Genomic DNA, 57,671 nt, shown 5'->3' with positions numbered 1-57,671 from the left:
TGATTGATTATCTAAAACACGAGATAAAAATTTCCAAAGATAATCCCGTCTTGATAGATAAGTTTCTTGAAGATGCTTTTGAATACGATGTTGACGCAATATGCGATGGTAAAAATGTTCTTTTGCTTGGAATAATGGAACACATTGAAGAAGCAGGGATTCACTCCGGGGATAGCTCCTGCGTTTATCCGCCGTTTATGTCATCAAATGAGACAATTCAAAAAATAATTGAATACACACAAAAAATTGCAATTGCTTTAAATGTTATCGGGTTGATCAACATACAATTTGCGGAAAAAGATGGGATTGTTTATGTTCTTGAAGCAAACCCCCGCTCATCACGAACTGTTCCATTTTTAAGCAAAGCAACTGGAATACCTTTTGCAAGGATTGCGACAAAAATTCTCGTTAAAAATTCTGATGAAGTAATGCAGGAATTCAATTTGAAAAACTTCAACCATAAAACTGTTAAGATCAAAGCATGTAAAACCCCCGTCTTTTCATTTTCAAAACTTCCGAATATAAATGTTTTCCTTGGACCAGAGATGCGTTCAACTGGTGAAGTAATTGGACTTTCATATTCACTTGGTGAATCTTTTGCAAAGGCACAAATTGGCGCTGGGAACAATCTTCCACTTTACGGAAATGTTTTGATAAGCGTAAATGACAGAGATAAAAACGAGAAGATAATTTCAATTGCTAAAGAATTTATAAATCTTGGATTTAAAATTCTGGCTACGGATGGAACAGCAAAATTTTTGAACTTAAATGGGATCAAAGCTGAAAAGGTTTTCAAAGTAAATGAAGGACACCCGGACATTGTTGACTTGATAAAAGAAGGAAAGATAAATTTTATCATAAACACGCCTCTTGGGGAAACTTCAAGGTTTGATGAGTTCGCAATTGGAAGAAACGCCATAAAATACAAAGTTCCATTCGTGACGACTCTTTCAGCAGGATTCAGCGCAGTTGAAGCGATTAAAAAATTGAAAGAAGGGAAATTAACGATAAAAAGTTTACAAGAATACCATCGTGAAATTAAATATGAATTTGCAAAATGAGAAAAGCAAAAATTGCACTTGAAAATGGAATTGTGATTGAAGGTGTAAATTTCGGCGCTGAAGGAGAAACCTATGGCGAAGTTGTATTTAACACTGCATTAACTGGGTATCAGGAAATGATAACAGACCCATCATACAAAGGTCAAATCCTGATATTCACAAATCCATTAATCGGAAATTACGGGATAAATGATGAAGATATTGAATCAAGATCGCCACAGGTAGCAGGAGTTGTTGTAAGAGAAATTTCAAAGTTTTACAGCAACTGGAGAGCAAGTGAATCTCTTGACTCTTATCTTAAACGACATAACATCGTTGGGATTTCAAATGTTGACACGAGATTTTTGGTAAGACAAATAAGAGATAAAGGAGCGATGCGAGGTGTAATCTCAACGCTTGACTTTGACGATAAAAGTTTGATTGAAAAAGCCAGATCAATTCCACAAATGAGCGGTCTTGATCTTGCAAAATTTACAACGACGGAAGAAAGTTATATTTTCAATCCTGAAAACAACGCAAAATTCTTCGTGGTTTTATACGATTTCGGAGTCAAATTAAACATACTTCGTAAACTTGAAAAATTAAATTGTAAAGTTCTCGTTGTTCCCGCTCATACCGATGCGAAAGATATTTTGTCTTTAAATCCAGATGGAATTGTCTTATCAAACGGACCTGGAGATCCTTCTGCATTAACTTATGCAATTAACAACATCAAAAAATTAATTTCAAAAAAACCGATACTTGGAATTTGTCTTGGGCATCAACTTCTATCTCTTGCGGTTGGTGGCAAAACTTACAAAATGAAATTCGGTCATCGTGGCTCAAATCATCCTGTTAAGAACTTAATCACCGAAAAAATTGAGATAACATCACAAAACCACGGGTTTGCGGTTGATCCAGAATCATTGAAAGAATCAGATGTTGAAATCACACATATAAGTTTAAACGATGGCACAGTTGAGGGAATTGCATTGAAAAACTTTCCAGTTTTTTCAGTTCAGTATCACCCAGAGGCATCACCTGGACCGCACGATAGCGAATACATCTTCAAAAATTTCGTCTATTTGCTCCAAAAAACACAAAACAATGTTTTCTGATGAAAATTGCTTTTTTAATTGATTCAGAACCTTCACAGGAACAGTTAAGCGCATTTAAATGGTTGAGGGCAAGAACAGGTTGTGCATTTCAAGTTGAAATTGAAAAAATAAATAATGCGAATTTAAACGAATTCAACATCATCTGGTGGCATTACGACAAAAGTTTAAATCTTCCAGAATTCGCAAGTTCAGACGAATTCAAAACAACACTTTTAAACTTTTTAAACCGTGGTGGAAATTTGCTTTTAACTTTGACAGCAGTTAAACTTCTCAATGTTCTTAACATTGAACCGATTGAACCTGATTTTGAAAAAAGAGAAATTTTAACCTCTTCACGATCGTATGGTTTTGCTTCTTTCCTCGGTCATCCAGTTTTCCGAAAACTTCACAACGCAACTTATACATTCACCGCATCAGAAAAGACAGAAAAAATCATGCTCGCTTATGTAGATCGGACGCCAGAAAATTTAAAAATTGTTGGGATTGAAAAAGTTGATGACAAGATCAATCCAACGAAAAAAATTTTGTTTGAATTTGAAAGCAAATTTAAAATCATCGCAATTGGCGGATATGTATATTTCTCGGACAAGGGAAATCCAAACTGGAACAATCTTGACAGATTGCTTTTGAACTCAATTTTATATCTTAACAATCCTCGCAAATTCCCAGAGCCAAAGACATATTGGGATTTCAGAGAAAACATAACACGTGCAAGTTTTCAACTTGAAAACAAGGCGTTAAGAACAGCACAGAAGAAAATTGGCAGAAAAAGCACTGACATTCAAAGCGAAATAAAAGGAAATTATCTCATTCAAGGCGAGCAAATTTTCGCAGAAATAACAGAGCAAAAAATTAAGTCAATATCAATCCCACCATTACAAATAATTGACGAGATTAGTTTGTCTTTAAAAAGCAATGAAGAATTCAAGCAAATTGAAAAACCACAACTTATCCTGAAACCAGAAGCGGTGGTTAGAAATTTTGAAATTGGCGAAGCCAAATTCTGTGAAACAATCTTCACACATCCAAAAAAGCCGATTTTAATCTCAAATTTTTTGATAACAAGCGACAAAGAAATTGAAATTTGTTTAAATTTAAAAATTTCCCCAAAGTTTTTAAGCGAGCCAAAATTTCAAATTAAAAATTTCTCGTTTGGGTTTGATGAAAAGTTAAAATGCTTTTATGTTTTCAATCCTCAAATCTTCGCTATTTTTGCTGGAAGCGCACGAAAGCCAGAAAGTTATGAAATTAAAGTTGGAGATTTTGTTGATGTTAAGATTTTTTACAAAGTTTCCGCTGGCTCTGAAAAAGCATTTAACTTTGCAATCACAGGTGTCTTTCAAAATCCACGAGCCCCAAAAGATATTTTATCTGAATCAAAAGAACTTTACAAACTTTCTCTCACATCACCGCACAAAATTTTCAAAGAAAACTTCAAATCTGTCAGAAACGCATTGAGAAAATATCTCACAATTGAGACACAGGACGAGAACATAAATCAAAAATTTAAATTTGCTGTTTCGCTTCTTCCAAAGTTTATGAAAGATGTCAAAACGCTGGGACGATTTTTGGTCAATGATTTGAGAGAGGAATTTATCAACACAGAAAAAATTTTAAATTCACTTAACACATTGCTTAAAATTGGAGATTATGAAGATACAAGAGACACGCTTGAATTTCTCGGAAGATACATAAGCGTTGATAGTAAATTACCCCAAAAGTTTTTGCTTTCTGGATTTTTTGAATACGATAACAATTTGAAGTTTAACTTCATCAAAATTTGTGGAGATTATCTTCGCTCTTCAAAAGATAAACTTTTTGCGAAATTTACATGGCAAAGGATTAAGAATTTAATTTCAGGCGAGATAGAAAATTTGCAAAATTATCCCGATGCTTTTAACTCAATTCTTTTGTTTGCCAATACTCTTGAAGATAGCGAATATATGGAAAAATTGAACGAATTAAAGTCCAAAATGCGATTTGAAAATGGTGTAAAAAAGTTATCAAGCAAGATAAATCAATTTGATCTTAACTCTGCGATTGGCGTTTCATCTTTTGTTGAGAAAATCCTTGATGATTTTGAGTTTGATGTAAATGCGTTTGAGAAAAAATTAACTTTTAAACCAAGGATAAAAGATGCGATTGGCTCGGTAAAGATGAAAAATTTGAGATTGCAAAATATGAGAATTAACATAACGATTGAGAAATCAAGTGATTGTCTTGTTATTAATTTTGAAAAGAATAATCTTCCAGAGATAAATGTAAATCTTGAGATTTTTGAAAGCCCTCGCAATGTTAAAAATGTTTTGATTGATGATAAAGTTTGCAAAAGTTTTGAATGTGATGAAACGAGTTTGAAAATTGGGTTTTCATTCAGGTTTAAAAGGCAGGTTAAAATTTTGTTTGATTGAGTCAGGTTGCAAAAATCTTGACGGGAGTGCAAGTGGATTTTTGTGAAGATAGAGCCCAAAATTTTGCCCCAATCTATTTGCTAAAATATCTCTTTCATCTCTGACAAGATTTAACCCTAATTTTTCACCTTCTTCAACAAGCAAACCAATTTTATCTGCACTTGCCCTACCTTCATTTGTATATGTTAAATAAGCAGAAAAGAAAAAATGTTGAAGTTTATCTCTATCGTCAATTGTATTGGAGAAAATATGCGATGGCAGGTTTGAGGTTCTTTTAAAAAATTGCTCTTCGCTTTCGGAGGTTAAGAAAATCGGAATTTTAAATCCAAGGAGAGGAAGTTTAAAGTTAATTTTTCTGTGATCAAGGGTTGCAAGTGCGCACACGAAAAGTGCATCTTTTATATTATAATCGCACAAGACGAGAGATTTTTTATAAATGATATCAATTGCGTTGAGATCGCCGAGTTTATTTTTTAACTCTTTGAATTCTTCGCTTCTGATGAAATTGCGTAGTTGATGGACATAGAAAATTTTATTTTTGAGCAAGGTGTTAAAGATTGACTGTGATTGTGCGATTGAAAATGAAAGTAGAAGTGTTAAGATGTTAAGTTTGAATAACCCCGACATTGAATCTCGGCAGATACGGATTATTGTTTGCGATTTCAATTCCACGAGAAATTATCTTTCTTGTTTCAACTGGGTCAATTATCCCGTCAACCCAGAGTCGTGCAGCTGCAAACAACGGTTCCATTTCTTTTTCATATTTTTGCTGAATTTCCTTCAAAAGTTTTTCCTGTTCTTCTTTCGTTATGACTCTACCTTCTCTTTCCATTTGCGAAAGTTTTATACTTAACAATGTTTCGCTTGCTTGTTTTCCGCCCATAACTGCAATTTGAGCAGTTGGCCAAGCGAAGATAAATCTCGGGTCATATGCTTTTCCGCACATAGCGTAATTTCCAGCGCCGAAACTATTTCCAATTATAAATGTAAACTTCGGAACAACGCTGTTCGCAACTGCATTTACCATTTTTGCTCCGTCTTTTATAATTCCACCCCACTCTGCCCTTTTACCAACCATAAAGCCGGTTACATCCTGAAAGAAAACAAGCGGAATTTTCTTTTGATTGCAATTCATAATGAATCTGGCTGCTTTATCTGCGCTATCAGAATAAATCACGCCCCCAACTTGCATTTCGCCAAGTTTTGTTTTAACGATTGTTCTTTGATTTGCTACGATTCCAACAGCCCAACCATCAATTCTCGCATAAGCACAGATCACGGTTTTACCATATCCAGCTTTGTATTCATCAATTTCGCTATCGTCAACTATTCTTGCAAGAACTTCATACATATCGTAAGGTCTTGAAATATCTTTTGGAATTATGCCGTAAATTTCATACGGGTCAAATTTTGGTGGGCGTGGTTCAACTCTGTTAAATCCAGCTTTTGGTGTTTCACCAAGTTTTGAGATTATGCTTCTTATCGTTTCAATTGCTTCTTCATCATTTTTACATTTGTAATCCGTGACACCGCTAATTTCACTGTGGACGGTCGCTCCGCCAAGGGTTTCAATGTCAATTTCTTCACCAATTGCAGCTTTAACAAGATGTGGTCCCGCAAGGAAAACGCTTCCCGTGCCCTCAACAATCAAAGCTTCGTCGCTCATGATTGGAAGATAAGCTCCACCTGCAACACACGGACCCATAATTGCTGCAATTTGCGGAATCCCCATTGATGACATTATAGCGTTGTTTCTGAAAATTCTACCGAAGTGTTCTTTATCTGGGAAAATTTCACTCTGCAATGGCAAAAAAACACCTGCTGAATCAACAAGATAAACGATCGGAATTCTATTTTCCATTGCTATTTCTTGTGCTCGCAGGTTCTTTTTGCAGGTTATTGGAAACCAAGCCCCAGCTTTAACAGTTGCATCATTTGCAACTATAACGACATCACGACCGTGAATTTTTCCAATTCCAACAATTACACCTCCAGATGGTGCGCCACCATATTCTTCATACATCTCATAACCAGCAAACAAACCTATTTCAAGGAACTCGCTTCCCGGATCTATCAATTTTTGAATTCTTTCTCTTGCGGTTAATTTGCCACGCTTGTGCTGTTTTTCAATTGCATCTTTTCCACCACCAAGTTTTATCTGTTCTGCTTTCGCATTCAAAATTCTTAACAAATTTTTCATATTATCTTCATTTTCAAAGAAGCTTTGATCCCGCTTTATCGGGCTACCTATTGCTTTTGGCATTTTGTTGATTTTTTACTTTTGCTTTAGATATTTTTGCTCAATTTCAAAAATCTTATTAAGCCGTTGGAGGTGTCTTCCCCCGCCGAAATTTGTTTCAAGAAAAACTCTAACAATTTCCTTTGCAAGTTCGCTCCCAATAACACGAGCACCAATTGTTAACATATTTGCATCATTGTGTTCTCTGCTCATTCTTGCGGTGAATTCATTATGACAACATGCTGCTCTTACACCCGGAACTTTATTTGCAACGATTGAAGAGGCAACGCCTGTGCCATCAATCATCAATCCACGCCAAGCTTTACCCGAAATAATTGCATAAGCCACCGCATAAGCAAAATCTGGATAATCAACCGAACTTTCAGAATTCGTCCCAAGATCAAGAACGGAATAACCAAGTTCGGAGATAAATTTTTTAAGTTCTTCTTTCAATTTAAATCCAGCGTGATCACTTGCTATTGCAACGATTTTTTTACCATCTAATTTTGGCTCTGGCTTCAATGGGTAATTAAATTTTTGAGCGGTTTCAAACTTTTCAACAAACTTAACTTTTAACTGCAGGGCTTTATCCCGTGCGGAAGGTGTGACTATCGTGTTTTTATCAATTTCTATTTCGGTTTTGCCTTGATTGTAAAAATCTAAAACCGTTTTTTCTGTGATCAATTTTTTGGGCATTGCGAAAGCAAATTTAAATTTTCAAAAGGGGGACGAAAGAAAGTCCCCCATTGTGTTTAGCTTATGCCAAGATCTTTTAAAACTTTGACAACTTTTTCAGCTGCATCTTTAAAACCATTTGCAACGATAAAATTCAATCCCGATTCTTTTAAAATTTTCGCTCCTTCTTCTGCATTTGTCCCTTCAAGGCGGATAACAACGGGAACATTCACACCAACTTTTTTAGCTGCTTCAACGACTCCAAGAGCAACACGATCACAACGAACGATTCCACCGAAGATATTTATCAAAATTGCCTTAACATTTGGATCCGACAAAATTATTCTGAACCCTTGTTCAACTGTTTCAGTTTTTGCACCACCGCCTACATCAAGGAAGTTTGCGGGCTCTCCACCAGCAAGTTTTATTAAATCCATCGTCGCCATCGCAAGCCCAGCGCCATTGACCATACAACCCACATTTCCATTTAAGCGAATGTAGTTGAGGTTATATTTTGATGCTTCTACTTCAAGAGGATCCTCTTCATCAATATCTCTTAACTGCGCAATTTCAGGATGGCGAAACAGGGCATTATCATCAAAATTCATCTTCGCATCAAGAGCAAGAACTTCTCCATCGGTTGTAAGAACAAGCGGGTTTATTTCCGCAAGAGATGCATCCGTTTCATCGTAAGCTTTGTAAAGTGCGAGCAAAAATTTAACTGCATTTTTAAACGCTTCACCCTCAAGCCCAAGCCCAAAGGCAAGGCGTCTTGCTTGATAAGGCATAAAACCAACTTTGGGGTCAACATATTCTTTCAAAATTTTCTCCGGACTTTCAGCTGCAACCTGTTCAATTTCAACACCACCTTCGCTTGAAACCATAACGACATTTCTTGAAGTTGCTCTATCAAGCGTAATCCCAACATAAAGTTCTTTTTGAATTTTCAAACCTTGCTCAACGAGAACTTTCTTAACAATTTTACCTTCTGGACCTGTTTGATAAGTTACAAGTTTGGAGCCAAGCATATTTTTTGCGTGTTGATAAACTTCATCATAACTTTTAGCAAGTTTAATTCCTCCGGCTTTTCCTCTGCCACCAGCGTGAATTTGAGCTTTTATAACCCATAAGTCACCGCCGATTTCTTTTGCGACTTCAACGGCTTCTTCAGGTGTAAATGCAACACGACCTCTGGGAACAGCAACGCCGAACTTTTTTAAAATCTCCTTCGCTTGATATTCGTGTATCTTCATTTTAAAAGTGCGATTTGTTTTAAATTTCTCATGTTCCAAACGACTTTTTCAAAGATGTTCATCACTTAACTTTTTCTGATATTGCTTTCCCTTGCAAGAACAACAAGAGATAATCTGGACCACCTGCTTTTGAATCCGTTCCGCTCATATTAAATCCACCGAATGGATGGACTCCAACTATTGCGCCCGTGCATTTCCTGTTTATGTAGAGATTGCCAACATGGAAAAGTTTTTTGGCTTTTTCAATTTTCTTCCTGTTCCTCGTATAAACAGAACCAGTTAAACCATATTCAGTGTCATTTGCAATTTCAATCGCATGGTCAAAATCTCTTGCTTTTATAACAGCGAGAACAGGTCCAAAAATTTCTTCCTGCGCAATTCTTGCTTTCGGGTCAACATCTGCGAAAATTGTCGGCTTGATGTAATAACCTTCATCCTGTCGCACCGCTTCTCCACCTGTTAACAACTTTCCTTCCGACTTTCCAATTTCAATATATGAAAGGATTTTCTGCTGAGCCCCTGCGTTGATGACAGGTCCGACAGGATAATTTTCTTTTGCTGGTCCAATTTCAAGTTTTTCCGTCTCCTCAACGAGTTTCTCAATAAATTTATCATACACGCTTTCAACAACTATAGCTCTTGAGCAGGCGGAACATTTTTGACCTTGATAACCAAAAGCTGAAACGACAACACCTTTAACTGCTGAATCAAGGTCTGCTTCATCATCAACTATTATCGCATCTTTCCCACCCATTTCAGCGATCACACGCTTTAACCATATTTGCCCTGGTTGAACTTTTGAAGCAAGTTCATAAATGTGAATTCCAACTTCTTTTGAACCTGTAAATGCAACAAATCTTGTTTTCGGATGAGCAACAAGTGTATCTCCAACTGTTGAGCCAGGACCTGTGATAAAATTCAAAACTCCATCAGGAAGACCTGCTTCTTTCATAAGTTCATAGAACTTCGCACCAATTACAGGGGAATCGCTTGATGGTTTTAACACAACCGTATTTCCAGTAACAAGCGCACCGACCGTCATACCAAGTAAAATCGCAAGTGGGAAATTCCACGGCGGTATAACTGCACCTGCACCAAGCGGTATATAAACCATTTCATTTTTTTCACCCGGATATTTTACAACAGGAGCACCTTTTGCGTAATGAAGTGCCCATCTGCTGTAATACTCAAGGTAATCAATTGCTTCTGCAACATCTGCATCTGCTTCCGCCCAGTTCTTCCCAACTTCAAAAACCTGCCACGCTGCAAATTCAAATTTTCTCTTCCTTAAAAGTTGTGCAGCTTTTAACATTATCTTGACTCTATATTCCGGCTTTGTCATTCCCCACTCTTTAAACGCATCATTTGCAACTTCAATCGCCTTTTTAGCAAGTTCAGCATTTCCCTTTTGTAAAACACCAACAACTTGATCCTTTTTTGAAGGATTGTAAGAATAAAATTTTTCATCTGTCTTAATCCTCTCACCTCCAATTACGATCTCATATTCCCTCCCAAGTTCGCTCTCAACCTTTGCGAGAGCCTTTTCCATTTTTTTGCGATTCTCAGGTTTTGAGAAATCGGTAAATGGCTCATTTTTAAATTTTGGTAACTTCATTTTAACCTCCGCTTTTATTTTTTGCCTGTTAATTTATTGATAATTTCTCTTGCCTTCTCAAAGCCCGATTTTATCATCGCTTCATCAGCACCGTGTCTGTAATACCCAAAAAGATGTAAATTCTCATAAACAGTGTTAAACGCATCAATCAGCTTACCATTTTTCGGCAAACTCCTCAAAAATTTTCTATACTCTATTACATTTTCCGGAAATTCATCCGGAGAAAATCCTCTCCTTAACATTTCCCCTTCAATGGCTCTTAACACAGCAAGATAAGCAGTCCCGCAGGCTTCGGAAACTTTCTTAATGTTTCTGTATCTTCCATTTTCAACTGGCGATTCAGAAAGTGTTTTCAAAGCATTGTTATAAAGTTCATTTGCAAGTTCAAATGCTTCTTCCGGCGTCTCTGGCAGTTTTAAAAGTTTCCTTATTTTATTTCTCTTTCGCATACACAGGTTAAAATCAAATTTTTCTCTCTGCAAATTTAAAAATTTTAACCGACTAAATTCAAACTTCGCTCCTGACAGCGCCTCTCACCACTGAAATCAAATTCCCAACCAAAATCGTCGCCCCAGCTCCAATGAAAGTGTGCCATGTCCACGCAATTTTTGTATTCAAGATGACATATATCATAACAGCAATCCCAAAAACAAAGCCAATTAAAGCATCTATCTCATTAACTTTTTTAAACAAAGCACCAAGAAGGAAAGACCCGAGTAATCCGCCATAGGTAAATGACGCAATGCTTAAAGCTAACTCAACGACAGTTCTTTCAGTTTTCATAAAAAACATAGCAGAGCCAACGAGAAGCACAGCCCATATCGCTGTTATAATCCTTGAAATCAGAAGTTCTTTTTTCTCATCATTATCTTTTCCGAAATAAGGTTTATAAATATCAATCATAGCAGACGAAGCAAGCGAACTCATTGAACCAGCAAGCGTTGACATAGCAGCTGCAAAAAGCCCAGCAATTATTAAGCCAGAAATTCCGCTTGGCATATACTTAACAATAAAGTCAGCAAATACTTCGTTTGGATTCATCTTTGCTCCATTGTAAAAAGTGTAAAGCATAAGCCCAAGAAAAAGGAACATAAAAAATTGAACAGCAACTATAAAGCCAGTTGTGATAAGTGCTTTTTGGCTATTTTTGAGCGAGTCCGTTGTTAAAAGTCGTTGAACGATAAGTTGATCAGCACCGTGTGAAGCCATTGAAAGAAACGCTCCGCCAATTAAACTCGCAAATAAAGTGTAAGGTTGCGTGAAAAATTCATTCAACGGTTTATCAAATCCCCAATTTATGATTTTAAATTTTTCAGATGCAAAATTTAAAACCTGTGAAATTCCGCCATCTATCTTCAAAGAAAGAACGATTATAGCAGAAATTGCACCACCTATGTAAATGAACATTTGAACCACATCCATCCATATAACCGCCCTCACTCCACCGATAAATGTGTATAAAAAGGTCACAAAAGAAACAATCGCAATTGAAACAATATAAATTTGAGTATCAGACCAGTTTGCTAACTGTCCAGAACTTTTCAATATAATTGCAAGTGGAATTGCGGTTGTGAAAAGCCGAACCCCATCAGCTGCAAGACGAGTGAGCATAAAAACGATTGAAGCAAAATTTCTGATTTTTTTACCAAATCTTATACCGAGAAATTGATAAGCAGTTGCAAGCTCACCTTTATAATAAGCTGGGAGAAGGACAAAACTTACGATAATTCTACCGAGAATATAGCCAAATGTTAACTGCAAAAAATTCAAATTTGTCGCATACGCAACTCCCGGAATGCTCAAAAAAGTTAAGGCGCTTGTTTCAGTTGCGACAACAGCGAAACACACAGCAAGCCATGGAACTTGTCTTGCCCCAAGAAAATAATCAGATGTGCTTCTTTGTTTTCCCCCGGAGATTATCCCAAAAATTGCAACCCCGATAAGATAAAGAACGACAATAATCCAATCAGCAAGTCCAAAGCTCATCAGAGATTATCACTTTGTTTTTGTTCCAAGCGCTTCTTCAACAGAATTTGAAAACTTAAACAACTGGTCAAGCCGTGCTATTTTTATCAAGTTTAAAACTTTATCCCTAACCCCGACAAGATAAACTTCGCCTTTATTTTCTCTCATTCTTCTCTCGCAGAACAAAAGCGAACTCAACCCCGAACTATCACAATACTCAACATCAGAAAGGTCAATAATTATTTTCTTAACACCTTTCTGACAAAGTGCGAGAAATTCTGCTTTTAAATCCGGTGAAATTAAAGCATCCATCTTCTTCTCACGCAACTTGAAAATTATGGTATTTTTCTCTGGCTTGGAAATTTCAAAATTCATATTACAAAAAATTTGTTAAAAAATGCTCAACGACCCGATTATCCCGTGATAAGCAGACCTCAAATCTGTATCTCTTTTTATAGCGAGTTGGAAATTGTAAAATAAATCAGAATCGTCACGCTTAAAGCCGATTTTTATTCCAGCGTTAAGTTCCTGGCACAACCACGCATTGAACAAATCAAAATTAAAACTCATATCAATCGCAACATCATATCTAAACAAGGAAAGTTTTCTTATAAAATTTTTTTTCGGTAGCCCGAAAATTGAAACATCATCCTTTGTTATCTCAACATATCTATAACGCTTGATCGTGAAGTATTCCTTGAAATTAGAGGTCGCTATAACGGTGATGTTATATTTGCCCGGAATATCTTTAAGCAAATCATATGCAATCATAAACTGCTCTTTTTCCCTCGGCATTATCACAACAATATATCTTGCTCTTTGAAATGCTTGCGTGAAATTGATGATTTTTTTACCTTTAACCTCACTTCTCAACTTTGCAATATAAAGAAAAAATTTTTGCGCTAATTTTCTCATTTCCATCATCTTGCTCTTTTCCCTCTTATGTATGCTTGACGAATGTATTCTTTGTCGTAAAAGTAATAAGTAAGACCAAGTTTCAAAGCAATGAAACCATCTTTATCTTTTGTATTTGGATTTCCGTCAAAATCTCCTCTTGTTGTGAGATTATATGACGCAGAAAAATCAACGGAGAGAAAATGTCTAACATACATATTTAATCCCAGACCAAAGCCAACCGTCGGCGTATTTTTGCCCATATAACTGTTGATATTCGGCTGATAATGGATCATTCCAGCGGAGATGAAAAAGTAAGCATCGGATCTACTGCGTGGGACAATGTGAAATTCAGGTTGAATTTCTCCCGAAATTATTGTAGTCCAGTTCTTAACATTTGTATCTTTATCTCTAAATCCAACCCACCCACCGGAAAATTTTCCATTAATTGAAAGAAAATCAAAAACGCCCCATCTCACATGAGCGCTCCCAAGAGGTTGGACATACGGCTTTGATTGTCCCTGCAAAATCGTTATCCCCAAATCGGCGCCAAATCCAAATTTACCCGGCAATGTCTGTGCAAATAAAAAATTTCCACCAACAAAGAAAAGTAGGACAAAAAAGAATTTACGCATTTTTTCCTCCATTTTTATTTAATGAGTTCAAGGAACTCTTCCTCGGTTATTATCTTAACACCAAGCTGCCTTGCTTTATCATACTTTGAGCCTGGATTTTCACCAACGACAACATAATCTGTTTTTCTGCTAACGCTATTGCTGACCTTACCTCCAAGTTCCTCAACTTTTTCCTTTGCCTCCTCACGTGTGAAACTTTTCAATGTCCCTGTGAATACAAATGTTTTCCCAGCAAGTTTCTTCTTCGCTTTTTCTTCTGGCTTAACTTCAAAATTTAATCCTGCATTTCTTAATCTCTCAATCAATTCAAGATTTCTCTGATCCCTGAAAAACTTGTAAACGCTTTCGGCAATCCTGGGACCAATTCCATAAACCGACTCAATCTGTGAAGGCGTTGCTTTCATCAATTTATCAATTGAACCAAATGCATCCGCAAGAAGTTTTGCGGTCTCAGAACCAACATATCTTATCCCCAAAGCGTAAAGAACGCGATGAAATGGCTGTTTTTTGCTGTTTTCAATCGCATTCAAAAGATTTTGAACGCTTTTCTCCCCAAATCCCTCAATCTTTACAAGTTTTGCCTTATGTTTGTGAAGCTCGTATATATCTGCATAATTCTTCAAAAACCCAAGTGTGACAAGTTTATCAACTATCGCTTCCCCAAGCCCTTCAATATCCATTGCGCCACGCGATGCAAAATGTTCAATTCTTGCTCTAACCTGCGCAGGACATTCCGGATTCTCGCAATAATAATTTGCTTCGCCAGCTGGTCTTTCAATCGGTCCGCCACACACAGGACATGTTTTCGGGAACACAAATGGAACAGCATCTGGTGGTCTTTTTTCAAGAACAACACCCACTATCTTTGGAATCACTTCGCCACTTCGCTCAACTATAACCGTATCACCAACTCTTATATCTTTCTCCCTTATGTAGTCCTCATTGTGAAGCGTTGCTCTTGTTATAATGACCCCACCAAGTGGAACAGGTTGAAGCTCTGCAACAGGGGTCACGGTTCCAACTCTTCCAACCTGAAGCGTAATCCCAAGAAGTTTTGTTTGCGCCTGTCTCGGTGTGAACTTAAAAGCAATCGCCCAGCGCGGGCTTTTCGCTATCGCACCAAGAATTTCCTGCTGACGAATTGAATCAACCTTAACAACGATTCCATCTATCTCGTAAGGCAAGTCATCCCGATGTTCCTCCCAATATCTCCAAAAATCAATAACTTCATCTATATTTTCACACAACTTAACATGCTCACACACTGGGAAACCGAGGCGTTTAAGGATCTGCAAATTTTCATATTGACTTTCAAGTTCAACCCCCTCAGCCATAAGATAGTAAGCAAAAAATCTCAATGGTCTTTGTGCAACAAGTTTCGGGTCTTGAAGTTTCAATGTTCCAGCGGTAGCATTTCTCGGATTAGCAAAAATTTTTTCACCTAATCTTTCCCTTTCCTCATTTAACTTTTCAAAATCAACCTTGTTCATATAAACTTCACCACGAACTTCAATGTTAAGAAATTTTTCATCAGGGTTGATCAATCTCAATGGGATTGAACGAATCGTTTTTATATTGTTAGTTATATCATCACCTTGAATTCCATCACCGCGAGTTGCCCCAAGAACAAGGATTCCATTTTCGTATTTTAATCTAACAGCAACTCCGTCAAATTTTAGTTCAGCAACATATTTATATTTTTCACCTTCAAGAAGTTCTGCAACTCTTCTATCAAATTCTCTTATCTCTTCAATTGTAAAAGCATTGTTCAAACTTAACATCGGAACCGGATGCGTCACCGTAGGAAATTCCTTTGTAGGTGCACCGCCAACCCTTTGTGTTGGAGAATCAGGAGTCACAAGTTCAGGATATTGTTTTTCAAGTTCAATCAATTCCCTCATCAACATATCATATTCAAAGTCCGAAATTATCGGCTCCGCAAGGACATAATATCTGTAATCATGTTCGCGAATTTGTCTTCTTAATTCCTCAACTCTTTCAATTATCTTCGGGTCAATCTGCCTCATTTCAACGCCAAAAAACTTTGTTTTTGTTTATCTATGCAATGTTAAAGATTTTAATTTCTCCCTATCAATCACATAATTTCTTACTACGAGACCCTTTCGCCCAATAGGTTCAAGTTCATTCCCATTCAATATAAACTTAACTCCACCAGCATTTCCAATTGTGAAATTAAAGTTATTTCTCGCTTTCAAAGTTAAACTTGTATTCGGTGGCATTAAAAATTCTTTCGCCTGTGCGCTATCAACAAGCACATTAAACCAAACAGAATCAGAAGCTATAATTTTTAACTCCAAACTATCTGGTTCTATCTTCATTTCCTTTTTTTCCATTGGAATTTCATTTGCTTTTGATATTTCCTCAACCGCAGTTTCAAAGCTTTTCTTTCTAACCTCTTTTTTCTCTTCTCTCCCAACCCCTATGAAGATAAAAATAGCAAGCAGAATAACCAAAGCCCCACCGATTAACCACAATATATTTTCAGAAACAAACGATGCAAAATCAAATTGAATTTTCTCCTTTTCCTCTTTTATTGATTCCTTCGGTTTTAAAGCGGAAATTTCACTATCATAAAGTTTTATCACCTCATCCGGATTCAACCCCACAACCCTCGCATAACTTCTCAAAAAAGCCCTCACATAAGGTTCAGGAGCAAAGTCAAAAGTTCCATTCTCAATTTTTTCAAGGAATTTCTCGCTTATCTTCGTTTTAGCAGAGATTTCTTTGAGGGTTAATTTTTTTTCCTCACGTGCCTTTTTCAAAATTTCAGCTACACTCATTCCTGGTCCGTTTAGTTTTCAGAAATAATCTAACAAAATTAACTTTTTAAATCAAACTTGAGCCCCCGATATTTAAAACCCCTCTTCATCAGCAAGCAGAGAAACATTCTTAACACCTGGCAATTTTGAAAGTTTCCTGACAAGTTCCCCTGCTTTGCTTTTATCTTTAAGCCTAATGTAATAAGATAGTTCAAAAAGATCGCCCCTTGGGCTTTTAACATTTATCAGCTTAAAATCTTTACATTCGCTTTTTATAACAGAAGTATATTCGGGTTCTTTTTCGTCTATTGCTTCATAAGTAAATTGCAAAAGTAATTCTTTTCTCCTTGGCATTCCGTAATTTAACCTTGAAAGGGCATACATAACCAGCCCAACTGTCAGCGTCCCAACTATAGAAACCGCATACAAACCCACACCGCTTGCCATTCCCACAGCAAGAGCAAAAAATATGAAAACTATATCCTGCGTGTCTTTTATCGCTGTTCTAAATCTTATTATTGACATCGCCCCAACAAGCCCAAAAGCCCTTGCAAGATTATTGCCTATAACCATTATTACAACTGATGTTATCATTGAAAGAGCTATCAACGAATTAACAAGCGTGCTTGAATAACTTATCCCCCTGTAACTAATTTTATAAAATACCGAAACTATAAACCCACACACAAAAGCAACAAACAAATTCCTTATCACTTCCACAGGCGAAATTGAAATCGTAAATATATTCTGCAAATCCTCAATCATAATCCCAATCTTGTGATTTGTTTTAACTCAGAAAAATCAAAAGCATCAACAGATAAAACATACTTTGACAAAGCCATAAATTTAAGCTCATACTTTGCGACTATATTCCTGAACCAGTGTGGAATTTTTGTCTTCCCTTTAAATTCAACAGTAAAATATGACTTCATCACATATCGCATATTCAACTCGTCAAATAAATCAGTCAAACGAGATGAAAGAGAAGCTCTTAAATTTTTATCAAATGTAATTCTCAACGAATTATCAAATTTACCTTGATACGCTTCACGCTCATAAACGACAAGAATGACTGGCTTAAGGTTATCCACATTAACATAATAGAAAAAATTTTTCGCACTTTTCACAGCGTTCTCTATCGGCTTGTTTAAAATATATCTCTCAAAATCTTTGCAGACAAATATCTTTTCCAAATTCTCAAATGTCAAAGGAGCTCTGCTTTTCAAAATATACACACCTTTTTTCCTCTTGACTTCAAGGAAAACAATGCTACTTTCATCCTTAGCCCCATAACCACGAACTCTAACTTTTTTCCTTATCTCAAGACCATCAACTTTATCGTTGTAATACTGAAATCTATCATTGTCAAAATATATGCTTCGGACTGTATATTCACCGATTTTACTTGCATTCGCATACTCATCATAATTTACATACGGCATTATTTCCAATCGCAATCGTTCAATCAACTCAACTGGAGCAAGATATTTATACTCAAACCTTATCATCCCGAGGTAAAAATTTGTTTGACAAAAAAATAAACATAATCAAGAAGTTTAACCCTGCCAACTTTAATTCTGCATTTAACCACGAGATGTGGAACTAAATTTTCAGTTTTGTTTTCAATTATCGCCCTTGCCAAAACCATTTGCTTTAAATTTATTACTCTAACCGAATTTTCAACCGCATCAATCTTCGCTTGTAAAATTTCAGATGATTTTATTTCTACAATTTGACCATTTTTAACTTTTGCCCTTTCATCAACATTTATTGGAATTAAACAACAAAACGCCGAAATATCCGCCATAGATAATATAGTATCGCCAGAAGAAATTTTGAAAATTACGCCAGAAATTGGAGATGTTATGATGTAAGATTGTGCTTTTTGTTTGAGCGCTTCAAGTTCATTTTTCAAAGATTCAATTCTTGTTTCAATTAATTGAATTTGCTCTGGTTTTGCCCCCGTTTCAAGTGCTTCAAGTTGAGATTTCGCAATTGAAACATTTGCCTGATAAAGCTTAAATAAATTCTCTGCCGTCTCATATTCTTGTGGAGAGATAAGATTTTTTTCATAAAGAATTTTCATCCTTTCAAGGACTTTTCCCTGATATTCAAGCTGTTGTTGGGCTGACTCCAATCTACCTCTTGCCTCTTCTATAATTGCGGTTTTTTCACCAGTTTTGTAAAAATTTAAAGTTGCAATTTCAGTTGAAATAAGACCCTCCAATCTAACGATCTGATACATCGTCTCAGCAGAAATTAACTTACAAATCGTATCGCCAGAATTTACAAATCCGCCAACTTTAAAAGAATTATTTAAACTCATTCTTATAGCATCGCCTCTTTCCACGCTTATAATTGAATATCTTTCAACAGTTCCGCTCAAATTATTTTTTAAAATCGTCACTATTCTATCATCCTGCGAACGAATCAAATGAAACTCTTTTGCTGGCAAAACTTCTCCAAGCGAATTTATATCATCCCAAATCCAGGCATTATTCAAAAAAAGAATCAAAATTAACAATGAAAACAAAGCGACGATTAACCGAAGAAATTTCATATCTTTATGTTTCACCTCCCAGCAATTTTACTCTTTGCTCTGTAACTTGAGCGAAAAATTCTCAAGTTTCCGAAACTTGCAACGAAATCAAGCCCATCAGCCCCACGATAAAATAAATCTTTGTGTCTTAAATTCAACGCATCACGCCCACCTTCATATGTATCTGGATTATAAACAACGATAAAATCAGCATAAACCTCAGGTCTTTCAACAACGGACGAAAACTCATATTGATAAGGCAAAACTATATTTTTAGGATAACCATAAAAAACCACAATCGGATATCCATCCGCATCATCAAACAAAATCACATCGTTTGAATCGGCATACATTTTTAAAAATTCAGCAACCTTTTTCTCATCTTCAAAAATTCCATCTGCATTGCCACCAAGCAAAACCCTTGCAAAAATTTTTTCCTCAGGATAATTTGAATTTTTGAGCTTATAATAACCAGTGAATGAAGAAATCATCAGGACAATTCCAAAGAGCGGTAGAATAATTGCTTTACGCAATGTTTTCTTTTGCTCACACGCATAAACGAGAACAAGGAAAGAAAGAAAAACAAACGGAACAAAGAAATCAACATTTAAAAGCGAAATCCCCAGAAATGAACTTATAAAAAGGGAAATCACTGGAGAAGTTAACGCAAGTATAAAAAACAACCTATGACCAAACAACAAAAATATGATCAAAAATGTTGGAGCGGAGATGAAAACTTCCATCAAGATATAAATCAAACTTTTAAAAAAATTGTCCCTTACCTCAAGCAAAATCGGATTATAAAGAACAAAGGTTCTCAAAGTTCTGAAATATGAATAAGGACTGCTCAAAAAATGAAATGGATTTGATGTGAAAATCCAGTTCAGATACATCCAGCTCACAGCGGAAACGATTGGTGGTATAAAAATCATAAGATAAACCGCCATGACCTTTCGGAAAAAAGTTTGTCTATAAGCAGGAAGTTCTCTTAACAACCTGTAAAAATTCTTATAACTTACTCCCGGTTCAAGTGTTGTTTCCACAGCAAGTATAAAATTTGCCAAAGTCCAAAAGACAAGAATAAACACAATCTCATATCTTATCAATGCCAAAATCCCGAGCGATATTCCGGCAACCGCAAGATAAAAACTCACATTTCGCTCATAATACTCAAAAATGAAAGCAAAAAATATCGTGATAAACAAAACATAAAGATAAGAACTTCCACCAGATGTCGCAGAGTATAAAACAAGCGGATTTATTGTCAAAATCATTAAAAGATAGAAAACGAAAACAAAGGATAAATTTCGTTTTAAAACTCTGTACATTAAAACCGCACAAAGCACCGCCATTCCAAACGCAGATGCAAACACCGGAGCAATTATTGGATTGACGGAAATTATAAAAGGAAAAGTAAAGAAAAACGGCAATGGCGGATAAATTAAACCTATGTTCTCAAGTCGTGGTGGATTACCCTTCAACGCAAGCAGTGCTTTCTCAATCAAAAAAATTCCCTCAGGATGAAGATAGCCATTATTTTGAAAAGTCATTCCAAGTGTTAAGTAATAAAGAAAAACCAACGACGCTAATGCTATGGATAAAACGGCATTTCTCATCTCTTTTGGATTTTTTCTTTCTTAAATATCTCACTTAATCCGTGCTCTGTTTTCTCCCAGTAAAATGGATTTTGAATCAACTGCCACAGTGCCTTATAAGCTGCAATTGAATGCAAAATCCAATAAAATGGATTCAGCAATGCGTAAGGTAAGAGATTGTAATACTTTCGCCTGAAAACTGACATCATATTCATATAAATTACGATCGCATTTCCAAACAAAAGATTAAAAGTTGAAACATACATAACCCAATCGGGGAAAAAGAGCTTTATAATTTCAGCTTTGGTAATTAGCCATGTTGTGAAAACAAACCAAAGGATAGGATTAGCAAGAAAAACGAACGGAGTCCCGCCGACAAAAAGTTGAAAACCAAGGAAACCTTTAAAAACCAATTTTTTGATCAATTCAATGGGATGTCGCATATGAACAAGGTATGTCTGCATATAACCTTTGATCCATCTTGAGCGTTGCCTTATCCAGTTTTTAATTGCTTTGTTAGCTTCTTCATAAGTTGTTGAATTTAAAACAGCAACTTTGTAACCTTTCGCATAAGCTCTTATCCCAAGGTCTGCGTCTTCTGTGACATTGAATGGATCCCAGCCAGCAAGTTCTTCAAGAATATCTTTCTTGAAATGATTGCTCGTCCCACCGAGAGGAATTGGCATTTTCAACCTATCAAGCCCAGGCAACATATAATCAAACCAATAAGAATACTCAAGCGTGAACATACGGGTCAAAAGATTTTCTTCTCTATTGTAATAGTTCAAGGCACATTGAACGCAGATATATTCATCTGGAAGTTTTTTGAAAGCCACAACTGCTTTTTTAAGTTGATCTGCGTCTGGAATATCTTCGGCATCATAAATTGTCAGATATTTACCACGAGAGAAAAGTAATCCATAATCACACGCCTTTGGTTTCGTCTTTGGCTGTTCAGATGGCACAACAAGTGGTTCAAAAACCGCAGGGAAATCAAGTCTTCTCACCGCATCTATCGTCTCCAAATCATCTTCTTCAAGTAAAAGCTTCACATCAAGTTTTAACTTTGGATAATCCATACGATTTATGCTTTCAACAAGTTTTGCTATGACCTTGGGCTCTTTATAAACAGGAAGAAGTATCGTGTAAACTGGAAGTTCATCATCTCGGAGTGCATTTATCTCTTCCTGCGTTATGACTTCATAAAGTTCATATCTTGCTCCAACAAGAGAAAGCGTGAACTTAAAAAGGATTGAAAAAAGAAATAAAAAACTAATCAAAATGTTTAAAAGCACAACCCCACCAATTGGGTTAATTGAAAAATAAATAAGATAAAGGGTCAACAAACCAACGATGATAATAACTTGTTTCGTCGTCAAAGTTAAAACCGCCGACCTATCGGGATCTTTCCAGAGCAAATTATAAATCGCAATCCTGCAAAAAGGAGGTCCGAGATATTTATGTAAAACCCAGATTACATCAACATCCATTGAAAAAATTATCTCAACATCGCTTTTAAAAACTCTCTTCACAATCTCAACAAATTCAGCATCCGTCGGGTCAACCATAGCAAGTATAACTTTGCCGTTCTCTTTTCTTATCGGCGCTCCAAGATATTGCTCCATAATTAAAAGATTCATATAAGAGACAATCTTCGGGTCAATTTTTTCCTTCTTAACATCAACCATCTCATATCCAAGCGATTCAACAATCTCACGCCATTTTTTTCTGCTCACATAACCAAATGTCAGACAAACTTTCGCAAAAGACCAACCAGTTTCACTTTGAAATTTTTCAATCTCATTGATTGCGCTCTCATCAATAATTCCAGAATCAATCAAAATATCCTTGACAGAGTATTTCTTGACTTCTTCAATCATAGCGAAATTGAAATTTAAATCTCAATCCACAATGCTATGAAGAAACCTCTTCCAGCGCCAATTTTTCTGCCATAAACATCATAGAAAACGCCACCCTGAAACCACGCTTTATATGTGAATCTATGCGCAAGCGAAACGCTTAATTTCCCTTCGTTATAGTCCGTCTCAATTGACGGATTAAATCTTGTTGAAAATGTTCCTTCACCAATTGAATTGACGCCGTCAATTTGAAAAATCGCTTGCCATTTCCAACCGAGATTAATTCCATATAAAATTTGAAATCTAACCTGTGGCGCAACCTTTGAATAAAATCTTCTGTATCCAAGTTCAATGTTAAAATAAGAATTAAGAGAAAACGGTCTCAATCCGCCAGCGAAAAGAATTTTAACTTCACCAGCATATTCTCCATACCCAATCAATGGTTCTCTATCCATTGAATAAGCAGGTATAATCGCAAGAGTTTGAAAACTTAACACAAACCTTGACTCAAAAATTTTTAATTTCAATCCAATCTCAAAATCCCCAAAATCGCTGTTTGATTTGTAGTTATAATTGTCAATCCATCTGTTTCTCACAAAAGAAAAATTTCCAACCAAATTAAATCTATCGCTGAAACCATATTCAAAGTATAATCCAAAACCAAGTCCATCAAAATATCCGCTGTTTTGAAGAAGATTGAATTTCCAATTCGTGTCGTAATATCCGCTTGCCTGATAAAAATAACAGTATGGCACAAGAAGAATGCTTCCTTTCCCCCGTGTCCACGCACCTGCAAAAACAGAAGAAACGACAAAACATAAAAATACGGGATATTTCAAAATTTTAAATCCCATTCTCGTTTATCCTGCGCATTGTTCTTATCGCTCTTGCCAACTCAAAATAATAAGAATCAAGATTTTCAGGCGATAAACTTGTCAAGAATACATTTACTTTATCGGCAAGAATCTGCGAAAGATAAACTATTAAATTTCTATATGCCTTTGGCTTACCCAAGGCAAAATAAAGATCAATCATTGCTGAAAGCACAGCCAGATTAACTGAATTTGTTTTCTCTTGTTCAATAAATTTGCCATTATTATAAACATAAAAATCGCTCCATCTTCCAAAATTATTTTCAAAAAATTTCAAAATCTCCCAAGCTGGCTTATCATTAAAACCTTTGATTGAAGTTGCTATATCAACTGAAGAAATCAACGGAAAAACAGAATTCGGAGAAAAATAACCTGATGAACCAGGATCTACGGTTAAAACTCCAACATCATATATTGAGTAAAAAAATCCATTCCCAACATAGCCACCGATGATCGCATTATACATTAACTTCGCTTTATTTAACATCTCTGAATCGTTGTTTTCAAGCCCAATTTCGTATAAGTAATCAGGACGCTGGTTGATAAGATAAGTGTTTTCTGAAAGAGTTCTCGTTTGATAGTTGAAATAATTTTTTACAATGAACCGATTTGAGTCAATCATATAGCCGTGTTTTAAATAAGCCCTTGCGAGAGAATAGCTTACTCTTTTATATTCTTCCTTTTTCCACTTTTTATACGCAAGAAAAATTGCATGCGCACAATGAATTGTCTCCGCAGTTCCAGAAGCATCTGGCTCAACTTCGGGTTTGTATCTCCACAAAATTGAGCTATCAATCCACGAATCACGAATTATGTAATGTTTTTTCAAAATCTCATAAGCACTGCTAAACATAGACGAATCGCCGATTTCAACACCTGTTTGCATAATTTCAGCAAGGTCAATCGCATAGCAAAATCCATTTGGTCTTGATGGAAGTCCCAAACTCAACCTTCGTTTGATCTCATCAATTGCCTTTGTTTCTAATTCTCTTAACCTTGAATGATTAACTCTGTATATCACAGGTGAACAGGAATAAAAAAGCAAGAGCAGGAAAGGAGAATTTTCTTCATTTTCTTTCCATAACTTTTCTTGCCATTTTCCTTCCACGCCAGAAGACATAAACAAGCAATGCTAAAAACAACGCCCACGCAAGCCCGATTATAAAAATTTTGTATTGGTTGAAAATGTCAAGAAATGTTCTCTCCCCTGGATATTGAACTTTCAAAAGTCCCGCTTCAACTCTGAAAAAGTAACTTTTCTCACCATCAACTATTCCTATGTTCCCGCTGATGTCAGGAAATTTCGCTTCAAGTGATTTCGTCATTTGATAAATTCTTTCATCGGCATACCTTCCCATTCCAAAAACAAGAAGCACAGGATTGCCTTTTTCACCGTAAAATACCTCACTCACACCAATTGATGTTGTATCCCAGAGTGTGTATAAAACACGCCCCGTTGCTGAACTCAAAATTCTAAATCCCTGTCTTGGCTTCAATGGAGAATTTTCAAATTTCTCCATCAATTGCTCATTTGGATCAAGGATCAAAATTAAATTATAGTTTTTCAAAATTTCATAATCAACGGATGAAGAGAAATAAACAGACGGATAGAATTCAAACTCTTTAATTCCCGAATTTACAAGATAAACAATTTTTGCAAGCGATCTTACCTTTTGAAGCGTAATCTTGCCACCGATGACCGCAACCGTTTCACCATAACCAAACATCTCGGGGAAATAAACAAAACTTAATTCATCTGGACGATAAAAACTTGACACATTGATATACGACCTTTCATCATCAAGCATACAGAAAAAGTTCGCCATCAAATTTTTACATTCCTCACTTGTCGGATAATAAACAAATTCAACCGTTATCGTGTTCGTTTTCAACAAAACAAATCTATCAACATCAAAGCTGTAAGAGATTTTTCCTTCCTCTGTTAATCTTTTGCTTTCAATCAAAGTGTTATTAAAGTAAACATTGAAAAACGCATTGCGAACCGCACTTACCACGGGGGCATAAACTGCGGTTATGTTTATCGTCAATTTGTCCGGTGAAAATCCAAGTTCAGAATTTTTGAATGAGTAAACATATCTTAAATTCCCTATCCCCTCAAGTCGTCCACTCGTGAAGCCGAGCTTACGAAAACTTATCTTGTAAGGTGGAAGCGGAGGTTTTACTTCCAATTCTTGCACCGCTTGACGAACAAGTAGAAAACTGTTAAACGAAGATTGAAAAATGTCTTTATTTAAAAACGCTTTGATTACCTTTCTCAATCCTTCATCATTGAAACCTGTAAGAACAAGAACATTCTTCCGAAATTTTGCAGTTTGCTCTGAATAAACATAAATCAATCCATCGTTATTCAAGAATTTTCCGCTTATTGACTTTTTATATTTTTCAGGTATCTTGTCAAATCTTGACACGATGACAAAATTTTCCACCTCATCTGGAAGCGTCTCATATGTTTCTACCTCAAAATCTTTTCCTGTCAATTTTCTCAGATAAGAATAAACCCAGACCGCACCTTCACATTCAATCGTGGATAAATTTGATGGTATAACTATTGCACCTCCACCTTCAAGAAACTTTAAAAAATTGCTGATCTTTAACTTTACACCTATTCTTTGCTTAAACTCCACATTAACAAAAGATGATTTTCTGATCTTAACCCACAACCCGTTTGTTATAATGTCATAGCATCTGTCCATCGTTATGGAAAGGTTCGCCTTGATGTCAAGCTTGATAAAATCAGAAAAACTCAAATCAAACTGACGAAGCGGAACTATCAATTTATCCCCCAGATCGCTCAATCTGACCGTCAACGCTGGCTTATCCCATATCAAAACTGTAATGTAGGAATTTTTAAAATTCAAAACAGGTGACGGCTCAATGTCAAGAACGATATAACTTTTTGATGAATCAACATTTTCACCAACTCTCAAAAACAATGTAACCGCAGGCGTCGGTCCAGTTAAAACAATATCATCGTAGCCAAACTTTTGGAATGTCAATTTTTCAGCAAAGAGAAAGGTTTGAATTGTAGTATTCAAAATAACGATCAAAAAGAGAAATTGGATTTTCATTTTTCAGAACTTTTTATTTTAAAAGAACCATTTTCTTTGAGATAATGATGTTCTTCGCCTTCATAACATAGAAATAAATTCCGCTTGCAAGGTTAACCGCACTGAAATCAACAAAGTGAACCCCTGAATTTTTATACCCATCAACAAGTGTCGCAACTTTTCTGCCAAGTATATCATAAACCTCAATTTTCACCTCCGAAGGATACGGAACTTCATAATAAATCTTCGTTGAACTGTTAAACGGATTAGGATAGTTTTGATGGAGTTTAAATACAGCGGGAACTTCTGGTTGGTTTTGAGCAAAGATAACTTTCGTATATCCCCCTTGCTCCGTGCTTAAAAGCAAGCCAAAATTTCCAACTGCAAAACCTTTCAGCGAATCAATAAATTCAACTGAATAAATATCGTTTGTAACTCCAATCGGTTGAAGATGCCAGGAATTTCCACTATCTTTCGTGTATAAAACAACTCCATCATCACAGGCGACGAAAATTTTCAATGAGTCAATTATCTTTATATCGTTGACCCTTGCTTTGAGAGGTCTTGAAATCACGATAGTATCTTTGACAACATAAATTGAATCATCGCTTGCCACAACATAGAAAACTCCATCTTTATACAATTTTATTTTTCTCAACGATGTATCAACATAGCTCACAAAAACTGAAACAGAATCATTAGAGCCAGCTCTCCATAGAATTATTGAATTTTTCTTTACACTTGCGAAAGCATCTTCGCTTTTTATTTCCGTTTCACCATTTACATAAAAAGACAATTTCTGCCAAGTATTTCCAGCATCGCTTGTGTAATAAAATTCACTTTCGCCTCTTATAAATCCATATCTTCCATTATAAAAACCAATTTGCTTGAAATTATCCCTCGTTCCAAGTTCAATTTGTGTCCAGAGCGTATCGCCAATTTTACCTTTATAAACGAGTCCTTGCTCACCAACGATATAAACAAGCGAATCCGCAAACGCAATATCGTTTAATTTTAATTCCTTCCCCAAGGCTTTTGTCCTATAAAGCCATGTCCTCCCGCCATCTTTTGTGATGAAAATTGAGCTTGTCTCCCCAACGACATAACCAGTGTCTTTATTCGCAAATTTTATTTTCAAAAGTTTATCCCAAGATAAGGTCTCTATCTTATTCCACCGCAATTTGTAATCAACTGGGATAAATGCGGACAAAGTTGTGTTTTCATTCAAAACTTCATCGCTTACATTATCAACAGTTAAAGTATTTGCATATGAATTAACATTTGTCTCAAGCGGTTTCCATGATTGACCATCAAAATAATGTAATTTCAAAAAATGTTCATCCAAAATGCCCACTCCAAGCTCAGTTCTTGTCAATGATTCATCTCTATATTCCAATCTTATCCTCGCTCTAAATTTCGCACTTGATGGATACGGGATAATTTTAAAAACTCTTCTGACATATTTATCTGGCAAAACATCATCAGGCAAATACGGAGGAATGCTATCTGGATAAACTATAACGGTTAAACTATCAAGTCCATTTGCCTCATAAAACCAAATGCTTCCAAGCAAGCGACCGTTTTTATCAACAAAGTGATAAACCGTGTCAAGCCGGGTTATTCTCAATGTCGCTTTATTTTCTTCACCTGGCCAATAGTTTGAAAGCCACTTGTAAAGGAAAAATATTCTCGCAGTAACATAGTATTTCAATGCCTCAACCTGTTCATCAAATTCCTTGTTCGTTCCCCATTTAAATTCATCGCGATAAACATAATTTCTTATCAAATTTTTCAACGAATCAATCAAAGCGAGCATCTTATCTTCTGTAAAAATGTAAGTTAGCACAGAATCAAGTTTTTGCTTGAATCTGGAAACAAGGATTGAATTTTGAAAGAACTTGATCTTCAAAGGATTATCAACGCCGTGATAGGGTAACATATACCAGTATTTAAATTTATCGTTCAAAAGGTTCAAAGGATAAGGCAAGACACCTGTTCCATCTCTCCCAAAAGAAAGATCATAGTCCCAGGGTATAATCAGCCATTTATCCGAAACAGAGTCGTGATAAAGATAGTAATTTTTGTTGTATGTATCTCCCATATGAGTTAATGTGTTAAGCAGGAACCAGTTTAAAACTGTTTCACCTATAAATTTTCGCTCAATGAAATTGTGGAAATCTTCCGCAGGAGTTTCGTTTATTTCTTTTATGAGTTGAATTAAATCGGAGTAGTTGCTATCTGCTGGAAATTTCTTGTCATAAAATTTGAAGTAATCATTTGAATCCAGCGGGATAAAAAGATCACCCATATGATAATCATCAACCGGCTCATACATTGAACCACCCTTCATAAATCCATATTTTTCCGGAGTTCGCTTGAAGGTTTCATCAATTCTTTCTACAAAAAGATAAAGTCCGTAATTTTTCCCATTGATGTAAAGATTTGCATAATATGTCTCAGGTCCAATTATTCCAAGCTTTCTTGAAATTTGCCACGCGAGTTCCTCCCGCATTAAAGATTTATCCGTATACATTGCGTTAAACCCCATCTCACGCCATCCTTCAAATTCTTGCCCCTTGTTGAACTTAACAGTGAAAGGTTTCTTCGGATAATATCTTGATGAGTGCCCCTTGAATCTTATTCCCCCAGCGTGTCCTGAACCATCCTCCGGGACAAACCTCATCGGAACATATGTTTTATCCCATATATTGCGTGAATACAACAAAAGCAAACTGTCCGGGTTGATAATGATTGAAAATTCTCTCACTCCCTGAGAGAAAGAAAGTGCTGTTGCCAAAATTGAGATAAAAAATGCCTTCGCAATCCTCATTTTGGTCCTCAAGATTTTTATATTTAAACTTGGAGTTAACACCTGATTTATGTGAAATTTTAAGCATCATAATTGTGTAAATCTACCTTTTCATCCTAACAGGAATATAAAAAACGCACAATTTAAAGTCAATAGAAGAAATTTCTCTTTTGCTTCAAGCTCACCCTTACAACCCGCGAAACATGAAGGCAAAGCAAGAGCAAAAAGAAATTTTTTCCTGTGCTTTTTAAATAATTTAAAGACCGTTAATTAAAAAGTCAAGAGTTTTAAGCGAACCTAATTTTGAAAATTTAAATTCATAACTTAGCCCTTAAAAGACAAGTCAAATCTTTCGCTCTTGACTTTTTCAACAATTTTTTTAATTTTTTCAAAAAAATGGCAAAGCGAAACATGAAGCCCAAAATTTTACTCACACTTGCATTTTTTTCTTTTATTTCCTGCTTTCAAATTGTCGGTCAAAAACCGCAAGAAGTTGAAGATGTCTACTTTCCCGATGGAGACAACGTTCAGGTGAGCGTGTGGATAGATAATTTGGAAATTCCTTGGTCCCTTGTCTTCTTACCCGATGGGAGAGCTCTTGTGAGTGAAAGACCCGGAAGAATTCGTTTAATTGAAAATGGGAAACTTTCTCCTGAACCATATATGACAATCCCGGTTAAACACATTGGTGAAGGTGGATTGATGGGGCTTGCGGTTCATCCCGATTTCCCTCAAAAGCCATACATCTATGCAATGTATACTTATGAAACAGATGGTAAAATTTTTAACAGAGTTATACGGATAAAGGACAATGGTAAAAATGGAACTTTTGATAAAGTTATAATTGACAGCATACTTGGAGCAAGGTTTCACAACGGTGGAAGGATAAAATTTGGTCCGGATAAAATGCTTTACATCACCACGGGAGAAATTTTCAAAGGTGATCTTGCGCAGAATTTAAACTCACTTAATGGAAAAATTTTACGTTTGACCCCAGATGGAGAAATTCCACTGGATAATCCATTTCCGAATTCGCCTGTTTATTCCTATGGACACAGAAATCCACAAGGACTTGCGTGGCATCCCGAAACAGGTGATCTTTTTGAATCAGAACACGGACCATCGGGCGAATACGGTCGCTTCGGTCACGATGAAATAAATGTAATTGTAAAAGGCGGAAACTACGGGTGGCCCAAAATTATCGGCGCAGGTGGACAACCCGGATACATTGACCCAATTGTCGTTTGGAAAGATGCAACCCCGCCATCGGGAATGACTTTTTACAAAGGTGATCTTTTTGTTGCAACATTAAGAAGCGAAGCTTTGATAAGAATAAAAGTTCAAAAGTCAGGAAAATCTTACAAAGTCACGAGAATTGAAAGATGGTTTGCATTTGACAATAGACGGGGAAAATTTGGAAGATTGAGAGATGTCGTCGTTGGTCCTGATGGAAATTTATATGTTTTGACAAGCAATAGAGATGGACGAGGAAATCCACAACCCGGGGATGACAAAATTTATAAAATCGTTTTCAAAAAATAAAAACAAAACGGAGGTGCTACTCTATGGAGCAAAGACAAATTAACACAGTTGAGGAAACTTTACCGTTCGGAGAGAAGATAATCATTGAGTCGTGGAATCACAGAAACATTGACATTGAAACCTACAAATCAATGCATCGGGGAACGCTTACACCTGAGTTTTGGGAGATGGTGGCAAATGAACTTGAATGGTTTAAAAAATGGGACAAAGTTCTTGATGATTCAAATCCTCCATTTTACAAGTGGTTTGTTGGGGGTGAATTAAATCCATCGTATCTGTGTCTTGACCGTCATGTCAAAAGCTGGCGAAAAAATAAAGTTGCAATAATATGGGAAGCCGAACCGGTTGATTCAAATGGTGTTCCTGTTGAAGTTAGGAAATTAACATACTACGATATTTACAAAAGCGTCAATAGAATGGCTTATGCGCTGAAAAGAAATTTTGGAATTAAAAGAGGCGACAGAGTTGGAATTTATATGCCTATGATTCCGCAACTTCCGATTACAATGCTTGCACTTGCAAGAATTGGTGCGACATTTACAGTTGTGTTTTCTGGTTTCAGCGCTGATGCACTTGCAGATAGATTAAATGACGCGGAGGCGAAACTTCTCATTACAGCGAATGGATTTTATAGACGGGGCAATGTTATCAACTTAAAAGAAATTGCTGACGAAGCGCTTGAAAAATCACCAACAGTTAAAAGCGTCATCGTTTTCAGAAGAATTAGAGATCTAAATGTTCGCATGATTGAAGGTCGTGATTATTGGTGGGGAGATATAAGGGAAGGAACTCCTGAAAACGCTTACATTCAACCTGAACCTTTACCTTCAGAACATCCCCTTTACATTCTTTACACTTCCGGAACAACAGGAAAACCAAAGGGAATAGTTCACGACACGGGTGGCTATATGACATTGCTTCACGCAACGATGAAATGGGTTTTTGATCTAAAAGATGACGATGTTTATTGGTGTACCGCTGATATCGGCTGGGTAACAGGACATTCATACATTGTCTTTGGTCCATTGATGGAAGGAGCAACGCAAATTATGTATGAAGGAGCTCCAATATATCCAAATCCCGACAGATGGTGGGCTATAGCTGAAAGATATGGCGTTACGATACTTTACACTTCTCCAACGGGAATAAGAACGCTTATGAAATTTGGTGATCAATGGGTTAAAAGACACGACCTTTCAACTTTAAGATTGCTCCATTCGGTTGGAGAACCGATTAATCCCGAAGCATGGCGATGGTTTTTTGAAGTCGTCGGAAATTCCAAATGCCCAGTTGGTTCAACTTGGTGGATGACGGAAACTGGTGGGATTTTAATATCTCACACTCCCGGTTCTTATCTTGTCCCACTTAAACCTGGCACAAACGGACTTCCGATATTTGGAATTGATGCTGATGTTTTCAACGAAAATGGTCAACCTGCAAAACCCGGAGAAAAGGGTTATCTTGTCATCAAAAACCCTTGGCCCGGTATGCCTCTTACAATCTACGGCGATCCTCAAAGATTGATTGACACATATTTCAAAAAATTTGAAGGGAAATTTTACGCCGGTGATTACGCAATTAAAGATAGCGACGGCTATATCTGGGTCCTCGGAAGAGCAGATGAAGTCATAAAAGTTGCGGGACATCGCCTTGGCACATATGAAATTGAATCGTCTTTAATCTCGCACAAAGCAGTTGCTGAATCAGCAGTTATTGGAGTCCCTGATGAAGTAAAAGGCGAAGTCCCAGTAGCTTTCGTCGTGTTAAAACAGGGATTTGATCCATCTGATGAGTTAAGACAAGAACTTCACCAATGGGTAAGACAAACAATCGGTCCTATCGCTGACCCATCAAAAATTTTCTTTGTCTCCGCTTTACCGAAAACAAGAAGCGGAAAAATTATGAGACGACTTCTCAGAGCAGTCATAAGCGGAGAATCCCTCGGAGATACAACGACACTTGAAGATCAAGCATCAATTGATGAAGTTAAAATTGCTTATGAAAAATTAAAAACTGAAATCGGTGGTTAATTCACATCAAAAGGGCATGTCGTTAATCGGCGTGCCCTTACTTTATCTTTAAAACAAGCAATGTTATATCATCAACCTGTTCAACTCCGTATGAAAATGAAGAAATCAAATCCTTAATTGAGTTAACAATTTTACCAGCGGGCAAATTGACATTTGAATTCAAAAACGAAATTACTCTCTCAAGCCCGATTTCCTCTCCATTTGAATTCATCGCCTCAATCACTCCATCAGTGTAAAGAAAAATTAAATCGCCATTTTCAATTTTAACTTTACCAACCTCATATTCATCATCCAAAACCCCAAGCACTGCACCACCCTTTTCAAGAAACTCATACCTACTCTTTTTAAACAAAATCGGCGGATTATGTCCAGCGTTAACATATTCAAGAACGAAATTTCTTAAATCAATCTTGCATATAAAAAATGTGATGAATTGTTCTGGCGAAGTGTTAATCTGAATAATTTTGTTAAGCGATTGAACGACGGATTTAATATCACTTGAAAAAAGCAAAAAACTTTTCAACGACGCTTGAAGATTTGACATCAAAAGCGAAGCCGAAACCCCTTTACCACAAACATCCGCAATTGCAACTATAATTTCATCTTCGCTCAATTGAATCACATCATAATAATCACCGCTCACAACTTTTGACGGAATTGACAAGGCGGAAATTTCAATCCTATCATCATCTGGCAATTTCTTCGGAAGTAAATTCTTTTGTATTTCATAAGCAAGTTTCATATCGTAGTTCAAACTTAACATTTTCAAATTCTCAATTGCATTTATCGTAGCAATAAAAATTGTGCGAATTAATTCAACATCTGAAATTTCAAAAGGCAAATTCTCTTTTCTTTTCCCCAGAATCAAAACAAAAACCCGCCCATCGCTTACATTTTTATGAAAAAGAACGAGAGACAAATTTTTAAAACCGAATTTCGCTGGCTCAAGAATTAAATTTTCATCCAGATGCAAAATTTTTCTCAAAAAACTTTTCTTGACCTCAAATGACTTTGGAAAAGAAAAAATTTTTTGCTTTGCTCCGTCAAACTCAACGACAGAAATTCCCTCAACCTTAAAATGTCCCATAAGAGTCAGGGCAAGAGATTCAAAAATTTCTTCATCGTCTTTCTTCAAAAGCACGCTTTGTGTAAATTCGTTTATCATCTTCAAATCATAAATGTTCCTCTTTAAATCAAGAATTGAGGCGATATTCTTAAGCGAAAGAGCGGTGAAATTTGCGATAAAGTTTATATATTCAATCTCTCTATGTGTAAATTTTTTGTCTCTGCATCCAAGAAGAATCAACGCAAGAACAAAATCCCCCGACGAACCCCATCTTATCGGAACAAGATAACAAAGTTTGTTTCTACTTATAAAACTTGAAAATTTGAAGCCAAAATTTTTTAAAAATTTCCTACTCAATTTAGTTATCCCTTCTGGAATTTTCCCCGAACTGATTTTAAATCCGTAATTAAATTTAAGACCGACAGCGTAAACAACTTTAAAACTTCCATCTTCAAAAATTAAAGCGACACCTTTTGAAATTTTCAACTTTCCAAGAAGCGAAAGAAGAGAAATTTTGAGAACATCATATTGACTTTGCGAACTTGCCAACGCTTTGCCAAAATTAAAAATTGATTCAAGCGTGAAAATTGCCTCCGACTCATTCATCTTTTCTCAAAAATTTTGTTAAGATCACAACATTTTTATTCCTCTTTCTCTGATACTTTACCCTGTCCATAAACCTATGAATTATAAACATCCCAAGTTTCCCACGCTTGACCTTGCCTGTCCTTTTGAACTTATCAAGCGGTGATTCAATTTTCAATTTCTCTGGTTCAAACGGCAAACCATCGTATGAGACGACAACGGAAAATCTATTTCCAGATTTTTTAACTTCAACATATATTATGCCATCTGGCTTATTCTCGTAGGAATGTTTAATTGAATTCGTGCAAACTTCATCAACGGAGAGAATGATTTTTTCAACATCAATTTCATCAAATCCGAACTTGATCGCTTCTTTCCTTATGAAATCTCTGACGAGTTTAAGATTTTTCAACTCGCTTTTAATTTTGATCTTCTTATTTTTTTCTCTTGCGGACATTTTTCTTCTCTTGCTCCTCAAAAGATTTTATTGCACTATCCTCATCCTTGAAAACTTTGAATATATGCTTGAACCCAAGCAATTCAAAAATCTCATCAATTTTTTCCGAAAGACAGCAAAATCTTATATCGCCCGAATTTTTCCTCACATCATCAACGAAAGCCATAAAAACTCCAAAACCAGCACTGCTTATGTAAGTCAAATTTTTCATATTCACGATAATTTTATAATTCCCAGATTGAACGAGTTCTCTCATCATCTCTTCAAATTGCAAAGATGTGTAAGCGTCAAGATAACCTTTGAGTTTTAAGACCTTAACAGAATTTTTTTCTTCAACTTTAACATCAAAACTTTTCTCGCTTTGCCCTCTTCCCATTTCATTTCTCCTTTATTTTTTCCATTTCACCGCAAGAATTGTTATATCGTCAATTTGTTTTGTGCCTTTTTGATAACTTTCAACCTCGTTAAAAATTTCACTCACAATTTCATCCGAACTTTTATAGCAAATTTTTTCAATCAATTTTTCAAAACGCTTATAACCAAATTCCTCATTTAACTCATTCATCGCTTCAATCACTCCATCGCTGTAAAGTATGAGAAGATCACCTTCATCAAGTTTCAATTTAACTGGCTTGATAAATTTTCCAAATTCTTCCGATTTCACCAAACCAACTCCAAGTCCCGATGATTTCAAAAATTTTGCTTTTCCATCTTTCACAAATACAGGTGGTAAATGTCCCGCTCTTGCAAGTTCAACCGTTGCTTTTTTCAAATCAAAATAAGCATAGACAAGCGTTATAAAAAATTTCCTATCAATATGCCCGAAAATCGTGTCATTTACCTTGATTAAAAATTCAACAGGGCTTGGATAAATTTTCGCAAGCGATTGAAAAATTCCCTTCATCTCCGCCATATAAAACGCTGCTGATATACCTTTGCCCGAAACATCGGCTATAATGACCGATAAATTACCATCATCGTGCGTGAAAAAATCGTAATAATCCCCACCAACTTCAAAAGCAGGAACTGAAAGAGCCGAAATCTCAAACTTTTCCGAAGATGGTAAAACTTTTGGAAGAAGTTTTTTCTGCATCTGTTGAGCAAGTTCAAACTCACGAGAAAGTCGCTCCTTCTCAATTGACTCCTGAATCAATCTTGAATTTTCAACGCCGATTGCAATTTGATCCGCTAACGCAAGCGCAAGACCAATTTCATCTGAAGTGAAATTTTGATTTTGCTTGACAAGATATAAAAATCCCGAAATTTTTTGATGCGAAACAAGTGGTGCAATCAAAATGTTTGAGTCCTTGATGTTTGAAACAATATATCTTGATTCAAGATTTCGCTCTTCAAAATTTTTACGAAGCGAATTAACTTCCTCTCTCAAACTTTTTAAATTAATCTCATCAATTCCTGCAACTCCATAAATTTCATCCGCATATGGCAATTTCAGTTCAACCCACGCTGATTTTGAACCAGTCATCTCCATAGCAATTTTAACAGCAGTGTCTGAAAATTCTTTTATATCAAGAACCTGCGCAACAAGTTTTCCAATGTTTTGAAGTGTTGAAAGTTCGGCAACTTTTCTCTCGTAAATTTCAGCAGTCGGAAGATGAAAAATTGTGCTACTGAAAACGAAAAACGAATAAATGATCAAAAACGGATGAAGATAAAAATGTGCAAAAGAAAAAAGCAAAGTTGAATAATATCTCATACCTTCACTGCTGTTTCCCGTGGCAAAAGGACTTTGAAGCAAAAACAAAAAAAGTATCACGAGAAAAGAGTAAAGCAAAACTTTATATTTCTCTCTTTTGCTTAAACTTATGACCCACGGAATTCTAAAAGATATCCAGACAAATAAAATTAACTGCAAAATTAAAATTACCTGCGAAATCAAACTTAACTCTTCTAAAATTTCCCTTATCAATTCACCTGCGACAAAAAATGCAATTGAAACTGTGAACTTAACACTTGCTTCTTTCCCACGAGCAAAGAAAAAAATCTTTAAAAAAATTGAGAACACAATTGAGACAAGAAAAGTGTAAATCAAACTGTGAATGTTTATCAATATCACATCAGCGTAAGAAGAAGGTGAAATTACATCATTAACTTTTTGCAAATTGATGAAGTTTTTGAAAGCAAACGAGAATCCAACAAGAGGAATGAGAAAAATTATGATAAACTTTATCCCTTCAACTGGATTTTTCTCAAATTTTTTAGCAAATGGCTGAACTATCAAAACCAAAGTTATAAAAAGTGCGAGAAAAATTATGTTTGATGCAAAATCAAAAGCAGGAAACGGGAAAATTTTTTTAACAAGCGTGATGGCAAGAAGAACGAAAGCAAGAGCGAAGGCAAGCAAAATCTGACCGAATGAGAATGTTTTTTCTATTTCGTAATTTTTTTGATTCATCTTATCAAGACAACTTTGCGAATGGTTTTATACACAGGCGTTTCAAGTTTGCAGAAATAAACACCGCTTGGAACATATCTTCCATAATCATCTTTTCCATCCCAAACTATTCTGTAATCTTTAACTGGTTGAGAGAAAAATCTATTTTCAAGAGTTCTGACTTTTTGACCAAGTATATTGTAAATTGAGAGACTGACAGAAGTTGGCTCTGGGACATCAAGTAGAAAAATTGTTTTTGAATTAAATGGGTTCGGGAAATTTTGAGAGAGGCGAAATTCACGAGGTGGCTGAATATCAAGATGAACTGTTAAGAAATTTCTTTCATCTTTGTTATCAACAGCGATAATTAAAAAGTTTGAAGGCAATGTTGTAAGCGTGGTGGTGTATTTATTTCCTCCAACATTTTGCATTGGAAACCTCAAAGCGTCAGCCATTATGAAAACCTCTTTTATTCCATTTTTTGACATAGCATAAACCGAAATCTCATAACCATTTAAACTTTCCCTAATCTCGGGGTAATTGCTTAAAATTGGACCGTGATACAAACACGCTGAAAGACCATTGACAATTCCCCAGCCATAATCATTATCCGGGTTATCAGCACGACTTGCCGTATTTCTTATAGCATCTCTCACATCAAAAGAACTTAACTCGGGATGAACTGAAAGAATCAAAGCAGCAATTCCAGCAACTATTGGACAAGATAATGAAGTTCCAGAAGCGTATCTGTAACTTGATTTTGAACTTGTTGAAGCGCCGTAAACTGAAACACCAAGTGCGCAGACATCGGGTTTTATCCTTCCATCATAAGTTGGACCCATTGAACTAAAATATGCTATTCTTCCAAGTGAATCAACTGCGCCAACAGCGATGACATATTTACCGTCAGCAGGTGCAACAACATATTTCCAACTTGTATTTCTTTCGTTTCCAGCAGAATTTACAACAACAATCCCTTTTTGAAATGCGATGTCGGCTGCTTTTGTGATTTTAGCGGTATTTCCGTCCATATTTTCATAAGTATACCAATCAATATAACCAAGAGAACTTGAAACAACATCAACACCAAGCGAATCCATCCATTCAATCGCTCTAACCCAATTATCTTCTTCAGCTGGGGTTTCACTTCTTACATCTTCTGTTTTCGCGAGGACAAATTTCGCCCCTGGTGCAACTCCGTAAATTTGTCCATCTTTTTTCCCACCGAGAACCGAAAGGGTTAATGTCCCATGTGAATCCTGATCAGGAGAATCAACAGGTTGATTGGCAGTTATCGTATCGTTGAAAATAAAATCATATTGTGCAATTACTTCAACATTCTCAAGAGATTCATGACTTAATCTAAATCCCGTGTCCATCATCCCAACAATTACATCTTTGCCTATTATGTTCATTTTGTGCAACTCTTTCACACCGGATAATCTTATCTGTCGCTCCGAAGCTCCATAATTGTAATCAATAAGTGGCGTTTCAACTTCCGGTTTATCAAAAAATGTATTTACCGATTTTGCAACTGGCTTAACTTCAAGAACGAACGGAAGATTTTTCACAATCTCAATTTGAGAACTGTCAAGATATGCACTCACAGCGTTAAGCCATTTTGAAACGACATTTATCTTAACACCTAAAGATTTAATTTTGTCAATGTATCCATCATAAACAGGCAAATCGTAATAATCAAAAACTTTTGTTTCATCCCGAACTGTTTTCAATCTTCGTTCATAAGAGCGCTCGGAAATTGAAGATTTTAATCTATTGTATAAAACACCCCCCTTCGCAAGCGAGACATTTTCATAAATCCCTTTATCTTTGAAGACAATCCAGTATTTTTCTGGTTTTTCTCCCGCAATTAAAAACGAGATAACAAAAAGAAAGATGAAAAACTTTTTCATCTGCCTTCAAATTTTATTTTGAAATGATCCCATCCGCCGGCTTCAAGATCAACCTCGCTTTTATCCTCCCTTATCAACCTTATCCCTTGCTCCCTATCAAGTATTCTGCCGATAACTTTCACATCAGAATAAAGAGGATCAAGTTTTTTAAGTTCGCTTTCAGAAACGGTAAATAAAAGCTCATAATCTTCACCACCATTTAAAACATACGGGAGATAATCTTCGTTAAATTCATCTTTTGCAATTTTCTTGACAAGTTCATCAACTGGCAAACTCGTCTCATAAATTTCAGCTCCTACATTGCTTTGTCTGCAAATATGAAGTAAATCAGAAGATAAACCATCGCTTATATCAATCATTGAATTTACTTTCACTTTTAAATCTTTCAACTTGTTTGCGATGTCAAATCTTGGAACTGGTTTAAGATGTTTTTCAATTGCTTTCAAAAATGGCTCAAAATTGGGTTTGAAATTTTGTTTATCCTCTGATTCAAGAAATTTTTTCTTCTCTCGCAAGAGGATCTTCAATCCTGCATACGATAGACCGAGCGTCCCTGTTACACAAATATAATCCCCAATTTTAGCACCGCTTCTATACGGAATGATGTCTTTATCTGCCTCTCCTATCATCGTCACAGATATTGCCATATTTCCAAATGTCGTCGTCGTATCGCCACCTATTAAAGCAAAGTTAAATTCATTACATGCGGATTTTATCCCGAGATATAAATTTTCCATCATTTCAACAGATATCTTCCTCGGTATCGCAACAGTTATTAAAGCATATCTTGGAGTTGCAAGCATCGCACAAAGATCGCTTAAATTCACAACCATTGATTTCCAGCCGAGATTTCTCATAGAGACATAAGTTAAATCAAAATGGATCCCTTCAATCAAAGCATCCGTTGTGACAACTTGAACTTTTCCCTCCGCTGGAATATAAACAGCAGCGTCATCACCAATGCCCTTAACTATGAGCGAATCACGATATGGCTGTAAAATTTCATTTAATCTCGCAATTAACCCGAATTCCCCAATCTGTGAAATATCTGTAAAACTTTCATTCATAAAATTTATTCGCCAATTATTTGGACAACTATATTTCTCGTCCTTGGGCGGTTGTCAAAATCCACAAGCACAATCTGTTGCCATGTTCCAACGAGCAACTTTCCATCTGAAAATGGAACTGTTAAAGACGCACCAAGAATTGACGCTCGCACATGAGCATAACCATTATCATCACCCCACCTTGAATCGTGATGATAACGCTTATCCATAGGAGCAATCCTCTCAAACGCTTCTGGCAAATCTTTTAAAAGCCCCGGCTCATATTCAATCGTCGTAACTCCTGCGGTTGAACCAGAGACAAAAATTGTGACATTTCCATTTTTAACTTGATGCTTTTTCACGATCCCCTGAACTTGATCAGTTATGTCAATTATGTCATTAAATCCCTTCGTTGAGACAGTTATTTTATCGGTTATGACCTTCATAACTTATTCTGGCAATTTTATTGCAATAAGTTCAACTTGATTTTTCACATAAAAAACGAAGTCATCTTTACAGAAAAAAGCATCTGGAATAAAAAATGTTAAGTCGTTATAAAGAACATCCTCATACAAAAGTTTCCCTTCGTCAGTGTCAATTATCTTCAAAACATTTGAAAATTTATCCGCTTCAAGCGGTAATTTCGCACGATTTAAAATATGATAATTCACGACCGCAAAATTTCCCTTCTTCAAAACTTCTGCTGGAAATCTCAAATCCGCATTTTCAATGAACTGTCCAATTTTTTCCGAAATTTCATCGTAATCTGGATGAAATTCATCAAAAGGCAAAGATGTTTCAATGTAATTCATACTTTCTGCTTTTTCATCTTTCAGTGCGTTTATAACACCTGAATTATCTCCATATTCCTTGACAATCTCACCTGTTCTTGAATCAAGTTCAAAATAAAATCTTTGCTCAATCAAATTCTTAACAGTGTAAACTTTACCATTTAGAGCAAAGAGAAAATTATAATCATCATTCTCCCACAGAATTTTTCCAGATTCGGAATCAACAGCGTAAATTTTCCCCTGCACTGGGAAATCTGGGCGTCTGAACTCACAGAGGAAAAAAAGATTTTCATCTGAATCGGAAATTTGCACCCACCATTGTTCATCAATTTCCAAATTTTCCCAAATCTTATTCCCTGTATCAATTGACAGACAAACAAACTTAACAATTTTCTTATCAACATCTCTTAACTCACATAAAATTTTGTCATATTTCGTCGGGAAAATTTTCCAGATTTTAAAATCAGCAGGGGCTTTAAAAATCCACTCTGGTTTTAGTTTATTCGCAGATGAGAAAATTTTCATTGTTTACTTCTTTCGTATTTAATTTCGGGTTCAGCATGAACTATAACTTTTGAAACTTCTTTTATGTCAAGATAAATCTGATTTTCAATTGTCGTTGCAATTTCATGCGCCTCCGTTAGAGAAAGAGAATTGTCAAGAATGCAATTCATCGTGACTTTATATTTGCCGTCAATTTCCATAACCGTGACATCTTTACAATCAATGACGCCATTGTGAGACCTTGCTATTTTAAGAATTTTTTGAATCATCTCGTCGCATCGGTCGTTTACAATCTGTGTCTCTTTTATCATATCGCTTTCTTCATCAATGTGAATTGAAATTTTATCAACATTAGGAATCTTCTCTTTGATCTTTTTCTCTATTTGATTTGCGACTTCGTGCGCTTCTTCAAGTGTCTGTTTGCTTCCGCATTCAAGATGAAGATCAACAAAGTATTTATCCCCTACTTTTTGAACTTCTATATTGTGAGCAGACATTCCAGAACCAACAAGTATCATTCTGACTTTATCAATCACCGTTTCATCATCCGTCTCAATTGGTTCTGCGTGTATGACGATATCAACATTTGGAATGATTTGTTTTATTCTTTCTTCAACCAAATTCATCACTTGATGTGCGTGTTCAAATGGAAGCGTTCTTTTTATATCAACGACCATATCAACAAATGATTTTGACCCCGACTGTCTTATTCTTACATTTCTACAATTTACAACACCATCAATTTTCATAACCTCTTCCTTAACTTTTTCAATCAAATTAACATCTGGAACTTTATCCGTGAGCATATCAATGGTTCTTTTCCCAAGTCGTAAACTTATCCATATTACAATTCCAGAGACGATAAGAGCAGCAAAAGCATCAGCTTTATGAAATCCCAATCCAGCACCGATTAAACCAATTATTACAACAGCGGAGCTTAAAATATCAGTGCTAAAATGAAGTGCATCCGCTTCAAGCGCTTGACTGTTATACTTTTTCGCAGCTTTAAACAAAATTCTTGAACGAGAATAATCAATCACAATTGCAGTGATTATTACAGCAAAGCTCCAAAAATTTACTTCTATATGAACCTCGTGAAAGAAAATCCTGTTTATCGCCTCATAAATTATCCATCCACAGGTGACAAGGAGAAGCAATGTTTCAAACAAAGCTGAAAGATTTTCAAATTTTCCATGCCCGTATGTATGTTCTCTATCCGCAGGTTTATCCGCAATTTTCACAGCAAAATAAGTCATAGCAGCTGCTACAAGATCAAGTCCGCTATGTGCAGCTTCGGAAAGAATTCCTAAACTTCCAGTCATCAAACCAACAACAAGTTTAAAAGCAGTTAAAAAGACAGCAGCAACAACCGAACTAATTGCTGCTTTTTGCTTTTCTATGCTTGCTTTAACTTCCATTTTCGTTTAAAATTTTTTGAAGTATCACGGAAATACTTTTTAAATTTATTCAAGAAAACCTGCAATTGCAAACTTGCTCATTTAAAATAAATTTATTTGAAATTGATGCGAAACATCAAACTTTTAATTGAATACGATGGGACAAATTTTGTCGGCTGGCAAATTCAACCCAACGGAAGAAGTGTGCAAGGCGAAATAAAAAAAGCAATAAAGCAGATAACTGGAGAAGATGTTAATCTCATCGGAGCAAGCAGAACCGACGCTGGAGTTCACGCACGAGGTCAAGTTGCAAATTTTAAATCTCAAACCAAAATCCCAGTTGAAAATCTAAAAAAAGCACTCAACTCAATTTTGCCCGATGACATCGTGATTCATTCAGTTGAAGAAGTCCCTGATGATTTCCACGCAAGATACAGCGCAATTGAAAAAACATACCGATACTTTATCACACAAAACAAAATTGCAATTGGAAGAAATTACATTTGGTTTGTAAAATACGAAATTGATTTTCAAAAACTTGAAGAATGCGCCCGACTTATAACGGGAAAACACGATTTTGAAATCTTCTCAAAAAAAGGAACGAATGTGAAAAACTATATATGTGATGTCAAATTCGCAGAATGGAAAAAAGAAAATGATAAATTGATCTTCACAATAACCGCAAATAGATTTCTTTATGGGATGGTTAGAGGGCTTGTCGGGGCTATGATTGATGTCGCAAGAGGAAGATTTGAAATAGATGTTTTCAAAAAGATGCTCATTGAAAAATCAAATCAAGCCGAACTTATGCACGCACCAGCAAATGGGCTCTTCCTTGAAGAAATCAGATATTGAGAGGAAACATCTATCTCAAAGTTTCGTATATTTACAACCAGAAGACAAACAAAATTTTTAAAAAGCTATGCGAAAATTAGCTATGATTTTGCTTTTGCTTCCCCAAGTTCTTCTCGCACAGGAAAGCGGAAAAATTGAAAGCTTGATTGATGAGATTTTGAAAAAAATTGAAAATTATTACTCCGCAGAAGAAACGCTCTCCGATTATCAGATACAAAAGCAAAAAGAACTTCAAAAACAGCTTGAAAGGATAAGAAAACAACTTGAGATTCTAAAAAAGCAAAAAGATTTAATTGAGCCAGAAAAATTTCAAGAAGAGCTTGAAAAAATTCAAAAGACAGCGATTGAAATTCAAAGAGCAAGTCAGGAATTAATTGAGCAAAGCCAAAAGAAAACCACGACTTTATCTTTTGTTCCATCTTTTAGATTCAGAGGTGAAACAGAGATTGGGAGAAATGATTACATTGATGGAAATGTGCTTGTTCAAGATGGGGACTTGAAAATCTACGGCAGGATAAATGGCGATATACTTGTTGAAAACGGTGATGTCTTTGTGGAAGATGGAGCAGAAGTAAATGGAAACATCTACACGACGAATGGAAAGATAACGATAAGAAGCGGGGCTAAATTCACGGGCGAAAAATATGAGAACTTTTCACAGATTGCAAAAGCTGACAGCTTGATCTCATACGACAGGAGAAAGCACAGGTTGGAAATAAGATACAAAGGCATTTATGCGAGTTTTGGTGGTTTCAAACAATTTCACGAGGATGTTCCAGGGGTTGATAATTTTTATTTTGAATTTGAAAGGGTAAGCGGTTTCAAAATTGGTTTAATTTATCCGAGAAAATTTATTAACACAGTTTACAAACCAATTTCAATGTATGGCTACGGGGCTTATGCAACAAAATCACATAGATGGATTTTTTTGCTCGGGCTTAATAGATTGTTATTTAACTCAAATGATGATTTATTCTTAATTCTCGGAGCTGAAATTTACTCAACCATCGGGACGAAAGACAACTGGCTTATCTCCCCAAATGCCAACACGATATCAGCACTTATCTGGAACAATGATTATCGCGATTATTTCAAGCAAGAAGGGTTTAACATTTATCTTGAGACAGCGATTCTTTCAAAGGTAAGCAATTTGATGTTAAGATATTCAAGCGACAATTACGCAAGCGAAGTCTCGCGATACATAAAATACTTCAGCTGGAACGAAAAAAGACCATTCAGAGCAAATCCACCCGTTTATGAGGGTAATTTAAAATCAATCTCAATCAATTATCGGGTTGGGGGCTTTCATCTAATTGAGGGATTTAGAAAATCTGGCGTTGGGTTTGAAATTTACATTGAAAAAGAACTTGGCAATTTAAAATACACAATTTTAACATCTGAGTTAAAAGCAAGGTTAAGTTTGTCCAATTACGATAACTTCGGCTTTAGACTTAGAGTTGGGGCTTCAAATCAAATTTTGCCAAAGCAGAAATCATTTGAGATCGGTGGTTTCGGAACGCTTTACGCCTTCCCATATAAAGCATTTGAGGGGAATAAAATGTTGCTTGCAAATTTTGAATATATTTTGAAAAATCCGATTGATGTCTTTGATTTTGTTAACTTCTTTATTTTCTTTGACGCTGGATATGTAAATAGTGAAGAAGGGAAACTCACATCTGGATTCAAGATAAAAAATTTAAGCGAGATAAAATCTGATTTCGGCTTTGGTTTCGGGACAGAGAGTATGAAGACAAGGATTTACTTTGCGTGGAGAACGGACAGGAAAACACCGCCGATTGTGGTTCTGAGATTATCAAATCCATTTTAAAGTTTGTTTAAAATAAGTTCAAGAATTTTCTTAACATCCACCAGACATTGGCGAAGTTCTGGATCTGTGATTTTAGGGACTTTAATTTTTCCATCGTCTAAAATTTCGGTTGCATCTTCGTCGGGGTTATAATTTTGAAGGACGCGTTTTGCGCCTTCAATCGTGTAACCTTCTTCCCAAAGCAAACGCTTTATCATCAGAACGATTTTAATATCTCTGTTTGTGTATGCTCTGTCTTTCCCCCTACTTCTTGAAGGTTTGAGTTGCTCAAATTCCTTTTCCCAATATCGCAAGACATAAGGTTCAACTCCTGTAAGCTTGCTCACTTCTCCTATTGAATAATAAAGTCGTTCAATTTTAAACTCTGGCATATTGAGTTGCTTTTTTGTTTTATTTTAACGATTTCTTTTATAAAATTCAACCTCTTTCGTAGGTTAATCAAGATTTAACATTGCTTTAACAAAGCATTAACTTTTGAGTGCCAAATTTAAAATGGCTTTTGAAAAAAAGCACTTTTTAGTAAATTTAATGTGTATTTCAAAAAAATGGAGCACACCGATGAAAAACACAATTGAATATCTAATCAAACTTCGCGAAGAAGCAAAACTCGGTGGCGGAGTAAAAAGAATTGAAGAACAGCACAAGAAAGGCAAATTAACAGCAAGAGAACGGCTTGAAATTTTGCTTGATGATGGAAGTTTTCAGGAAATAGATATGTTCGTAAGACACCGAGCTCACGACTTCGGAATGGACAAGCAAAGACCTCTTGGTGATGGGGTTGTAACAGGATACGGCACAATTGACGGGCGACTTGTCTTTGTGTTCAGTCAGGATTTTACTGTCTTTGGTGGTTCTCTTTCAGAAGCACACGCTGAAAAAATATGCAAAATAATGGACCTTGCTATGAAAGTTGGAGCTCCTGTCATAGGTTTAAACGATTCAGGTGGTGCGAGAATTCAAGAAGGAGTTGCAAGTTTGGGTGGATATGCAGAAATTTTCTTAAGAAATACGCTTGCCTCCGGCGTTATACCACAAATTTCCGCAATTATGGGTCCGTGTGCAGGTGGTGCGGTTTATTCACCAGCTATAACTGATTTCATCTTTATGGTGAAAAACACAAGTTATATGTTTGTCACGGGTCCAAATGTTGTGAAAACAGTTACACACGAAGATGTAACATTTGAAGAACTTGGTGGGGCAACGGTGCACGCAACTAAAAGCGGTGTTGCACATTTTATCTGCGATAACGATGTTGAGTGTCTATTGCATATAAGAAAACTTTTAAGTTATCTCCCATCAAACAATATGGAAGACCCACCAAGAATTGAAACTGGGGATGACCCAAATCGCGAAGAACCAAAACTTGACACAATAATTCCAGACAATCCAAATAAACCATACGATATGAAAGAAATAATTCTTTCCGTCGTTGATAACGCTGAATTTCTTGAGGTTCACGAGTATTTTGCTCCAAATATAATCTGCGGATTTGCAAGGTTTGATGGCTATCCAGTGGGGATTGTTGCAAATCAACCTGCAGTGCTTGCTGGTGTTTTGGACATTGATGCTTCTGTTAAAGCAGCAAGATTTGTAAGATTTTGCGATGCATTCAACATACCGATAATAACTTTCGTTGATGTCCCCGGGTTTATGCCCGGAACTGATCAAGAATGGCGTGGGATAATAAGACACGGTGCTAAACTTCTTTACGCATATTGCGAGGCAACTGTGCCTAAAATTACAATCATAACAAGAAAGGCTTATGGTGGCGCATACGATGTTATGGGTTCAAAACATATAAGAAGCGACATAAACTACGCTTGGCCAACAGCTGAAATTGCAGTTATGGGTCCCAAAGGTGCAGTTGAAATAATTTTCAAAAAAGAAATTGAAAAAGCGGAAAACCCAGAAGAACTTGAAGAGAAATTAATTCAAGAATACAGAGATAAATTCGCACATCCATACATAGCTGCTGAAAGAGGATACATTGATGATGTCATTGAACCAAGAAAAACAAGGCAGATGATAATAAAAGCACTCCGAATGCTTGAAAATAAAGTTGACACGAATCCAAAGAAAAAACATGGCAACATTCCGTTGTAAAATTAAATTCACAATGCTATGTTTGAAACAATTTTGATTATTTCGGCGGTTTTTTATTCGCTTGAAATAATTCTGTTTTTAATCGGGCTGGGGAAAAAAGACAAGAAAAGAAAAATTAACACTGAAAACGCAAACAACGGTCATCTCCCAAATGTCAGCGTTGTCGTCGCAGCAAGAAATGAGGAAGAAAACATTGAAAGATGTGTTAAGTCAATTCTTGAACTTAACTATCCGAAGGATAAACTTGAGATAATAATTGCCGATGATGGCTCAACAGATAGAACCGCTGAAATAGTTTCAAGCTTACAAAAAGAAAATTCACATTTAAAACTTCTCAAGATAAATTCCCAAGTTAACAATCTAAAAGGAAAAGCAAACGCTCTAGCTCAGGCAATTGATAAAACAACAGGCGAATTTATATTTATGACAGATGCGGATTGCGCAGTCCCGAAAAACTGGATAAAGGGAATGTTAAGATATTTTGATGAAAAAACAGGCGTCGCATCTGGGATAACTATAATTGAAGATGGAAAAATTTTCTCCGGAATGCAATCTTTGGACTGGGCTTTTTTGCTCGGAGTTGCAGCTGCTGTCGGGAAACTTTTTAAACCAGTGGCTTGCATCGGAAATAATATGGTTTTTAGAAAAAAAGCATACATTGAATGCGGTGGTTATCAAAATTTAAAATTCAGCATCACCGAAGATTACGCACTTTTTAAAGCAATAATTCAAAATGGAAAATGGAATTACGCGTTTCCCGTTGATCCTGATACCCTTGTCATGAGTAAGCCAGTTAAAACATGGAAAGAACTTTACCATCAAAAGAAAAGGTGGGGCACAGGCGGACTTGACACAGGTCCTCTGGGGATAATGGTTATGTCTGGTGGTTATATCTTTCACCTTCTACTCTTGCTATCACCATTTTTAGCAAGCCAAATTTTGTATCTTGCGATTGCGATAGCTTTGAAATTTTTTATTGACGGCGCTTTCCTCTTCAAAATTCTAAAAAAGTTCAAAAAAATCCCACTCTTGAAATATCTTCCCTTCTTTGAAATTTACTACATCATCTATGTTGTTGTGCTTCCATTTGCTGTTTTCCTTGGCGGGAAAACAGTGTGGAAAGAGAGAAAATACAAAGGATTGCGAAATCTTGAAATAGTGGAATGAAATTAAACTTTTCAAAAAAAATTCCGATAAATTAAATAGTGAATTTCAAAACAAAACGACGATTTTTTAAATGTTCAAAAAATGTCCGATGTGCAATAGTATTTGGAAAACAAAAAGTGAATTTTTAAACGATGACAATGTAAAGCTTGTCGGTTATCAAAAGTATATGGGAAGTTATGGCGGTGGGTATTTGCTTTTTAAACATAATTCAAAATTTTGTGGGACAACGATTGCTGTAAAATCTGCCTTTTTCTCCGACGGGACCACATCTACGCAGAGATTGAAAAGAATAATTAAAAAAGAAAGCGGGCGTTGAAGCCCGCTTGAAATTTTATCTATTCATAACGAGAGAAGTCCCACCTTTGCGCGCAAATGTCCAGATGTAATCACGCAACGCTCTTATTTGCTCATTCGCATTGCCATCAAGAACATCTGGAATCGGGCTTGTGCCCTCGTAGAAAAATGTCGGCATGTTTGTCCCCGGCTGAATTGCCTGTGGATCACGCAACCAATCAATCACCCATTCTGGTTTTAATCTTTTCGGAGCAAGTTCAAGATTTGGCGCAAGCATTGACGCAGAAAGACCACTTCCAACAGTGTGGCATTTCAAACATTGCAACTTATCAAACAATTCTTTCCCAGCTTGAACATATTTCTTCTCAAGTGGAACATCATAACTTCTGACCTTGAATTCTTGGTTGCTCAAGCCAAGGAAATACTTTATTAGAGATGTTATCTCATCGTCTGTAAATTGAAAGGTTGGCATTCTAAGTTTAAACCAAGGTCTTATTGTGCTTGGATTTTTCAAAAATTCATAAAGCCACGGCTCTTGAACTTTCGCACCTTCAATCGTAAGTAATGGCGGTCTTAATCCGGGGTCTTCAATCATCGGGTGAATATATCCACCTTGCTCCTCAATTTGATGACAATTGACGCAATTATACCAAAGTGTTAATCTTCTCCCCTCGTTTATCTCCTTGCGTTTTCTGTCAAATGTCTGAACATATTTAGGACCAACTTCATTCTTTTTGAAACTCGCAATCAAAGTAACAAGCGCGTCAATTTCTTTATCCGTGAAATTAAATTGTGGCATTTTCAATTGAATTCTTTCAGTTGAATATCCTCTCGGGTCGCGGAGTTTCTCAGCAAGCCAAACCAAACGATCCTTTGGAAGATACTCTTTATACCCGAAATCAAGCTGTTCAATGTTTTTCCTCGCAAAGTCAGATATATCTACGCTAACTTTTGTTTCTCGTTCTGTTCCCTTGATCTCGTGACAACCATAACATCCATAGCTTTTTATCAATCTCAAACCTTGCTCAGCTTTCTCATTTGTGTAATTAATTTTGATTGAAGCGTAATCAACCGTATCCTTCAATGTCATAAGATAAGCAACTATATCGCTTGCTTCTTGATCTGTTAATCTCAAACTTGGCATTTTCGTATTCGGTAGATAATGACGCGGATTTTTAAGCCAGTCGTAAAGCCATTGTGGATTTACCTTACTACCAATTTTTGTAAGTTCAGGCGCAATATCATAATTCAATCCTCTTGTTTCGCGAACGACTTTGTTATCACCGATTGCATGACAGCCAAGACATCCAATGTTTTCAACCAACTCTTTACCTCGTGCAGGGTTTCCTCCACCTGTGTATTTGAATTGATATTGCCAGTTTTTAGCGCTATCCTGACCAATTTTAACAAGATAAGCAGTTATGGCTTCCGCCTCTTCAGGGGTTAATTTAAAGTTCGGCATTCTTCCGTGAGGCAAATATTCTCTTGGATTCAAAACCCAGCGATATATCCAGCCCGGATATGTTTTAACAAGCAAATTATTCAAACTCGGTCCAACTTTCGGAAAATCATTGTATCCATCAACCCCGTGACATCCATAGCATCCTGACTCAATCAAAATATGCTTACCCATTGTCAACTTTGGAGCCCATTTGAGATTTATCTCGTTGAAATGACAATCATTACAACCAGCTTCAATGTTTTCTTTCTTCAAAATTGGCCATTCCCAATGTTTATCTTTATCTCCGTGAGCATATCCTTCAGTTAAAGCTGGACCCTGACCACGATGGCATGGCGTGCATCCGAAAGTTTCAGGATTATGCTTCGCAAGTAATTCAAGATTAGGATGTGTTCTAAATGGTTGCGGAGCATCAACAAAAAGTGAATCATTCCATCCAAGATGACATGTCTGACATCTATCAACGCGAGATTTTAATGTCCCAAAATTAGTCCTCTCAAATTCTGGAAGTATCACTTGAACGATCTTTATCTGTGCTTCTTTTGTCTTTTGAATTCTGTCTTTTATTTTGTTTATTTCATCAAGAAGTTTGTTAAGTTCATGTTCCGCGTCATCAACCCTTGCTTTGTATCTTTTAACAATAGCCCAAGCTGAGTCCTTCTTTCTTGTGAGATCTTCTATCTTCGCGTTAAACTCCTTCATCAAACTTTCTTCTCTCTGGACCTTGTCCCACCATTTTTTAACTTCTTTTTCATCTTCATTATCAAGCTTTGCTCTTTGATAGAAGTAATAATACTCATCGGATCTACTTTTGGCAAATTGAAATTCCCGAGTCAGATCAGCAAGTTCCTTTTCATATCTTTTATAATCTGCAAGAGCATTTTTATATTCGTCTGATTTTAGAGCTTCTCTTGCTTTTTGAAGTTCTTCTGTTAATTCTTTATATCTTGTGCTGTCAAAATTTGAAAGTGCAATTTTATAAAGTGAATCAAGTTTTGCGAGTTTAAGCTGGTAAAATTTCCTTTGATATTCTTTCCAAGGTCTCCTTATTGAGACCTCATCTATCACTGCCCAGAGGGTTGCAAGGAAAAGTATGCTTGCAAGTGCAAGGTAAATTTTATCATATCTTCTCTGTTCAACGGGAATTTCTTTACGCTTTTTAAGCCAAGTAAAAATCATTTTATCATCCGGGATTTTGTTTTTAATTTAAACATTAAACCAAGGCGTCACCCAGACATACTTAACATTCAAAGTCCATCTCAAAATCATCTTTATCGGCAAAGCTATCATAGTCAAAAGCAGGTATGATGTAATTATGTATCTTGTTAATCCAAATTTTTCAGCAAAATCAGGCAGTTTCTTTTTCAAAAGAAACCATCCAAGTGGCATTAAAACTGCATAATAACCGATGACGAAAACACCACCAAGCACAGAAGCAACCGGGTTTAAAGTTCCATCGGGATTATGTGTTGGAATTCCAAAAAGTTCAGTTAAGTCAACATTTGTAATCGCAACTACCTTATGCGGATCCCACTCTTCCCAAGGCCAGAAGAAATTCCATCCCGGACCTCTGAAAAATGTTCCGACAAAAATCAAAAGAACCCAAAGAACAAGAAACCCAAAAGCAAAAATTGTGATTGCCCATTTTCTTTCTTTAAATGTGTAATATCCGTTTCCCTTCGGATTTATATCAATGTATGGGATCGCCATTAAACCGATTATAATCAAGGTCGGGAGCAAAACTCCCGCTATCCAAGGGTCAAAATAAACAAGCATCTCTTGAAGTCCGAGGAAATACCACGGTGCTTTTGATGGATTTGGTGTAAGAGTTGGATTTGCTGGTTCTTCAAGCGGTGCATCAAAAGCGATTGACCAGACAAGAACAAAAGCCATAACCGCAACCGCTGCTATAAATTCAACACGAACAAGATAAGGCCAGACCTGAACTTTATCAGATTCATCAGCTTCGTATGGGACACCGCGTTCATCATTTCTTTTTGCTTTTTTCATCGCATAGATGAAGAAACCATAAACTGTGAAAAGAAGAATTATTATCGGGAAGTTGTCGGGATTGCCGAGGATTTTTAAAAGGTTGTGCATAATTTAACACTTGGATTTTATTTTAAATCTTTTTTGGCACAGGACCTGAAATTCCACCATCTTTTCTCACACGCCAGAAATGAACAGCAAGGAAAATTGCCGTAACAAGTGGCAAAAAGATACAATGCAAAACATAAAATCTTAACAGCGCTGGCGGTCCAACTTGAGTCCCGCCCAGAAGCAAAAATCTAATGTCATTGTCAGGTCTCATCCCAAGCTCAGGACCAAAAGGTCCTTGATGTCCGAGGAAAGGTGTAGCTCTTGCCATATTTGTTCCAACCGTCACAGCCCAAATCGCAAGCTGATCCCAAGGCAAAAGATAACCTGTAAAACTTAACAAAAATGTAAGAAGCAAAAGTATCACACCAATTACCCAGTTAAATTGACGCGGTGGTTTATACGAGCCGGTCAAAAATACCCTGAACATATGTAGCATAACTGTTATGACCATAAGATGCGCAGACCAACGATGCATATTTCTTATCAACGCCCCAAACGGAACATCGTTCATAAGATATTTCATATCTTCATACGCATATTCAGCTGCTGGGCGATAGTAAAACATTAAAATTACACCCGTGATTGTCAAAATTATAAACAGAAGAAAAGAAATTCCGCCCATTCCCCAAGTGTATCCATAATTCACAGCATGCCTTGACACTCTAACAGGATGAAGATGCAAAAAGACATTATCAACGACCATCAAAGCTCTGTTTCTCTGTGTATCTTCATATCCGTGGCGAAAAATTGATTTGTAAATTTCCGAACTTTTTATCTTCTTTTTTATCTGAGCAAGCATATCCTTCCATAAAAAATTTTGTTTTCAATTAACCTTTGTAAGGCAGAAAAGATCCAGGCTTACCCCATTCGCCTTTCTCGTATCTATAAGTTATACCTTTATCAATCAAAATTTGACCATCTTCAGCAAGCGTAATTTTAACTCTTTCAAGCGGTCTTGGCGCTGGACCTTCAAAATTTATTCCCGATTTTCTAAATCCACTCCCGTGGCACGGACACTTAAACTTATTTTCACTGCTTAACCATCTCGGAGTGCAACCCAAATGAGTGCAAACCGCAAGCAGAGCATAAAATCCATCCTCTTCACGAACTATCCAAACACGTTGTGAATCCTTAAATCGTTCGCTTACCTCACCAACAGTGTATTCATCGGGATAACCTGCTTTAAATGCCGTCGGAGGTTCATAAAGAACACGGGGAAACAAATATCTTATAACTCCGATAATTGAGGTGAATATAAAGCCCAAAAATCCAAGCCATCCCGCAAGTGTTAAGAAAGAACGACGGTTAAACTTCCATAACCCAGTGTCATTTTCAGGTGGTTTATCCTGTTTAGGAATGACTTTCTTTTTTGTTTCCTTTTGAGCAACTTCTTGATTTGTTTGCTGGTTTAGAATTTCACTCATAAATCAGGTTGCAAATTTTGTTTTTAAAAATTGGGATAAAAAAACTCCTTTTTTGAGGCAAAAAAATTATACCGCATGCTTCTGCGGAAAAAAAATGCAAATTTTATCTCCAATTGAATCAACCACGCTTTGAAGATTAACCGATTGAAGGTATAACTTTATCTTATCATTTACATCCCCAAACAAACTTCTAACAAGACAATTCTTTTTGAAACGACATCCAATTGCAGTTGAAAGATAACATATTTCCTCCCTTGATGGCTCTATGGCAACGATTAGATCATAAAGCGTGATCTCTTTAAGCGGTTTTGCAAGCACATAACCACCTTTTACACCGATTGTGCTTTCAAGAATTCCAGCTCGTCTCAGAGCTTGAAGAATTTTCATCATATAACTTACTGACAAACCACATTCACGGGCAACTTCAGAAGCACGGACAAGTTTTCCGTCTGGTTTCGTCGCTATATAAACTATTGCGTGGATTGCATATCCAAGTGATTTGGATATATCTATCATGTTTTCATTCACTATCTTTTTGAACCATATCAATTGTTTCCCACGGGCAATACTTAGCACAAAGTTTGCAACCTATGCAAATATCTTCATCAACAATCACAATGCCATTTACATTTGAAAACGGATTTACTCCGTTTGAAAGATTTTGTCTTAAAATTTCAAGCGTGGTTGATTTGACACCGTTGAATGAATCAATGAATTCCGGACCTTTGACTTTGTAAATACAATCAACAGGGCAAAATTCAATGCAAACTTCACAACCTGTGCAACCAACTGGATTGACAACAGCTACAAGCTTTACTTTTTTCTTTCTTACTGTTTTTTGTGGAGTTTCATTTATCTGAGATTGCGACACTTTGATTTCTCAATTTATTTTCCATTTGAATTAACAAGAAGCACCGAGAATGTGTTCATTAAAAGTATGTTCTATCTTTTACATCTGTTGCGACAAAGCCAGAAATTAACATTTTCTTTTTCTCTTTAACAATTTTATCAGCAGTTGGTTTATCATATTGTTCAGCCGAATCAACGAGAACCGTTACAACATTATTTTTCACTTCAGCAAATCCTTCTGTGATCACAAAGTAATTTACATTCCCATTTTCATCAAGAATTTTAACCTCTCCAATTTCAAGTTCGCTTATCAAAGGAGCGTGGTTGTAAAGAACTTGAAAACTTCCCATCACACCAGGCAAAGTTATGCTTTTCACCTTGCCACGATAAACAACCTTTTCCGGCGTTAATATCTCAACTTGAATTAATTTATCCATCTTTAATCAAGTTTCATTTTCTTTGCTTTGTCAAATGCTTCATCTATTGTCCCCACCATATAAAATGCCATCTCTGGAAGTTCATCACATTCTCCTTCAATTATCGCCTTAAAACCAGCAATTGTATCCTGAAGTTTGACATATCTTCCCTCTGTTCCAGTAAATGCTTCAGCAACGAAGAATGGTTGCGATAAAAATCTTTGTATCTTTCTTGCTCTCGCAACTGTGAGCTTATCTTCTTCGGAAAGTTCATCTATCCCGAGAATGTTTATTATATCCTGCAGATCTTTGTATGTTTGCAAAATTTCCTTCACTTTTTTAGCGACATAATAATGTTCTTCTCCCACAACTTTCGGGTCAAGAAGGCGTGATGTTGAATCAAGCGGATCAACCGCAGGATAAATTCCAAGCTCTGCGATTTGCCTTGATAGAACAGTCGTCGCATCAAGATGACCGAAGGTTGTCGCAGGAGCTGGATCCGTTAAGTCATCAGCAGGGACATAAATTGCTTGAACGGATGTAATTGAACCTCGCTTGGTTGAAACAATTCTTTCTTGAAGCTCTCCCATCTCTGTTGCAAGCGTTGGCTGATAACCTACCGCAGATGGCATTCTCCCAAGCAAAGCTGAAACCTCAGAACCCGCCTGTGTGAATCTGAAGATATTGTCTATGAAAAGAAGAACATCCTTACCTTCTTCATCTCTGAAATACTCTGCAATTGAAAGAGCGCTTAACCCAACCCTCAATCTTGCACCCGGCGGTTCGTTCATCTGACCGAAAACAAGAACTGCATTTTTCAAAACTCCAGATTGTTTCATCTCAAGCCAAAGCTCATTACCTTCTCTTGTTCTTTCTCCAACCCCACCAAAAACAGAATATCCCTTGTGATAAACTGCGATATTGTGAATCATTTCCATAATTAGAACCGTTTTCCCTACCCCAGCTCCTCCGAAAAGTCCAACTTTTCCACCTTTGGGATATGGCTCAAGCAAATCTATAACTTTAATCCCTGTCTCAAGAATTTCCCTCTTTGTGCTTAACTCTGTAAAATCAGGGGGTTCACGATGTATTGGATAATATTTCTCCGCTTCAATTGGTCCAAGCCCATCAATTGGCTCACCAACGACATTTAAAAGTCGCCCGAGAACCTTCGGACCCACTGGAACTTTTATAGGTCCTTCTGTATCATACGCTTTCATACCACGGACAAGTCCATCTGTTGAATCAAGTGCAACTGCACGAACACGATTTTCACCAAGATGTTGTTGAACCTCCGCCCAGAGAATTTCCTCCTTTCCTTCAATGTTAACCCTTGGAATTTTAATAGCGTTGTAAATTGCAGGCAAGTATCCATCTTCAAATTCAATGTCAATAACAGGTCCAATGATTTGAACTATTCTTCCTTCTCTCATTAAATCTTAAACGATTTTCTTTTTGAAATTTTCAAAAAATATACGAAATCCGAGCAACTTTTCAAAAAAATCAATTCAAGTTAATTTCCTTGACCCTGCGCCTTTTTGAAGCCACATAAATGGTTATAGCAAAGCCAGCAAAAATCAAATATGGCACAACAAGTAGATAAACAATGCCATCGTTCAAACCACTTGCCAGTTTCATTCCCTCCTCTGAATTCGTCACATTTTGCTTACACATTGCACATTGTCCGTATGCAAAATTTGAAACAAGCAAAAGATTAAGTAAGAAAATTAACACCACAAAAATTATCCTCTTCATAACAACCTCCAAAGTTTGTTTACCTAAAAATGTGATAAAGCATTAGATATATCAAAACACCAGTCAATGAAACATACATCCACACTGGCAAAGTAATTCTTGCAACTTTCGGATGCTTATCAAATTTTTTAAGCAAGGCAAATGTTAATGTCACAACAGCAAGTGGAAGCGCAAAAATCGCAAGCAAAGTGTGAGATGATAAAATCGCAAGATAAACATTTCTCCAAAATCCGATCTCTTTAAATTTTGTTATCCCAGCGCTGTAATGATAAACAAGGTATCCGATTAAGAAAAGAGAAGAAGAAACAAAAGCGGAAAGCATGAATTTTTT

General features: G+C 36.3%; 51 protein-coding genes (1 of these 51 running past the window's edge). 10 read left to right on the top strand and 41 right to left on the bottom strand.

What is annotated here, in order from left to right; all coding sequences use genetic code 11:
* The 3 genes in view from carB to AWW83_RS00245 are tightly spaced (each overlapping or abutting the next) and all read left to right on the top strand, a layout consistent with a single transcriptional unit that may run on beyond the window.
* Window positions 1–1,061, top strand: partial view of a carbamoyl-phosphate synthase large subunit gene (gene carB / locus AWW83_RS00255; RefSeq protein WP_092346652.1) — the 3' end only. 2,245 nt of this gene lie to the left of the window's left edge; the window shows 1,061 of its 3,306 coding nt (coding positions 2,246–3,306); its start codon lies beyond the left edge, outside the window; it ends in the stop codon at window positions 1,059–1,061.
* Complete coding sequence (gene carA, locus AWW83_RS00250) at window positions 1,058–2,158, top strand: glutamine-hydrolyzing carbamoyl-phosphate synthase small subunit (RefSeq protein WP_092346649.1); 1,101 nt, start codon at window positions 1,058–1,060, stop codon at window positions 2,156–2,158. Before carB ends, carA begins: the two co-directional genes overlap by 4 nt.
* On the top strand, window positions 2,158–4,569 hold the full coding sequence (locus tag AWW83_RS00245) for a DUF4960 domain-containing protein (RefSeq protein WP_092346646.1): 2,412 nt from the start codon (window positions 2,158–2,160) through the stop codon (window positions 4,567–4,569). The genes carA and AWW83_RS00245 overlap by 1 nt, the downstream gene beginning before the upstream one ends.
* Here the strand turns inward: AWW83_RS00245 and AWW83_RS00240 are convergent.
* From AWW83_RS00240 to AWW83_RS00140, 21 genes are all read right to left on the bottom strand, one after another.
* Window positions 4,528–5,196, bottom strand: coding sequence for a hypothetical protein (locus tag AWW83_RS00240; protein WP_092346643.1), 669 nt, complete (start codon window positions 5,194–5,196; stop codon window positions 4,528–4,530). The genes AWW83_RS00245 and AWW83_RS00240 overlap by 42 nt on opposite strands.
* Window positions 5,174–6,832: an acyl-CoA carboxylase subunit beta gene (locus tag AWW83_RS00235; protein WP_092346640.1), complete on the bottom strand. Its 1,659-nt coding sequence runs from the start codon at window positions 6,830–6,832 to the stop codon at window positions 5,174–5,176. The genes AWW83_RS00240 and AWW83_RS00235 overlap by 23 nt, the downstream gene beginning before the upstream one ends.
* Before the next feature lie 12 nt (window positions 6,833–6,844).
* Window positions 6,845–7,504: a ribose 5-phosphate isomerase B gene (gene rpiB / locus AWW83_RS00230; protein WP_092346637.1), complete on the bottom strand. Its 660-nt coding sequence runs from the start codon at window positions 7,502–7,504 to the stop codon at window positions 6,845–6,847.
* A 56-nt stretch (window positions 7,505–7,560) separates the two neighbouring features.
* Window positions 7,561–8,736 (bottom strand): ADP-forming succinate--CoA ligase subunit beta, encoded by a 1,176-nt coding sequence (gene sucC / locus AWW83_RS00225; RefSeq protein ID WP_092346635.1) that lies wholly within the window; start codon window positions 8,734–8,736, stop codon window positions 7,561–7,563.
* 61 nt (window positions 8,737–8,797) lie between these two features.
* Window positions 8,798–10,351 (bottom strand): L-glutamate gamma-semialdehyde dehydrogenase, encoded by a 1,554-nt coding sequence (gene pruA / locus AWW83_RS00220; RefSeq protein ID WP_092346632.1) that lies wholly within the window; start codon window positions 10,349–10,351, stop codon window positions 8,798–8,800.
* A gap of 14 nt (window positions 10,352–10,365) precedes the next feature.
* Window positions 10,366–10,800 carry a DUF5618 family protein gene (locus AWW83_RS00215; protein ID WP_092346629.1) on the bottom strand — a complete coding sequence of 145 codons (435 nt, stop codon included), beginning with the start codon at window positions 10,798–10,800 and terminating at the stop codon, window positions 10,366–10,368.
* Window positions 10,801–10,858: 58 nt separating this feature from the next.
* Window positions 10,859–12,337, bottom strand: a complete 1,479-nt coding sequence (locus tag AWW83_RS00210; protein ID WP_092346626.1) for a sodium:solute symporter — start codon at window positions 12,335–12,337, stop codon at window positions 10,859–10,861.
* A gap of 9 nt (window positions 12,338–12,346) precedes the next feature.
* Window positions 12,347–12,691 (bottom strand): STAS domain-containing protein, encoded by a 345-nt coding sequence (locus tag AWW83_RS00205; protein ID WP_092346623.1) that lies wholly within the window; start codon window positions 12,689–12,691, stop codon window positions 12,347–12,349.
* A 15-nt stretch (window positions 12,692–12,706) separates the two neighbouring features.
* Entirely contained in the window at window positions 12,707–13,231 is a 525-nt protein-coding gene (locus AWW83_RS00200) for a DUF6913 domain-containing protein (protein WP_143713844.1), read from the bottom strand.
* A gap of 5 nt (window positions 13,232–13,236) precedes the next feature.
* Window positions 13,237–13,845, bottom strand: a complete 609-nt coding sequence (locus AWW83_RS00195; RefSeq protein WP_143713843.1) for a hypothetical protein — start codon at window positions 13,843–13,845, stop codon at window positions 13,237–13,239.
* Between the two features lie 14 nt (window positions 13,846–13,859).
* Window positions 13,860–15,863: an NAD-dependent DNA ligase LigA gene (gene ligA, locus AWW83_RS00190; RefSeq protein ID WP_092346914.1), complete on the bottom strand. Its 2,004-nt coding sequence runs from the start codon at window positions 15,861–15,863 to the stop codon at window positions 13,860–13,862.
* 36 nt (window positions 15,864–15,899) lie between these two features.
* Window positions 15,900–16,646: a helix-turn-helix domain-containing protein gene (locus tag AWW83_RS00185; protein WP_092346613.1), complete on the bottom strand. Its 747-nt coding sequence runs from the start codon at window positions 16,644–16,646 to the stop codon at window positions 15,900–15,902.
* A gap of 72 nt (window positions 16,647–16,718) precedes the next feature.
* Complete coding sequence (locus tag AWW83_RS00180; RefSeq protein WP_092346611.1) at window positions 16,719–17,390, bottom strand: DUF4956 domain-containing protein; 672 nt, start codon at window positions 17,388–17,390, stop codon at window positions 16,719–16,721.
* Window positions 17,387–18,133 carry a polyphosphate polymerase domain-containing protein gene (locus AWW83_RS00175; protein WP_092346609.1) on the bottom strand — a complete coding sequence of 249 codons (747 nt, stop codon included), beginning with the start codon at window positions 18,131–18,133 and terminating at the stop codon, window positions 17,387–17,389. The genes AWW83_RS00180 and AWW83_RS00175 overlap by 4 nt, the downstream gene beginning before the upstream one ends.
* Complete coding sequence (locus AWW83_RS00170; protein WP_092346607.1) at window positions 18,130–19,185, bottom strand: HlyD family secretion protein; 1,056 nt, start codon at window positions 19,183–19,185, stop codon at window positions 18,130–18,132. Before AWW83_RS00170 ends, AWW83_RS00175 begins: the two co-directional genes overlap by 4 nt.
* A gap of 11 nt (window positions 19,186–19,196) precedes the next feature.
* The gene (locus AWW83_RS00165) at window positions 19,197–20,780 is read right to left on the bottom strand and encodes a hypothetical protein (protein ID WP_092346604.1); all 1,584 of its coding nucleotides are present in this window, start codon (window positions 20,778–20,780) and stop codon (window positions 19,197–19,199) included.
* Window positions 20,777–22,639: a glycosyltransferase family 2 protein gene (locus tag AWW83_RS00160; protein ID WP_092346601.1), complete on the bottom strand. Its 1,863-nt coding sequence runs from the start codon at window positions 22,637–22,639 to the stop codon at window positions 20,777–20,779. Before AWW83_RS00160 ends, AWW83_RS00165 begins: the two co-directional genes overlap by 4 nt.
* A 14-nt stretch (window positions 22,640–22,653) precedes the next feature.
* Complete coding sequence (locus AWW83_RS00155; protein ID WP_092346598.1) at window positions 22,654–23,472, bottom strand: hypothetical protein; 819 nt, start codon at window positions 23,470–23,472, stop codon at window positions 22,654–22,656.
* Window positions 23,462–24,610, bottom strand: a complete 1,149-nt coding sequence (locus AWW83_RS00150) for a hypothetical protein (RefSeq protein WP_143713842.1) — start codon at window positions 24,608–24,610, stop codon at window positions 23,462–23,464. Before AWW83_RS00150 ends, AWW83_RS00155 begins: the two co-directional genes overlap by 11 nt.
* Entirely contained in the window at window positions 24,558–26,579 is a 2,022-nt protein-coding gene (locus AWW83_RS00145) for a cellulose biosynthesis cyclic di-GMP-binding regulatory protein BcsB (RefSeq protein WP_092346592.1), read from the bottom strand. The genes AWW83_RS00150 and AWW83_RS00145 overlap by 53 nt, the downstream gene beginning before the upstream one ends.
* Window positions 26,580–26,592: 13 nt before the next feature.
* Window positions 26,593–29,388 (bottom strand): CotH kinase family protein, encoded by a 2,796-nt coding sequence (locus tag AWW83_RS00140; protein WP_092346589.1) that lies wholly within the window; start codon window positions 29,386–29,388, stop codon window positions 26,593–26,595.
* A gap of 375 nt (window positions 29,389–29,763) precedes the next feature.
* Between AWW83_RS00140 and AWW83_RS00135 the strand changes: the two genes are divergently transcribed.
* Together AWW83_RS00135 and acs are read left to right on the top strand one after the other, a co-directional pair.
* A complete protein-coding gene (locus AWW83_RS00135) occupies window positions 29,764–30,909 on the top strand; it encodes a PQQ-dependent sugar dehydrogenase (protein WP_234697209.1) in 1,146 nt (381 codons plus the stop codon).
* Between the two features lie 23 nt (window positions 30,910–30,932).
* Window positions 30,933–32,939: an acetate--CoA ligase gene (gene acs, locus AWW83_RS00130; protein WP_092346583.1), complete on the top strand. Its 2,007-nt coding sequence runs from the start codon at window positions 30,933–30,935 to the stop codon at window positions 32,937–32,939.
* Between the two features lie 37 nt (window positions 32,940–32,976).
* Here acs and AWW83_RS00125 read toward each other — a convergent pair whose 3' ends face one another.
* From AWW83_RS00125 to AWW83_RS00085, 9 genes are read right to left on the bottom strand one after another with little or no spacing between them, the layout of a single operon-like run.
* Complete coding sequence (locus tag AWW83_RS00125; RefSeq protein WP_092346581.1) at window positions 32,977–34,611, bottom strand: PP2C family protein-serine/threonine phosphatase; 1,635 nt, start codon at window positions 34,609–34,611, stop codon at window positions 32,977–32,979.
* Entirely contained in the window at window positions 34,604–35,047 is a 444-nt protein-coding gene (locus AWW83_RS00120; RefSeq protein WP_092346578.1) for an ATP-binding protein, read from the bottom strand. Before AWW83_RS00120 ends, AWW83_RS00125 begins: the two co-directional genes overlap by 8 nt.
* Window positions 35,025–35,423, bottom strand: a complete 399-nt coding sequence (locus AWW83_RS00115; RefSeq protein ID WP_092346574.1) for an STAS domain-containing protein — start codon at window positions 35,421–35,423, stop codon at window positions 35,025–35,027. The genes AWW83_RS00120 and AWW83_RS00115 overlap by 23 nt, the downstream gene beginning before the upstream one ends.
* A 12-nt stretch (window positions 35,424–35,435) precedes the next feature.
* Window positions 35,436–37,460 carry a GAF domain-containing SpoIIE family protein phosphatase gene (locus AWW83_RS00110; protein WP_092346571.1) on the bottom strand — a complete coding sequence of 675 codons (2,025 nt, stop codon included), beginning with the start codon at window positions 37,458–37,460 and terminating at the stop codon, window positions 35,436–35,438.
* Window positions 37,457–39,352 carry a S8 family serine peptidase gene (locus AWW83_RS00105; RefSeq protein ID WP_092346568.1) on the bottom strand — a complete coding sequence of 632 codons (1,896 nt, stop codon included), beginning with the start codon at window positions 39,350–39,352 and terminating at the stop codon, window positions 37,457–37,459. The genes AWW83_RS00110 and AWW83_RS00105 overlap by 4 nt, the downstream gene beginning before the upstream one ends.
* Window positions 39,349–40,419, bottom strand: a complete 1,071-nt coding sequence (gene thiL / locus AWW83_RS00100; RefSeq protein WP_092346565.1) for a thiamine-phosphate kinase — start codon at window positions 40,417–40,419, stop codon at window positions 39,349–39,351. The genes AWW83_RS00105 and thiL overlap by 4 nt, the downstream gene beginning before the upstream one ends.
* Window positions 40,420–40,424: 5 nt before the next feature.
* Window positions 40,425–40,844, bottom strand: a complete 420-nt coding sequence (locus AWW83_RS00095) for a secondary thiamine-phosphate synthase enzyme YjbQ (protein ID WP_092346562.1) — start codon at window positions 40,842–40,844, stop codon at window positions 40,425–40,427.
* A gap of 3 nt (window positions 40,845–40,847) precedes the next feature.
* Window positions 40,848–41,714, bottom strand: coding sequence for a DUF4905 domain-containing protein (locus tag AWW83_RS00090; protein WP_092346559.1), 867 nt, complete (start codon window positions 41,712–41,714; stop codon window positions 40,848–40,850).
* A complete protein-coding gene (locus tag AWW83_RS00085; protein WP_092346556.1) occupies window positions 41,711–43,111 on the bottom strand; it encodes a cation-efflux pump in 1,401 nt (466 codons plus the stop codon). Before AWW83_RS00085 ends, AWW83_RS00090 begins: the two co-directional genes overlap by 4 nt.
* 105 nt (window positions 43,112–43,216) lie before the next feature.
* On the opposite strand from AWW83_RS00085, the gene truA reads away from it, so the two are divergent.
* Both truA and AWW83_RS00075 read left to right on the top strand, forming a co-directional pair.
* Complete coding sequence (gene truA / locus AWW83_RS00080; protein ID WP_092346553.1) at window positions 43,217–43,945, top strand: tRNA pseudouridine(38-40) synthase TruA; 729 nt, start codon at window positions 43,217–43,219, stop codon at window positions 43,943–43,945.
* A 67-nt stretch (window positions 43,946–44,012) separates the two neighbouring features.
* The gene (locus AWW83_RS00075; protein WP_143713839.1) at window positions 44,013–45,773 is read left to right on the top strand and encodes a polymer-forming cytoskeletal protein; all 1,761 of its coding nucleotides are present in this window, start codon (window positions 44,013–44,015) and stop codon (window positions 45,771–45,773) included.
* Here AWW83_RS00075 and AWW83_RS00070 read toward each other — a convergent pair.
* Window positions 45,770–46,144 carry a MerR family transcriptional regulator gene (locus tag AWW83_RS00070; protein WP_092346547.1) on the bottom strand — a complete coding sequence of 125 codons (375 nt, stop codon included), beginning with the start codon at window positions 46,142–46,144 and terminating at the stop codon, window positions 45,770–45,772. The genes AWW83_RS00075 and AWW83_RS00070 overlap by 4 nt on opposite strands.
* A 187-nt stretch (window positions 46,145–46,331) precedes the next feature.
* Here AWW83_RS00070 and AWW83_RS00065 point away from each other — a divergent pair, with 187 nt between their 5' ends.
* From AWW83_RS00065 to AWW83_RS00055, 3 genes are all read left to right on the top strand, one after another.
* Window positions 46,332–47,876 (top strand): acyl-CoA carboxylase subunit beta, encoded by a 1,545-nt coding sequence (locus tag AWW83_RS00065; protein ID WP_092346544.1) that lies wholly within the window; start codon window positions 46,332–46,334, stop codon window positions 47,874–47,876.
* Between the two features lie 18 nt (window positions 47,877–47,894).
* On the top strand, window positions 47,895–49,043 hold the full coding sequence (locus AWW83_RS00060) for a glycosyltransferase (protein ID WP_092346541.1): 1,149 nt from the start codon (window positions 47,895–47,897) through the stop codon (window positions 49,041–49,043).
* 88 nt (window positions 49,044–49,131) lie between these two features.
* Window positions 49,132–49,359, top strand: coding sequence for a hypothetical protein (locus AWW83_RS00055; protein WP_234697208.1), 228 nt, complete (start codon window positions 49,132–49,134; stop codon window positions 49,357–49,359).
* A 15-nt stretch (window positions 49,360–49,374) separates the two neighbouring features.
* Here the strand turns inward: AWW83_RS00055 and AWW83_RS00050 are convergent, their stop codons facing one another.
* The 10 genes from AWW83_RS00050 to AWW83_RS00005 all read right to left on the bottom strand — a co-directional run.
* The gene (locus AWW83_RS00050; protein WP_092346535.1) at window positions 49,375–51,975 is read right to left on the bottom strand and encodes a c-type cytochrome; all 2,601 of its coding nucleotides are present in this window, start codon (window positions 51,973–51,975) and stop codon (window positions 49,375–49,377) included.
* Between the two features lie 27 nt (window positions 51,976–52,002).
* Entirely contained in the window at window positions 52,003–52,896 is an 894-nt protein-coding gene (locus tag AWW83_RS00045) for a cytochrome b family protein (protein ID WP_092346532.1), read from the bottom strand.
* Between the two features lie 22 nt (window positions 52,897–52,918).
* A complete protein-coding gene (locus AWW83_RS00040; protein ID WP_092346529.1) occupies window positions 52,919–53,695 on the bottom strand; it encodes a cytochrome b N-terminal domain-containing protein in 777 nt (258 codons plus the stop codon).
* A 28-nt stretch (window positions 53,696–53,723) separates the two neighbouring features.
* Window positions 53,724–54,320: a QcrA and Rieske domain-containing protein gene (locus AWW83_RS00035; RefSeq protein WP_092346527.1), complete on the bottom strand. Its 597-nt coding sequence runs from the start codon at window positions 54,318–54,320 to the stop codon at window positions 53,724–53,726.
* Window positions 54,321–54,386: 66 nt separating this feature from the next.
* On the bottom strand, window positions 54,387–54,836 hold the full coding sequence (locus AWW83_RS00030; protein WP_092346524.1) for an RrF2 family transcriptional regulator: 450 nt from the start codon (window positions 54,834–54,836) through the stop codon (window positions 54,387–54,389).
* Between the two features lie 4 nt (window positions 54,837–54,840).
* Window positions 54,841–55,191, bottom strand: a complete 351-nt coding sequence (locus tag AWW83_RS00025; protein ID WP_102134818.1) for a 4Fe-4S binding protein — start codon at window positions 55,189–55,191, stop codon at window positions 54,841–54,843.
* Window positions 55,192–55,249: 58 nt separating this feature from the next.
* Window positions 55,250–55,606 (bottom strand): ATP synthase F1 subunit epsilon, encoded by a 357-nt coding sequence (gene atpC, locus AWW83_RS00020; protein WP_234697207.1) that lies wholly within the window; start codon window positions 55,604–55,606, stop codon window positions 55,250–55,252.
* Window positions 55,607–55,608: 2 nt separating this feature from the next.
* Window positions 55,609–57,018 carry a F0F1 ATP synthase subunit beta gene (gene atpD / locus AWW83_RS00015; RefSeq protein ID WP_092346521.1) on the bottom strand — a complete coding sequence of 470 codons (1,410 nt, stop codon included), beginning with the start codon at window positions 57,016–57,018 and terminating at the stop codon, window positions 55,609–55,611.
* A 70-nt stretch (window positions 57,019–57,088) separates the two neighbouring features.
* Entirely contained in the window at window positions 57,089–57,340 is a 252-nt protein-coding gene (locus AWW83_RS00010) for a hypothetical protein (protein ID WP_200753979.1), read from the bottom strand.
* Between the two features lie 19 nt (window positions 57,341–57,359).
* Window positions 57,360–57,671, bottom strand: a 312-nt coding sequence (locus AWW83_RS00005) for a DUF420 domain-containing protein (RefSeq protein ID WP_092346518.1), incomplete at its 5' end; no start/stop codon positions are given.

The sequence above is a fragment of the Candidatus Chryseopegocella kryptomonas genome (assembly GCF_001536065.1).
Classification (GTDB): Bacteria; Bacteroidota; Ignavibacteria; order Kryptoniales; family Kryptoniaceae; genus Kryptonium; species Kryptonium kryptomonas.
Note: the sequence above shows the minus strand (reverse complement) of the source record. Positions and strands in the feature narration are given on the sequence as shown.

Bases quoted from the DNA above. Each gene is read 5' to 3' on its own strand.
- carA (WP_092346649.1), top strand. From the start codon at position 1,058: ATGAGAAAAGCAAAAATTGCACTTGAAAATGGAATTGTGATTGAAGGT.
- AWW83_RS00245 (WP_092346646.1), top strand. From the start codon at position 2,158: ATGAAAATTGCTTTTTTAATTGATTCAGAACCTTCACAGGAACAGTTA.
- AWW83_RS00240 (WP_092346643.1), bottom strand. From the start codon at position 5,196: ATGTCGGGGTTATTCAAACTTAACATCTTAACACTTCTACTTTCATTT.
- AWW83_RS00235 (WP_092346640.1), bottom strand. From the start codon at position 6,832: ATGCCAAAAGCAATAGGTAGCCCGATAAAGCGGGATCAAAGCTTCTTT.
- rpiB (WP_092346637.1), bottom strand. From the start codon at position 7,504: ATGCCCAAAAAATTGATCACAGAAAAAACGGTTTTAGATTTTTACAAT.
- sucC (WP_092346635.1), bottom strand. From the start codon at position 8,736: ATGAAGATACACGAATATCAAGCGAAGGAGATTTTAAAAAAGTTCGGC.
- pruA (WP_092346632.1), bottom strand. From the start codon at position 10,351: ATGAAGTTACCAAAATTTAAAAATGAGCCATTTACCGATTTCTCAAAA.
- AWW83_RS00215 (WP_092346629.1), bottom strand. From the start codon at position 10,800: ATGCGAAAGAGAAATAAAATAAGGAAACTTTTAAAACTGCCAGAGACG.
- AWW83_RS00210 (WP_092346626.1), bottom strand. From the start codon at position 12,337: ATGAGCTTTGGACTTGCTGATTGGATTATTGTCGTTCTTTATCTTATC.
- AWW83_RS00205 (WP_092346623.1), bottom strand. From the start codon at position 12,691: ATGAATTTTGAAATTTCCAAGCCAGAGAAAAATACCATAATTTTCAAG.
- AWW83_RS00200 (WP_143713844.1), bottom strand. From the start codon at position 13,231: ATGAGAAAATTAGCGCAAAAATTTTTTCTTTATATTGCAAAGTTGAGA.
- AWW83_RS00195 (WP_143713843.1), bottom strand. From the start codon at position 13,845: ATGCGTAAATTCTTTTTTGTCCTACTTTTCTTTGTTGGTGGAAATTTT.
- AWW83_RS00185 (WP_092346613.1), bottom strand. From the start codon at position 16,646: ATGAGTGTAGCTGAAATTTTGAAAAAGGCACGTGAGGAAAAAAAATTA.
- AWW83_RS00180 (WP_092346611.1), bottom strand. From the start codon at position 17,390: ATGATTGAGGATTTGCAGAATATATTTACGATTTCAATTTCGCCTGTG.
- AWW83_RS00175 (WP_092346609.1), bottom strand. From the start codon at position 18,133: ATGATAAGGTTTGAGTATAAATATCTTGCTCCAGTTGAGTTGATTGAA.
- AWW83_RS00170 (WP_092346607.1), bottom strand. From the start codon at position 19,185: ATGAAATTTCTTCGGTTAATCGTCGCTTTGTTTTCATTGTTAATTTTG.
- AWW83_RS00165 (WP_092346604.1), bottom strand. From the start codon at position 20,780: ATGAGAAATGCCGTTTTATCCATAGCATTAGCGTCGTTGGTTTTTCTT.
- AWW83_RS00160 (WP_092346601.1), bottom strand. From the start codon at position 22,639: ATGATTGAAGAAGTCAAGAAATACTCTGTCAAGGATATTTTGATTGAT.
- AWW83_RS00155 (WP_092346598.1), bottom strand. From the start codon at position 23,472: ATGGGATTTAAAATTTTGAAATATCCCGTATTTTTATGTTTTGTCGTT.
- AWW83_RS00150 (WP_143713842.1), bottom strand. From the start codon at position 24,610: ATGTCTTCTGGCGTGGAAGGAAAATGGCAAGAAAAGTTATGGAAAGAA.
- AWW83_RS00145 (WP_092346592.1), bottom strand. From the start codon at position 26,579: ATGAAAATCCAATTTCTCTTTTTGATCGTTATTTTGAATACTACAATT.
- AWW83_RS00140 (WP_092346589.1), bottom strand. From the start codon at position 29,388: ATGAGGATTGCGAAGGCATTTTTTATCTCAATTTTGGCAACAGCACTT.
- AWW83_RS00135 (WP_234697209.1), top strand. From the start codon at position 29,764: ATGGCAAAGCGAAACATGAAGCCCAAAATTTTACTCACACTTGCATTT.
- acs (WP_092346583.1), top strand. From the start codon at position 30,933: ATGGAGCAAAGACAAATTAACACAGTTGAGGAAACTTTACCGTTCGGA.
- AWW83_RS00125 (WP_092346581.1), bottom strand. From the start codon at position 34,611: ATGAATGAGTCGGAGGCAATTTTCACGCTTGAATCAATTTTTAATTTT.
- AWW83_RS00120 (WP_092346578.1), bottom strand. From the start codon at position 35,047: ATGTCCGCAAGAGAAAAAAATAAGAAGATCAAAATTAAAAGCGAGTTG.
- AWW83_RS00115 (WP_092346574.1), bottom strand. From the start codon at position 35,423: ATGGGAAGAGGGCAAAGCGAGAAAAGTTTTGATGTTAAAGTTGAAGAA.
- AWW83_RS00110 (WP_092346571.1), bottom strand. From the start codon at position 37,460: ATGAATCAAAAAAATTACGAAATAGAAAAAACATTCTCATTCGGTCAG.
- AWW83_RS00105 (WP_092346568.1), bottom strand. From the start codon at position 39,352: ATGAAAAAGTTTTTCATCTTTCTTTTTGTTATCTCGTTTTTAATTGCG.
- thiL (WP_092346565.1), bottom strand. From the start codon at position 40,419: ATGAATGAAAGTTTTACAGATATTTCACAGATTGGGGAATTCGGGTTA.
- AWW83_RS00095 (WP_092346562.1), bottom strand. From the start codon at position 40,844: ATGAAGGTCATAACCGATAAAATAACTGTCTCAACGAAGGGATTTAAT.
- AWW83_RS00090 (WP_092346559.1), bottom strand. From the start codon at position 41,714: ATGAAAATTTTCTCATCTGCGAATAAACTAAAACCAGAGTGGATTTTT.
- AWW83_RS00085 (WP_092346556.1), bottom strand. From the start codon at position 43,111: ATGGAAGTTAAAGCAAGCATAGAAAAGCAAAAAGCAGCAATTAGTTCG.
- truA (WP_092346553.1), top strand. From the start codon at position 43,217: ATGCGAAACATCAAACTTTTAATTGAATACGATGGGACAAATTTTGTC.
- AWW83_RS00075 (WP_143713839.1), top strand. From the start codon at position 44,013: ATGCGAAAATTAGCTATGATTTTGCTTTTGCTTCCCCAAGTTCTTCTC.
- AWW83_RS00070 (WP_092346547.1), bottom strand. From the start codon at position 46,144: ATGCCAGAGTTTAAAATTGAACGACTTTATTATTCAATAGGAGAAGTG.
- AWW83_RS00065 (WP_092346544.1), top strand. From the start codon at position 46,332: ATGAAAAACACAATTGAATATCTAATCAAACTTCGCGAAGAAGCAAAA.
- AWW83_RS00060 (WP_092346541.1), top strand. From the start codon at position 47,895: ATGTTTGAAACAATTTTGATTATTTCGGCGGTTTTTTATTCGCTTGAA.
- AWW83_RS00055 (WP_234697208.1), top strand. From the start codon at position 49,132: ATGTGCAATAGTATTTGGAAAACAAAAAGTGAATTTTTAAACGATGAC.
- AWW83_RS00050 (WP_092346535.1), bottom strand. From the start codon at position 51,975: ATGATTTTTACTTGGCTTAAAAAGCGTAAAGAAATTCCCGTTGAACAG.
- AWW83_RS00045 (WP_092346532.1), bottom strand. From the start codon at position 52,896: ATGCACAACCTTTTAAAAATCCTCGGCAATCCCGACAACTTCCCGATA.
- AWW83_RS00040 (WP_092346529.1), bottom strand. From the start codon at position 53,695: ATGCTTGCTCAGATAAAAAAGAAGATAAAAAGTTCGGAAATTTACAAA.
- AWW83_RS00035 (WP_092346527.1), bottom strand. From the start codon at position 54,320: ATGAGTGAAATTCTAAACCAGCAAACAAATCAAGAAGTTGCTCAAAAG.
- AWW83_RS00030 (WP_092346524.1), bottom strand. From the start codon at position 54,836: ATGATAGATATATCCAAATCACTTGGATATGCAATCCACGCAATAGTT.
- atpC (WP_234697207.1), bottom strand. From the start codon at position 55,606: ATGGATAAATTAATTCAAGTTGAGATATTAACGCCGGAAAAGGTTGTT.
- atpD (WP_092346521.1), bottom strand. From the start codon at position 57,018: ATGAGAGAAGGAAGAATAGTTCAAATCATTGGACCTGTTATTGACATT.
- AWW83_RS00010 (WP_200753979.1), bottom strand. From the start codon at position 57,340: ATGAAGAGGATAATTTTTGTGGTGTTAATTTTCTTACTTAATCTTTTG.